Below are 57,671 nucleotides of genomic sequence, written 5' to 3'. Positions count from 1 at the left end.
GGTGGAGGCCCGTGCGACGGCGCTGGCTGGTTCCCGTGGACCAGTACCTTCCCGGCCTCGCAGAACGGCCGGCCGTGCGGCAACTCCACCATCGCTTTCCCCGAACCGGAGCTGGGCGAGATCCTGTTCGAGACCGACGGCTCGATGCTGCTGGCCTTCAAGGACCGCTTCGCCGACCGCGGACCGGGCGCCCCGGCGCCCAACTCGGCCACCGTCATGTCCGGCGGTGACCTCGACAAGGCCTGTCCGTCGAACGGCATGTACGTGATGGACGTCAACCTCGGCTGCGGCAAGACCGTCCGCGGCGCCCGGTTCTTCTCCACCGGCTGGGACGAGGTGGGCCACCACAACACGGTGTTCGCGGGCATCGCGCTCTCCAAGGTCGAGAGCACCGTCGCGGGCTCCGCCTTCGACCCGGACCACACCGCCGTCGGCTACGGGACGTCGTTCATGGAGCGGGCGGACGGCGCGCACGACCCGAAGTTCGGCCTGCGGCTGACCCCGGCGGGGACCGCCTCCCCCTTCGGCAAGGGCGCCGCGATGGGCGACCTGGAGGTGCTCTGCGACCAGGCGCCGCTGCAGATCGGCAACCGGGTCTGGTACGACCCCGAGCGCAAGGGCATCCAGAACCCGGGCCAGACCCCGGTGAAGGGCGCCACCGTCAACCTCTACGACGAGTCGGGCAAGGTGGTCGGCACCACCAAGACGACGGCGCGCGGCGAGTACTACTTCGACAACAGCGACGTTCCCGGAGGCCTCAAGCCGCACACCAAGTACACCATCCGCATCGACAACCCCGCCGACTACGCCAAGGGCGGCCCGCTGTACCACTGGGTGCCCACGGACCACGACGTCGGCGACAACCACTTCATCGACTCCAAGGGCATCGTCCCGGCCGGCGCCAAGTTCCCCGAACGGGCGCTGACCACCGGCGGACCGGGCGAGAACGACCACACCTTCGACTTCGGCTACCGCCAGCAGGAGGGCGCGCTGAAGCTGGTCAAGCACGACCAGGACGGCAAGCCGCTGGCCGGTGCCAAGTTCCAGCTGTGGCACGAGACCAACGGCACCGACGGTCTGCAGACCACGGGGACGAAGCCGGACACGCCCGTCGGCGATCCCTGCACGACCGGCAACGACGGCATCTGCCAGGGCAGCGGCGTGCCCGGCACGTACTACTGGCAGGAGTTGAGCCCGCCCGACGGCTACTCGGCGCCGGACACCACGGTCTTCGGACCGCTGGTGCTCACCGCCGACAACCTGGAGGACGGGGTCAGCGTCACGGCCGTCAACAAGCTGATCCCCACCCCGACGCCGACCGCTTCGCCGACGCCCACCCCGACGCCCACCCCGACGCCGACGCCGACGACTACCCCGCCGAGCACACCGGCCCCACCGGCGCCCGCTCCCGGCGGCGAACTGCCGCACACCGGTGCGAGCAACGGGCTCCCGCTGATCGCGACCGGCGCCGCGGCGCTGATCGCCCTCGGCGTGGCACTGTTCGTGCTGGTGCGCCGACGCCGGGCCCAGCACCGGTAGTCGTCCCGCTCTGACGGGGCGACACCCGGATCGGGCGGGTTCGCGGACCGTGAGGACCGCGAACCCGCCCGACTCCTGTTCCCGGCTGTGCTCGACTGTGTCTGACTGTGCTCGACCTGAACGACGTGCTCGACCTGAACGACGGATCGGAGACCACGACCGCATGGCCCGCAGGACGAAGGCCGAAGCCCGCCCGCCCCGGCGCAGGCGGACCCCCTGGTTGACGGCGCTGATCGCGACCGCGGTGTGCGCCGCCGTGGCGGGCGGCGTCGTCGCGTACGAGACCGTCTCCGACCAGGCCTCCGAACGGCCGGTCACCACCGAGGAGGCGGGACGCCTGGCGCTGTCCCGGCTGAACCTCTACCAGGCCAGCCCGGTGGGGGTGGTGCTCACCGCCGACGAGGGAGGGGGAGTACGGATCCGGGTCGAGGGCGTGGTGGACTACCGCACCCACCGCGGCGTGGGCCGCTACCAGAGCACCGGCGCGAGCGGCCCGCTGGACCACGGCCTGGTGGTCTGGGACACCGGCGGCCTCGGCCTGGCCCCCGAACCGGCGGGCGACCAGAGCCCGCCCTGGCAGCAGGCCGAACACATCCCCCGCTCCGGCTGGTCACCGCGCTCGTACACCGCCGACCCGCTGGACGCCGGCCTCCAACTCCTCACCCAGGTCGGCGCCGACCGCCCGGACAACCCGCTGCTGCTCGCCCAGTCCGGCGCCCGCTGGCTCGGCCAGGACCGGATCGACGGCCGCGGCTACGACCGCTTCGCCGGCCCGCGCGCCCAGGGTGCGGCGCCGGACGGCAAGAGCTCGCCGCTGACGTACTGGGTGGACGGCGACGGCAACCTGCGCCGGGTCACCATGCGGATGGCGGGCCTGGGCACGCCGACCACCGTGGACTTCTCCGGCCGCAACGCCGACGCCAAGCTCCCCGAGGCGCCCTGGCTCACCGGCTGACGACGTCCGGTGACCCCACTCGGCGGCTGACGCCCGGTGCCCGCGGCTCAGCGGCCGCGGGCGATCGCCAGACCGGCCGCTCGCCCCGAGAAGATACAGCCGCCCAGGAACGTGCCCTCCAGCGCGTTGTACCCGTGCACGCCCCCGCCGCCGAAGCCGGCCACCTCCCCGGCGGCGTAGAGGCCGGGCACCGGGGCGCCGTCGCCGCCGATCACCCGGGAGTCCAGGTCGGTCTGCAGACCGCCGAGGGTCTTGCGGGACAGGATGTTGAGGCGCACGCCGATCAGCGGCCCGTGCGCCGGGTCGAGGATCCGGTGCGGCTTGGCGACCCGGGCGATCCGGTCGGTCAGCGACCGGCGGGCGTTGTGGATCGCCATCACCTGGGCGTCCTTGCTGAACGGGTTGGCCACCTCGCGGTCGCGGGCGACGATCTGCCGCTCGATGTCGGCGGCGTCGAGCTTCGGGCCGCGGGCGATCCCGTTCATGGCGGCGACCAGCTCGGGCAGGGTCCGGGCGACGACGAAGTCCTCGCCGTGCTGCTTGAACCGCTCCACCGGGCCGGGGGCGCCCTTGGCCAGCCGGCTCTTCACCGCGAACTTGAGGTCCCGGCCGGTCAGATCGGGGTTCTGCTCCGAACCGGAGAGCGCGAACTCCTTCTCGATGATCGACTGGGTCAGGACGAACCACGAGTAGTCGTGGCCGGTGGCCAGGATCTGCTTCATCGCGCCGATCGAGTCGGCGCCCGGCACACCGGACATCCCGGTCAGCCGGCGCCCGTCGGCGTCGAACCACATGGAGGACGGGCCGGGCAGGATCCGGATGGCGTGGTCCGGCCAGACCGGGTCCCAGTTGTGGACGCCCTCGGTGTAGGCCCACATCCGGTCGCGGTTGACCACCCGGCCGCCGGCCTGCTCGGTGATGGCCAGCATCCGGCCGTCGACGTGCGCGGGGACGCCGGAGATCAGGTGCTCGGGGGCCGGGCCGACCCGGTCGGCCGGCCAGTTCGCCCGCATCAGCGCGTGGTTGTGCCCGATGCCGCCGGAGGTCACCACGACCGCCGCCGCCCGCTCCTCGAACGAACCGGCCCCCTCGCGCGAGGACTTGACGCCCCGGTCGGAGTCGTCCGGCGCCAGCACCGAGCCCCGGACGCCGACCACCGCGCCGTCCTCGGTCAGCAGCTCGTCCACCCGGTGCCGGAACGCGAACCGCACCAGCCCGGCGCGCTCCGCCCGCTGCACCGGACGGAGGAACGCCTCCACCACCCCGGGCCCGGTGCCCCAGGTGATGTGGAAGCGCGGCACCGAGTTGCCATGCCCGGTGGCCGAACCAGCGCCCCGCTCCGCCCACCCAACCAGCGGCACCACCCGGTGGCCGAGCTCGCGCAGGTACCGGCGCTTGCCGCCGGCCGCCCACGTCAGGTAGGCCTCGGCCCAGCGCCGCCCCCAGAGGTCCTCGTCGTCCGGCCGGTCGAAGGCCGCCGAGCCGAACCAGTCCTGCCGGGCCAGCTCCAGCGAGTCCCTGATCCCGGCCCGGCGCTGCTCGGGGCTGTCGACGAAGAAGAGGCCGCCGAGCGACCAGAACGCCTGGCCGCCCAGGTTCCGCCGGTTCTCCTGCTCGACGACCAGCACCCGCCGGCCTGCCTTCGCCAGCTCGTGCGTCGCCACCAGTCCGGCCAGGCCGGCCCCGACCACGATCACCTCAGGCTGGAACGGCATTCAGCTCTCCCTCGGGGGAATCACCGTCGCCCGGTCGCGACGGCTTCGCGCTCCCATGGTCGGGGCAGGCCGGACCGAGCGGCACTAGGCTTGTCAGGTGGTGACAAAGAAGACTGTGCCACCGGCACAAGGCGAGGTTCCGTCCACGGCTGACCGGCACAGCGCCGTGTCACGGATCCTGGCGGACGAGACCGGGATGGTCGACGCCTTCATGACCGCCATCGCCCGGGAGATCCCCGCCTACGCGAACCTCGACGCCCGCCAGCTGGAGGAGGTCCGCTCCATCATCGTCTGGACGCTCCGCCGGGTGCTCGAACTCTGGGCCGTGGACGGCGCGTTGGGCGCCGAGGACATCCGGATGTTCCGCGGCGTCGGCGCGGTCAGGGCGCGCGACGCCCGTCCGCTGGCGGCCGTGCTGCGCGCCTACCGGGTAGCCGCACTGGCCTTCTTCGACCGGATCGGGGAGCGCTTCGCCGACGCCGTCTCGGTGCGCGACCTCAGCGCGCTCGCCCGGGTGTGGCTGACGGTGCTCGACCAGTCCTCCGAGGCGATCTTCGACGGCTACGAGTCCACCGGGCGCATCCTCAGCGAGGACCGCGAACGCTCCCTGCGCGGGCTCCTCACCGACCTGCTGCTCGGCCGGCAGAGCCACGCCGGCACCCTCCGCGCCCGGCTGCGCGAGCTCGACGCGGAACTGCCGTCCTCCTTCGACCTGATGGTGGTGTCCCCGGCGGCCACCGGGCTCGACGGCGCGGAGCGGGCGGCGGCGCTGGTGACCGCGGCCCTGGACGCCCGGGCCGCGGGCGAGGCGGCCGACCTCGAACTCACCTCGCTGCACACCGCCATGGACGGCGTCGGAGTCGCCCTGGTCAAGGCGGTCGACGTGACGCTGCTGGACCGCCTGGCCGCCGGACACGACCTCACCGGAGCCCTGCTCACCGGCGTCACCGCCGCCACCGCGCCGCGCGACCACCGGCTCGCCGTCCACGGCCTGCGGCACGCCTCGCCGCTGGTGTGGACCGAGCGCCGGGTGCTCGACCGCGGCGACCTGGAGGTGGTGGCCCTGGTCACCGGGCACCCGGACGCCGATCCCGGACGGGTGGCCGAAGCCGTGCTCGGCCACCTCGCCCAGGACGACGACACCCGGCGGACGCTCGACGCCGTCATCTACTCCGACGGCGCCCCCGCCGCGGCCGCCCGCCTCCACGTCCACCCGCAGACCGTCCGCTACCGGATGCGGCGCCTCGCCGCCGCGACCGGCCGCGACCCGCGGACCCCGTGGAACCGCTTCGTCTTCCAGACCGCCCTGCTCGCAAGTGCTTCCTAACCCGCCGCGAGCCGTGCCCGGAGCTCCCGCTTGAGCAGCTTGCCGCTCTGGTTGCGCGGCAGATCGGCGACGAAGTGGACGTTCTTCGGCACCTTGTACGGCGCCAGGCGGCTCCGTACATGGGCGATGAGCTCCGCCGCCGTGGGGGCGCCGGCGCCGGGGCGGAGCACGACGAAGGCGGTGACCGCCTCGATCCACTTCTCGTCCGGCGCGCCGATCACCGCGACCTCCGCCACCGCGGCGTGGCTGTAGACGGCCTCCTCGACCTCCCGGGAGGCCACCAGCACCCCGCCGGTGTTGATGACGTCCTTGATCCGGTCGACCACGGTGAGGTAGCCCGCCTCGTCGGCGACCACCAGGTCCCCGGAGTGGAACCAGCCGCCCCGGAACGCCTCGGCGCTCTCCTCCGGCGCGTCCCAGTACCCGAGGCACAACTGCGGTGAGCGGTAGACGATTTCACCCGGGGTGCCGGGCGGTACCCCGGCCCCGTCGCGGTCGACGATCCGGGCTTCCACGAACAGCACCGGGCGGCCGCAGGAGGACGGCCGCTGCCGGTGCTCCTCCGGCCGCAGCACCGTGGCCAGCGGCCCGATCTCCGACTGGCCGAAGCAGTTGTAGAAGCCGACCTGCGGGTAGCGGTCGCGCAGCCGGTCGAGCACGGCCACCGGCATGATCGAGGCGCCGTACTGGGCCTTGCGCAGCGAGGACAGGTCACGCCGGTCGAGGTCGGGGTGGTTGGCCAGCGGGACCCACACCGTCGGCGCCAGGAACAGCGAGCCGATCCGGTCCTCCTCGATCCGCCGGAGCAGCTCGGGGATGTCCGGCGACTCCAGCAGCAGGACGGAGGCGCCGACGGCGAGGTAGGGCAGCAGGAACACGTGCAGGGCGGCCGAGTGGTACAGCGGCATGCAGATCAGCGGGCGGTCGTCCGCGTCCAGGTCGAGGGCGTGGATGCCCGACAGGTAGGCGTGCACCAGGGCGCGGTGGGGCATCTTCGCGCCCTTCGGCCGGGAGGTGGTGCCGGAGGTGTAGAGCAGCTGGACCAGATCGGTGTCCCGCACCCCGGCATCGAGGTCCGGCACCGGGCCGGCGAGCGCGGCGGCGAGCAGCCCGGAGTCCTCGTCCCGCAGCGGCACCACGTGCTCGACGCCCAGCCCGGCCCGGACGCGTTCGACCTCTGCCCTCAGCGCCGGGTCGCTGAGCACGGCCCGGCTGCCGGAGTGGGCGAGCAGGTAGCTCAACTCCTCACCGGTGAGCGCGTAGTTGACCGGGACGTGTACCAGGCCGGCCCGGGCGCAGGCCAGGAAGGCGATCGCGTAGGCGTCGGAGTTGCGCCCGTACGCCGCGACCCGGTCACCGGGGCGCAAGCCCAGCCCGAGCAGGTACCCGGCCGCGCGGCTGACCGCCTCGTCGAGCTGCCGGTAGGTCCAGCCGCGGTCGGCGAAGGTCAGCGCGGTGCGGTCGGGGGTCCGGCGGGCGCTGCGGCGCAGCAGCCCGTCGACGGTGCCGGCGCGGGGGTCGTCGATCATGCTCGCGGTCTCGCTCTCGGGTTCGGTTCGCGTTCGGTTCGGATTCGGTTCGGTTCCCAGGCGGGGTGGGGGAGGCTCGGACGGCCGGGGTGCAGGAGCAGCCTGCCCACTTCGGACCGGACGCACCAGTGGTCCGGCACCCGGCCCGGGTGTCCGACGGGCGGAGCCGGGTAAGCGCTCCGTAGTCACCGACTCCGGGAGGCCGCCATGGACCTCGCCTTCCTCACCCCGTTGCTGGACCGGCCCGGCCCCTGGGCCTCGTTGTACCTGGACACGTCCCGTGCCACCGAGGACGCCGTCTCGCGGCGGGCGCTGATCGACCGGGCCGCCGTCCACCGGCTCGCCGGGATCGGTGCCGACGACGGCACCTGCGACGCCGTCCGCGACCACCTGGCCGGGGTACCGGCGGCCGCCTCCCCACCGGGGCGGGCGCTGTTCGCCGCCGACGGCGACGTCGCGCTCGACGTGCCGCTGATGCACTCGCCGCCGGACGTCGGCGTCACCTGGGCGCCGCTGCCGCACACCGCACCACTGCTCGGCCTGCTGGACGACGCCGCTCCGCGCTGCCTGGTGGTGGCCGTGGACCGCACCGGGGCCGCGCTGGAGCAGCGCGAACTCGGCCGCTCCGCGCCGATCGGCACCGTCGAGGGCCGGCAGTGGCAGGACCGCGGCCACCGCGCCCCGCCCGCCGACCGGTACGAGTGGCACTACCGGCACCGCGTCGAGGACGCCTGGGAGCGCACCGCCGCGATCATCGCCGACCAGCTGGCCCGGATCTGGCCCGACAGCGGCGCCCGCCTGCTGGTGCTCACCGGCGACGTCCGCGAGCGCCGGGCCGTCCGCGCGCAGCTGCCCCGCCGGATGCAGCCGGACACCGTCGAGGTCGACGGCGGCGGCCGGGCCGACGGGATCGCCCGGGACAGCCTCGACCGCCGGATCGCCGAAGCCTGGGAGGAGCACCAGGGCCGGCACCTGACCACCGTGCTGGACGCCTTCCGCACCGGCGTCGGCCGCCCCGGCGAACACGCCACCGACGCCGCCGGGACCGAGACCGCACCCGGGGCCGCCGCCCAGGGCGTGCCCGCCGTGGTGACCGCCGCCCGGCAGCACCAGCTCGCCGCGCTGCTCATCCAGCCGAGCGGGCACGATCCGCAGCGCCCGGTGTGGACCGGCCCGGAACCGGAGCACATCGGCGTCCAGCGGGCCGAGCTGCGCGCCATGGGCGTGGCCGAACCGCAGCAGGCCCCGGCCGCCGACGCCCTGCTGCGCAGCGCCGCGGCGGTCGGGGCCGAGGCCCTGCTGGTGCCGGAGGCCGTACCCGGTCCGCCCGGTGGGCTGGGCGCGGTACTGCGGTGGAACGCCTGAGCCGAGCGGCCGGGCCGAAGGCCGCATCATTCGTATACATATGTCGAGGGGGTGGAGGAGAATCAGCGACGCGGGGCGGGAGTTCGACGAGGAGGCCGGCCATGAAGAGCCTTGAACGCCGCTATGCGGTGACCATGCCCGGGTCGATCGGCGGGCACGCCCCGCCGGCCGTCATCGTGGTGCACGCCACCGGGATCCTGGGGCCCGGCGGCGGGCCCGTCTGGGAGAACACGGACGGCGACTTCCGGGTGGAGATCACCGGAGAGGTGGCCACCGTCCTGACCGCGCCCATCGGCTCCCCGCGCCACCCCTGCCTGCACGCCGTGCCCCTGCCCGACCGCGCCGTATCGGTGCGGTGAGGGCGAGCTCGTCGCACGATCAGTGATCGGTCACGCCGGGGGCCGGATCCGAGAGGGCGCGAGGCCGGCTCCTCGGCCGGCGGCCGCTCAGCGGAGGCGACCGCGGGACCGGTCGGGGCGGCGCATGCTCAGCGCCAGTGCCGGGCACTGGTTCACGGCCCGGCGGGCGCCGTGCTCCTGCCAGGGGGCGACGGGGACGGTGGTCGACGCGGGATAGCCGTGCGGGCCGAGCCGGACGAGGCCGGGAGCCAGGACGCCGCACAGTCCGTGCCCGGCACAGCGGGACCAGTCCACCTCCAGGTGTGCGCCTTCGGCAGGCGGCAGCGGCAACACGTCGAGGACCGGCCGACCGCACCCCGGGCCGGCGAGGTGGGCCTCGACGTCTTCGGGGAACACGTCGAGCGCGGTCAGCACGAAGCGGGCCGTGCCGTCCGGGTGTGAACAGGCGCCACCGCCCTGCGCACCGCCGAGGGCCTGCCGGACGTCCTCCAGGGCGGTGGGCCCGCCGGTGCCCGCGGCCAGCGCACCGAGTGCCTCGGCGGCGTCGGGCAGCCCGCGCCGGCACGGCCCGCACTGCCCGGCCGACTCACCCGCCAGCCAGGCGGCGACCCGCGCGACCTCGCCGAGCGGGCACGTGGCGGGAGGGAGCGTGACGATCGCACCGGCGCCGAGGGTGCCGCCGAGCTCGGCGAGACCCGCGCGCGAGAGCGACGCGCCGACGGCGTCCGCCGCGTCCAGCCAGGCGCCGTGATAGCCGCCCACCAGCACGCCGTCGCCCGGCCGCAGCCGGCACGCGTCCAGGACGTCTCCCAGCCTCGTGCCGAAGGGGGCCTCGACCACGAGGGGGCCCGCGCCGGGACGGTTGACCGTCAGCAGGACCGTGCCCGGTTCCGCACCGGTTCCGACGGCCGCGTACGGACCGGGGCCGAGTCGGGCGGCCACGGCGAGTTGCGCCCAGGTCTCGGCGTTGGACAGCAGGGTCGGGCGCCGCCGGACGCCGCCCGCTCCGCCCTCGGCCGCGCGGGCCCGCACTGCGGCGGGTTGCACCGAGAGCCCGTTCACCCCGCGGATCAGTGCGCTGGACTCCCCGGAGACGAAGCGCTCGGGAACGCACACGGTCCGGGCCGGGCAGGGTAGCTCGCGCTCGTCGAGGGCGGTCGGGACGGAGACCTCGGCGGGGCTGCCGGCGGCGACGCCGATGACGATCTCCTCGGCCCCGAAGGCGACCGCCGCGAGAACGGCACCGTCGAGCACGAGGTGCGGGGCGCGGGCGAGCAGCACCCTGTCCTTGGCGCTCGGCGGCTCGCCCTCCGAGCCGTTCACCACGATGACCGGAGCTGCCCCGGTGCGGGCGGCTGCGGCCACCGTGGCCCGGGCTTTTCGGGCGAAGGGGAACCCGGCGCCCCCGCGGCCGCGCAGGTCGACGCGCTCGGCCAGGTCAAGCAGGTCGTCGGGGGTGAGCCGGGGGAGCGGAGGGTGGACGCGGGCGTGGGCGGCGAGGTCGAGGCGCTGGAAGCGGTCCAGTCCGGCGGTCAGCCGGGCCGGCCCCAGGTGGCGCACCTGCGGCAGCTCGGGCCGGGCGCTCACAGGCCACCGCCGGGCTGGAACAGCCCCGGGCGCGCGGGTGCGGTCGGCGTGGCGTGCCGCGGCCGCCGCGGTGGCGTGCCGGTGCGGGCCGGCGCGTGCGCCGTCGCCGGGAGCGGTGCGCCGGCCGCCTGGGCCTTCGAGCGGCGCCGGTGCCGGGTGACGGTCCGGTGGCGGCCCGCCCAGGAGAGGGTCCGTACCAGCAGGGCGAGCGCGACCACGGCCGCGCACAGACCGTAGCCCCACAGCACCCAGGCGTGCGCCGGGCGGCCGGCGGTCAGGCCGTGGACCAGTGCGATCGGCCAGCAGGCGTACGCGCCCGCGTGCAGCACCCGCCAGAGCCAGGCGTGCCGGCTGCCCGCGAAACGTCCGCGGAACGCGCCCGTCGCCGCGACCAGGACCAGCAGGTCGGCGGCCACGGTTCCCAGGCCCACCGCGACGGCGGTGCCGCCGGTGAAGGGCAGGACGGTGCTCTGCGGGGCGGCGTGGTGCTCGGCGACCTTGACCGCGATGTGGACGGCCAGGAACCCGAGCGCCGCGACGGCCGTCGCCCGGTGTACCGACTGGACGGCCACCCGCAGCCGCGGCGTCAGGACCAGGCGGTCGGTGGCGGTCAGCCCGGACACGACCGCCGCGGTCAGCGTGAGCAGGGTGAAGACCCCGGCGAAGTAGTCCAGGAAGGCGACGATGTGGCGGGCCACGGCCGACGCGCCATTGACCGTGGTACCTGCGAGAAGGACCGACGCGGGCATCTGGGAACCTGCTTCCGTGGGTTCGGCTCGACCGGCGGGGCGTGGGCCGACCGCGGTACCGGCTCGGCCGGATCGCCTCGAAGCCACATCGGAGGGCGCACCCGGCCGTGGGGCCGGTGGCACGGCTGGATCGCCCCATTCTTAGCGGCGCCGAACGGGGGACGGACGTCCCCCGATACGACGCCGGGCAGTAGGAGCGCCGCGGACGGGACGTTTTCGCAGGACGGGCAGCGGTCCGCGACTACGGCCCAACGTAGTGGTTACCGCGAGTGACGTAACGGGGCTCACGCTCCGGGCCGTGGCGGGCGCGGCGGAGCGTCGTCGGACGATCATGCCCGGTCCGGCGGAGCACCCTTCGACCGGCCGGCCGACGCGCTCGTCGAGCGGGCCGGCCGGGGAGAGCACCCGACCGGCGACGTCGCGCCGCTGCTGATCCGGTCCGTCCCGCGATGAAGTGGCCCCTTCGTGTCAGGGCGGGACCATGGGTGTATGGCGAGAGAGACGGGCGCGGACCCTCGGGCTCCGGGCCGAGCGGGCGGTCGTCGTGGGCGGCCGCAGCCACGCCCCGTTCCGGGGCAGCCTCCGGTGCGGGGGCTGCGGTCGGTGCTGAGCATCCGCAGCGTCGCGGGCCAGATGTTCCTCCTGCAGGTGTCGATCGTGCTGCTGCTCGTGGTGGCGGCGGTCGTCGCGCTCCTGATCGAGTCCCGCAGCGACCGGTTCGCGGCGGCGCGCGACCGTTCGCTCGCAGCGGCCGAGGCGTTCGCCCACAGCCCCGGTCTGGTGGCGACGATGCAGGGCCCTGATCCCAGCGCGGTGCTGCAGCCGCTGACCGAAGCGGCCCGCAAGGGAGCCCAGGTCGACTTCATCGTGGTGACGGACCGGAACGGCATCCGCTACACCCACCCCGAGCCGGCGCAGATCGGCAAGAAGTTCGTCGGCACCATCGGGCCGTCGCTGCAGGGGCGGATCACCGTCGAGCAGGTGCACGGTCCGCTCGGCCTGGAGTACCAGGTGGTGGTCCCGGCGGAGGACAACCACGGCGGGGTCGTGGGCATCGTCTCCGCGGGGATGAAGGTCGCCAACGTGAGCAGCGCGATCGACCGCCAGCTGCCGGTCGTCCTGGGCGCCGGCGCCGTCGGGCTGGGCCTGGCCACGGCCGGGACGGCGCTGGTGGGCAGGCGTCTCCTGCGGCAGACCCGCGGTCTGGGACCGGAGGAGATGACCAGGATGTACGAGCACCACGACGCGGTGCTGCACGCGGTGCGCGAGGGCGTGGTCATCATCGGCGGCGACGGCCGGGTCCTGCTCGCCAACGACGAGGCGCGCCGGCTCCTGGACCTGCCCCCCGAGCCGGAGGGACGTGCCGTCGCGGATCTCGGCCTCGCGCCCCGCGCGACCGAGCTGTTGCTGTCCGACAGCGCGGTCACCGACGAGGTGCTCCCCGTGGGCGACCGCCTGCTGGCAGTCAACAACCGCCCGACCGACAGCGGGGGAGGGCCTCCCGGCAGCGTCGCCACCCTGCGCGACTCCACCGAGCTGCGCGCCCTGGCGGGGAAGGCCGAGGTGGCCCGCGGTCGGCTCAGGCTGCTGTACGACGCGAGCATGGCCATCGGCAGCACCCTGGACGTCCGGCGCACCGCCGAGGAGCTCACCGGGACGGCCTGCCGGGAATTCTGCGACTACGCCACCGTCGACCTCGCCGAAGAGGTCCTGCGCGGCGAGGAGCCGCAGCCCCTGACGGCCGATGCCGAGGTGAGGCTGCTGCGGGTGGCCCTCGCGGGCATCCGGGACGATTCGCCGCTGTACCCCCAGGGCACGCTGGTCCGATGGGCGGGAAGCACCCCGCAGGCGGCCGGATTCGTCAGCGGGCGATCCGCGCTGGTCCCCGAGCTGGCGACCGACGAAGGGTGGCGCAGGCAGGACGTCGAGCGGACGCAGGCGGTCCTGGACTTCGGCCTGGCGTCGATGATCGCCGTTCCGCTGTCGGCACGGGGTGTCCTGATGGGCGTCGCCTGCTTCTGGCGCGGTCGGGACCGGGGCCCGTTCGAGGACGACGAGCTGTCCCTGGCCGAAGAGCTGGCCGCCCGGGCCGCCGTGTCCATCGACAACGCCCGCCGCTTCACCCGCGAGCACACGATGGCCGTCACCCTCCAGCACAGTCTGCTGCCGCGCGCGCTGCCCGAGCAGAGCGCCCTCGACGTCGCCTACCGCTACCTGCCCGCCCAGGCAGGGGTCGGCGGCGACTGGTTCGACGTCATCCCGTTGCCGGGCGCCCGGGTCGCGCTCGTCGTCGGCGACGTGGTCGGCCACGGCGTGCACGCGGCCGCCACCATGGGCCGGCTGCGCACCGCCGTCCAGAACTTCTCCACCCTCGACCTGCCGCCGGACGAGCTGCTCGGGCACCTGGACGAACTGGTCGCCCACCTGGACCAGGAGACGGCCGCCGCCGGGCACGAGGTCCCGATCACCGGCGCCACCTGCCTCTACGCGATCTACGACCCCAGCACCGCCACCTGTGCGCTGGCCCGGGCGGGCCACCCCCCGCCCGCCCTCGTCCATCCGGACGGCACGGTCGAGCTCCTCGGCCTCCCCAGCGGTCCGCCGCTCGGCCTGGGCGGGATGCCCTTCGAAGCCGTGGAGGTGCGACTGCCACCGGGGAGCAGCCTGGTCCTCTACACCGACGGCCTCGTCGAGGACCGCACCCGCGACATCGGTGCCGGCCTGGACGTCCTCATGAGCGTCCTGCGCGGCCCCGACCGGTCGCCGCAGGCGATCTGCGAGGCAGTGCTCGACGCCCTGCTGCCCGCCCGCCAGACCGATGACATCGCCCTCCTCGTCGCCCGTACCCGGGTGCTGGAGCCCGACCGGACCGCCGAGTGGGAGGTGACCCCGACTCCGGAGGCCGTGGCCATGGTCCGCGCCGTGGCCACCCGACAGCTCGCCGAATGGGATCTTGACGAGGCCGCCTTCGTCACCGAACTGGTGCTCAGCGAGCTGGTGACCAATGCCATCCGCTACGCCGCCGCACCGATCAGGGTGCGGCTGCTGTACGACCGCACGCTGATCTGCGAGGTCTCCGACGGCAGCAGTACCGCCCCGCACCTGCGCTACGCGGTCGCCGAGGACGAGGGCGGCCGCGGCCTGTTCCTCGTCGCCCAGCTCACCGAACGCTGGGGCGTCCGCTACACCCCCGACGGCAAGATCATCTGGGCTGAGCAGCCGGTGTGACGAGGCAGTATCAGTGCGTGACCTGGCCACGGGCGCCGAGATCGGCTCACCCCTCGCCTTCCCCGGTCCCGTCCACGCGGTCCATGCGGCATCGGAAGGCCGGCTCGTGGTCGCTTCCGGTCGGGAGATCGCTGTCCTGTCCGCCCGGTGAACCGGGGGCACGCCCGCCGAGGAGGTCGAGAGGCCCAGCACCGGATGGTCTGCGCCCGCCGCGATTCCTGCACGCCAAGGAATCGACGAAAGCCCGACTCGTCGAAGCCAAGGCCAACTTGCGGCGCAACGTGCCGTGAAGTGATCAGTGGTTGTTCGTCCGTCGTTCGCGGTCGGAGCGTTGCCGGGCTGTTGCGTGCGGGGTGATGTGACTCACGGTGGGGTGGGGTGGTTCGTGATCGGATGGTCGGATGAGTGAGTTCGAGAAGGCCGGTCCGGTGCTGACGAGGCATGGGGTGGCCGCAGTGGCCGCCGTCGCGTTGCTCGCGGGGTGTGGAAGTCAGGCGGGCGGTACGGCGGGTGCCCGGCAGGCTTCCGGTAGCGCCGGGCCGTGCGGGGTGGCGTCGGCTTCGCCGTCGGCGGGGGCGCAGGGTGGGGTGCGGGTCACGGCGGTGAGCGCGGCCTGTGCGGAGTACGAGGTGACCAATGGGACGGGCGAGGCGGCCGATGTCAGGGTGGTGTTCAGCCGGATGGGCGCGGGCGGGGGCGCGGTGGACAGTGTGACGAAGACCGTCGAGGGGCTTGCGCCGGGGGCCGTCGAGAAGGGGCGGGTCGAACTGGGCGGGACCGCCACCGGGGTGAAGGTCCTCACGGTGCGCAGCGTGCCGAGCGCCGAGGCGTCGCGGCCGGATGGTCCGTGTCCGGCGTCCGGGGTGCGGGTGAGTGTGGACGAGGGGGATGCGGCGATGGGGCTGCGGGTGGTCGGGCTGCACCTGCGCAACTGTGGGACGGCCGCGGTGACCCTGAACGGCTATCCGGAGCTGCAGGTGCTCGACCTGGAGCGCAAGCCGGTTGACGGGGTGCAGGTCGTGCATGGCGGCGCTCGGATCGCGAGCGGTACCGGCGCGGACGACCCGCCGCAGGAACTCGTGCTGAAGCCGGGGGAGGGCGCCCGCTCCACGCTGGTGTGGCGCAACACCACCGAGGGCGGCACTCCGGTGAACGCCCCCTATGTCCGGGTGCGTGCCACGCCGGGCGCGGCTCCGGTGATGGTGGTGCCGGAAATCGACCTGGGTACCACCGGGCGCCTCGGTGTCGGTGCCTGGATCGGGGACGATGCGGGGCCGTCGGCAGCGGGCCGGTGATCACCTCGGCGGGGAAGTCCACCAGCTCCGCGGCGAGGTCCGTTTCTCGTGCCGGGCAGGGGCGACCGCCTCCGCGAGATCGACGTCCGCCACCGCCCAGGGCCCTGGGCGGTGGCGGACGCGTGACCGGGGCAGCGGGCCGTCAGGCCGTCAGCCACCGTCGGGCCGTCAGGCCAGCGCGGCCTCGACCAGGTCGGCGGCCTTGGCCACGCTGGCACCCGCCCGGACCTCCGCGCTGAGCTCCGCCAGCCGGGCCGCCACCTTCGGGTCGTCGGTCAGCTCCAGCACGGCGGAGCGCAGTGCGGCGGCGGTGGCCTGGTCGGTGTCCAGGCGGCGGGCGACGCCGAGTTCGACCAGCCGGTCGGCGTTCTCGAACTGGTCGGCGGCCTGCGGCACCGCGACCATCGGCAGTCCGCAGTACAGGCCCTCGCTGCAGCCGCCCATCCCGGCGTGGGTGATGAACGCGTCGGCCTGCTGGAGCACCGCGAACTGCGGCACCCACTGGTGCACTTCGACGTTGGCCGGAATCGGGCCCAACTCGGCCGGGTCGGTCGACTTGCCGACCTGCAGCACGACGTGCCAGCCGGACAGATCGCCGAAGGCCTCCAGGCACGCGCGGTAGAAGGCGGGTTGGTGGGTGAAGGCGGAGCCGAGCGAGACCAGCAGCACCTTCTGCGCGTCCTGCGGCCGGGTCCAGCTCCCCTGGCGCTCCCGGTTGCCGAGGCAGGGCCCGGCGAAGGAGAAGACCTCGGGGTCGACCTCGTCTATCCGGGACTGGAGGGCCTGCGGAATGAGCGCGACCCCGCGGTCCGGCCTCAGCATGTACGTGAACATGTCGCGGGGCGGCACCCCGTTGTCGACCAGCCACTGCGCGAACCGCTCCGGAACGCCCTCCGCCTCCAGGGCCTTCAGGACCGTCCGGAACGGCTCCGCCTCGGGGTCCGCGGAGGCGACCCTGGACGGCGAGATCAGCATGGACGGCACGCCCCAGCCATCGGCCAGGACCCGTCCCGCGTACGCCATGAAGTCGTACAGGACGAGGTCGGGCCGATCGTCCTCGAAGGCCTCCCGCATCAGCGGCAACATGGCCTGCGCCTCATCGAAGATCATGCTGTGCACATTGATCCCGGGTGTGACGGCTCCCTTGAGGACCGTCAGGCCCGTGTCATGGGGCACGAACCGGGCGCCGGTGGCCTCGATCTGCTCGGCGAATGACGGGTCGTTCACGTAACTGACCCGGTGGCCACGGGCGACCAGCTCCCGGATCACCTCCAGGCTGGGGTTCACGTGGCCGTGTGCCGGGATGTTCACCATGGCGATATGTGCTGGGCGGGGCATTGTCGGTACCTCTCCTCGTACGTCGTCACGAGTTCTGCGTTCCAGGCTGACGTTACGTCAACTTATCTACGGGGGTGGTACGCAGGGTGGCGGTACGGACGAGTGCCCGGCGGCCCGGCGGTCGGGGCCGTCAACTCCCGTGCCGGGCCGCCGCTTTGGCGGAAAGCGTGTCAGGAACGCCAGGCCGCGCTTGAGGTGGGTGAACACTCGGTGCCGATACTTCGTCACGCAAACCAAGTGGGCACGCATGGCGAAAGCGCACTGCCTAACTGGTGGGTTTCCTGATATTCAGCCATAAACCAACCGTAGTACAGTGGTTGTCATGCAGCTCCGGTATGCCTTCCGCCTTTACCCGACGGTAGGTCAGCGCCAGGCGCTGGCCTGCGCGTTCGGGTGCGCGCGGGTGGTGTGGAACGACGCGCTGCGCGTGCGTCAGGACGCGCACGCGGCGGGGCTGCCGTTCCCGAAGTCCGCCGACCTGTCGAAGTCGCTGATCACGGCGGCGAAGAAGACCGAGAAGCGTGCGTGGCTGTCCGCAGCGCCGGTCGGCGTCCTCCAGCAGTCGCTGCGGGACCAGGACCAGGCATGGCGGAACTTCTTCGACAGTGCCAGTGGCAAGCGCCCCGGCCCGAAGGTCGAGCCGCCCCGCTTCAAGACCCGGCGGGACAACCGGCAGGCTGCTCGGTACACCCGCTCCGATCGCTGGTCGATCACCGATGTAGGCCGACTGCGCCTGCCGAAGGTCGGCGATGTGAGGGTCACCTGGTCGCGGCGGCTACCGTCCGATCCGTCGTCGGTGACGGTGGTCAAGGACCCGGCCGGGCGGTACTGGGCGTCGTTCGTGGTCGAGACCGATCCCGCCTCCGATCTCCTCCCCGAGGTCGATACGGACTGTGGCATCGACCTCGGGCTCACCCACTTCGCGATCACCGACCAGGGTGTGAAGATCGACAGCCCTCGGTTCCTGCGGCGGGCGGAGAAGAAGCTCAAGAAGGCGCAGCGGGTCCTGTCCCGGAAGGTGAAGGGGTCGAAGAATCGGGACAAGGCCCGGGTCAAGGTGGCCCGTGCCCATGCGAGGGTGGCGAACGCGCGTAAGGACTGGCTGCACAAGCTCAGCACTCGGCTGATCGGTGAGAACCAAGCCGTGTATGTCGAGACGCTGAGCGTGCGAGCTCTCGCCCGCACGCGCCTGGCGAAGTCCGTGCACGACGCCGGATGGTCGCAGTTCCTCGGCATGCTGGAGTACAAGGCGGTCAAGGCCGGACGCCAACTGGTCAAGGTGGAGCGGGGGTTCCCGTCCTCACAGTTGTGCTCGGCCTGCGGTGTCAAGGATGGACCGAAGCCGTTGAACGTCCGCTCCTGGACGTGCGGCGGCTGCGGTAATGTCCATGACAGGGACGTGAACGCGGCCCGGAACATCCTCTTCGAGGGCCGCCGCAGCCGGGCGGCCCTGACGCGGCAGCACATACCGGGGGACGTCCCGGCCCTCACCGGGTGACCGAGTGAGGTAAACGCCTGCGGATCGCTGGAAGACCACCCGGTCGGTCATCGGGAGGCAAGCGAGCAACCCCCCAACTACGGGGGAGGAACCAGGAACCAACCATCACGCCCCTCGCGCAGCGATACCGCGCGAAGCGTGGTAGGAATCCCCGTGCTTCAGCACGGGGAGATTGGGAGTCAATTGACGTAGATCCGGCCGAGCGCCTCCTGCACGAGGTCCTCGGCGAGGTGGGTGTCCCCGCCGGTGAGCAGGAAGGCGGTGCGCAGCAGGTGCCGGGCGCGGGAGGCGACGAAGTCCGGGAACTCCGGCCAGGGTGGTTCGGCCGCTTCTTGATCCATGTCTTGGTAACGCCGTGGGCCTGGGGTCGTGTGACAGTCCGGTCGCCGTCGATTGTTCCGGACGGCGCGCCCGGGGTGTTCGACGGGTCGCCGCCGGAGGGCGAGTCAGGTCAAACGGTCGGCGCGGCGCAGGGCCGCCGTGCCCAGGGCCAGCCAACCGGCGGCGAGCAGCCAGCCGCCGAGGACGTCCAGCGGCCAGTGCACCCCGAGGTAGATCCGGCTGAGGCCGACCGCGGCCGCGAACGCGACAGCGACCGCGGTAGCGGCCCGGGTGGCCGTCGGGCGGGCCCGGGCGACGGCCAGGGCGAGCAGGCCGGCGCAGACCGCGGAGGTGAAGGAGTGCCCGGAAGGAAAGGAGAAACCGGACGCGTCGGCCGCCCAGTTCGGCCGCGGCGGCCGAGGACGGGCGAAGACGTGCATCAGGCCCAGGCGCAGGAGTTGGCCCAGGCCCAGCCACAGCACCGGGGCGAGGAACAGTACGGCCGCCCGGCGCGGAGGCCGCGGTGTGGGCAGGGCCCGGAGGGCGACGGCGCCGGCGGCCAGGGCCAGCAGGTAGGGCACGGCGCCGGAGCCGAGCGAGGTGATCACCACGGCTACCGTCCGGACGGTGGACGGCCGGTGCGCGGCGGACCAGTCGTTGGCGTCCCGCTCGAAGCCGTACGGCGCCCAGCTCTGCTCGGCCAACAGCGCGGCCAGGGCCGCGAACAGCAGCAGCGAGACTCCGGCCACCACCGGCCACCGGCGCGGACGGCCGGGCGGGCGGACCTTCGGCGGGCTCGGCGGGCTCGGCGGGTGGCTCATCGCGGGCTGCGTCCTTCGTCGGGGAGCGGGGGTGCGGTTCGGTCCCCGTTCCCCATGCTGGGGCTCGCGGCGTTCGGCTCGGTACTCAGCCACACCACGCGTCGCGGTCGGGCGGTCAGATCCCGCCCATCGGGCGGAACATGCCGATCGAATCGTAGTGGGCGGTGTCCAGGAAGCCGAACCGCTCGTAGGATGCGCGCGGGTCCGTCCGCGAACATCGAGACGTAGGCGGTCGCGGGCGCCCGGCGGTCCAGTTCCTCGGTGAGCGGCCATGATGCGCTTGCCGAGGCCCTTGCCCCGGTGGGCCAGTGCACGCAGAGGTCGACGATGGGTGTTCCGTTTTTATGAACTGTCTTAACTCATTTGGTTTTAACCATTCGTTACGCGCAATCCCTTCCCGTTGCACCGTCCGACCCGCAAGGCTTCCGTCGGATTCCGCCGGGCCGCGCGACCGCACGACCCGCCGCAATGGGGAGGACCCGCCACCGTGTCCAACAGGTACCGTCGAAGGCTGCTGACCGGCGCCGTCACGCTCACCGCGCTCGGCCTGACCACCGCTCAGGCCATCGCCGCGCCCGACACGTCCGACTCGCGCCCGCGCCAGGCGCAGCACCTGGCCGAGATCGGCCGGCAGCACGCCGCCAAGGTCACCGGCGCGAGCAGCGGCAAGCACACCTTCGCTGCCAAGGCCGACGCCGCGGGCGGGGGCGACGGCGGCGCCGACGAGGCGGAGAACTCCGCCGAGGGCGTCGCCCAGTACACCGAGGCGCGCACCGCGCCGGGCGTGGTCGCGCCGGGCGCGTACGGTGCGGCCTGGTCGCAGTTGCAGTCGATGCCGCACACCGACGGTTCGTGGAAGCACGTCACGAAGAAGCCGTACAACGAGGACGACCCGCGGTACCGGGACGCCAACTCCAACTCCAGTGGCGGTGCCGGGTTCACCACCGGTCGGATCACCGGCATCGCGGCCGACAACGACGGTTACGTGTACGCGGGCGGTGCCAACGGCGGCGTGTTCCGCTCCCGTGCGGGTGGCGGCCAGTGGGAGCCGATCGCGGACAAGCTGCCGACGTTGTCGACGGGCACGCTGAACCTGGACGAGGGCGGGCGACTCTGGTACGCCACCGGCGAGTCCAACACCGGCGCCACCTCGTACGTCGGCACCGGCGTGTACGTGCTGTCCGACCCCAAGTACGGCAAGTTCCAGCCCGGCAACCGGGTCGGCGGCGCCGAGCTGGAGTCGACCATCATCCACGCGCTGCGCTTCGGCGGCGGCAAGGTGTGGGCGGCCACCAGCCGGGGCGTGTGGAGCCACTCGACCTCCGACCTCTCGGGCCCGTGGACGCTGGAGTTCGCGCCCAACCCCGAGTACCTGCCCGGCGGTTCGAAGGCCAAGGACGAGAGCGCGCCGTACAAGAACATCGCCAACGACATCGCGATCGACCCCAAGGACCCGTCGAAGGTGATCCTGGCGGTCGGCTGGCGCGGCGGCGACACCTACAACGGCTTTTACAGCAAGGCCGCCGACGGCAGTTGGCAGCGGGTGTCCTCGCTCGGTGACCTGCCGACGGACGCCGCGAACGTCGGCAACGTGACCTTCGCGCGCTCGGCGGACGGCTCGCGCTACTACGCGATCGACCAGTCGCCCGATGTCATGGCGCACAACCCGGACACCGGCCTCAAGGGCATCTATGTGTCCAAGTCCGGTTCGCCGTCCGGTCCGTGGACGCTGATCGCGGACAAGGACAAGATCAAGAACTCCGGTTCGGCCCTCCAGGGCGCCGGCTACCAGCCGGGCATCCAGGCCTGGTACAACCAGTTCCTCCAGGTCGACCCGGCCAACCCGGACCACCTGTACGCGGGCCTGGAGGAGGTGCTGGAGACCAAGGACGGCGGCGCCAGCTGGTCCGTCCCCGGCCCGTACTGGAACTTCCCGTTCCCGTGCTGGAGCATCGACCCCACGAAGGTCACCGGCAACTGCTCGCCGACCGTGCACTCCGACCAGCACGCCGTCGCCATCGGTTCGTACCACGGCAAGCCCAGCGTGTACGTCGGCAACGACGGCGGCATCTACCGCCGCCCGGTCAACGGCTCCGCCGACGCCTCCGGCCACGCCACCGACTGGAAGTCCCTGGCGGACGGCACCATCGACACCCTGCAGTACTACTCGGTCGGCGTCGGCAAGGACCCGGCGGACAAGTCCGGCCGGGGCGTCATCGTCAGCGGCGGCATGCAGGACAACGGCGAGTCGATCCTGCGCGCCCACGACAAGGTGATGGGCTCCAACTTCGGCGGCGACGGCGCCGACACCCTGGTCGACCCCAACAACGGCTGCAACATCGCCGAGGAGTACGTCTACCTCGACATGTGGGTCACCCAGAACTGCGCCGTCAACGACGGCTCCGGCAACACCGACCCGAGCAAGGCCACCTCCTACGAGGTCGCCCCGCCCGACAAGGCCACCAGCTCCGCCCGCTTCATCGCGCCGCTCACCACCGACCCCAAGGACACCAACACCTGGGTCGCCGGCGGCCAGCACGTCTGGGTCCAGCACAAGGGCTACGCGATCCGCAGCGGCAGCGAGTGGACCTCGGCCTACGACCTGGGCGCCGGACACGTCGCCACCGCCGTGGCCACCGTCAACGGCACCGTCTACGCGGGCTGGTGCGGCCCGTGCAACAACCAGGGCTTCAGCCGCGGCATCGCGGTCGGCAACACCGACGGGACCGGCTGGCACCAGCTGAACCTGCCGGTCGACGGCACCCTGCCCAACCGCTACATCTCCTCCTTCGGGGTGGACGAGAAGGACGCCAAGCACGTCTTCGTCGCGATCAACGGCTTCTCGCGGACCTGGACCGAAGGCCCCGGCGCGGGCAACGGCCACCTCTTCGAGACCCACGACGGCGGCGCCACCTGGACCGACGTCTCGGCCAACCTGCCCGACGTCCCGGCCACCTCGGTGAAGATCCTGCCCAACGGCGGCCTCGCCCTCGGCACCGACCTCGCCGCCTTCTACCGCGCGCCGGGCGAGAGCGACTTCTCCGTCCTCGGCCGCAACCTGCCCACCACCGCGGTGCAGCAGCTGAAGACCGGCCCGGACGGCCGCCTCTACGCCGCCACCTTCGGCCGCGGCATCTGGTCGATCGACCCGTGCGACCTGTACGACAACGACGACAACCAGGGCGACGACAGCCAGAACTGACCCGCCGCCAACGCCCTACCGGTGCCCGGCCCGCTCACCTCGAGCGGGCCGGGCACCGGCGTTCCGGAACCAGCACGGCACCCTGAACGTCCAACCCCGGAACCGCACGAGACCGGAGACAACCCACTGTGAAGCGACGCCTCGCCCTCCCGGCAACCGCCCTGTTGCTCATCCTCACCACCGGCGCCTGCGTCTCCGGCAGCGGTACCACGCCGACCCCGACCACCCCGAGCACGGCCCCGGCCCTGTCCGGCACCACGAGCCCCACCACCCCCGCCCCGCCGACGACCACCCCGACACCCCCCGCCGGAACTCCGGAGCCCCCCACCGGCACCCCGGCCCACAAGCCGACCGCCACACCGACCCACGCCCCCACCGCAACCGCCCCGACCCCGGCCCCCACCCTGCCCCCGAACAACGGCGACAACCCGATCGACCTCCAGCACCGCCCCGGCGCCACCCCCTCCCACCCGGTGGGCTGAGCAGGCCTGCGCTGCTCCGAACCTTCGGATCGGGGTTCCAGGGTGAAGTGCTCGGCGGGAGGAGCGGGATGACATCCGGAGGTCGCGGCCACCGGCCCGGCGATCTGAGCGCGATCGGCCGTCGAGGTGGGGTCGACCCGGGCCTCCGCCTGCGGATACACCAGACCGGGTGCGACGGATCAAGATTTGGCAACAGTCGCCCGACTCCTTGTCCTCCGAATTGTTAGCGTTAACAATCTTCCAAGGGCGAAACAGCGACGCCACCTCCGGTTCACCAGAACGGCCCGGGAGTGACGCCGCCGGACCGCGCCCGGGCCGCCGCCACCCCGGCAACATCGCAGGAAGCACCCTGATGAAAAGTCCATGGCACGCACTGCTGGCGTCCGCGATCGTGGCGGCGACGACCGTGCCCGTCGCCCTGGCACCGACCGGCGCCGTCGCGGCCGACGGTGACATCACCTCGTCGATCCTCGCGAACAGCGACGTGATCCTCGGCGGAAACGCCGTGGTGAACGTACCGCCCGGGACGCACACCTACTCGGGGGTGATCAGCGGGCAGGGGTCCTTGCGGATCGCCGGTACGGGTACCTTGATCCTCACCAAGGACAGCACCTTCACGCTGCCCGGCTCCCAGCAGGGCCAGTCCGTCAGCATTCCCGGTGGGAACCACCCCTATGTGGTCGTCAGCAACCCCGACCGGCCGGCGATCACCGTCGACGCCGGCGCCACCCTGCAGTACGGCAACGGCGGAACCACCGGCCTGATCGGCGCCTTCCCGTACAACTCGCCCGGTTACCAGCAGAACCAGGACAACATGCGGGTGGACGGCACGCTGAACCTGTCGCTCACCCGGCTGTTCAATCTGGGCACCATCAGCGGTTCCGGGACGATCGTGCAGCCCCGCAATCTGTGGGGGACGCTGCAGCTGTGTGGAAGCAGCCCCTTCTCCGGGGTGCTCGACATCGGCACCGGCGCCAACTACGGCAGCACCACCTGCGCGGCCGACCTGCCGAACGCCAAGGCCGTCCTCAACCGCGGCTCATGGATCATCGACACCCCGCTGAACCAGACGGTCGTCCAACGCCAGAACTTCTACAGCCGTGAATACGGCAACGACGTCAACGTCCACTCCCGGCCCGGCAGCAAGGTGGTCCTGACGGGCACCTACAGTTACAGCGACAACACCGACACGGCCTCTCCGGCGCTGAGCGACAGCAACCTCAACTGGGTGACGGTCGCACACCGGTTGAACAAGCGCGGCACCAACATCGAAGGTGCGGACGTGCAGTGGGGAGACGGCACCACCCACCAGATCTTCATGCCGGGCACGGCCGAAACGGCGTACATAAACCTGCACGCCAGGTCGCAGCGCTCACGGCTGACCTTCGACTACAACGGCCCGGTCACCCTCGGCCTGCCCATCGGCGGGGGGATGTACCACGACACCCTCGCCGCTCCCGGGGCGGGCGACATCGTCATCGCCGGCACGTCCGGGAACGATGTGACCTTCGCGGCGGCGCAGTTCTACGACGGTTCCACCACCATCCAGCGGGGTGCCACGCTGCGCCTCGGATCCGGGACGGCAGGAGCGGACGGCAGCCTCTACACGAAGGGCACTCTCGACGCGATCAGCGACAACGGGTCGCTGATCATTCAGAACGTCCGCACGCCCGTAACCCTGCCGGCGGTGTCCGGCTCCGGATCGGTCACGCAGAACGGCACCGCGACGACGACGCTGACCGCCGTCTCCTACACCGGCGCCACCACCGTGGCCAAGGGAACGCTCGCGGTGGCCGGTGCGTCGCTCTCCTCGTCCAGCGGGGTCGCCCTCACCGATGCGTCCGCGGTCCTCGATCTCGGCGCGGCGACGTCGACGACGCTGCGCAAGCTGGAGGTCGTCACGGGCGCGAAGATCATTCTGCCAGGCGGAGCGCAGAGCTTCACCGTGGGCTCCCAGGACGCCGCGCTCTCCGGCGACACGCTCAGCATGGGAGGAGTGTCCTTCTCGGTCGCCCGTACGGCGGGTCGCATCGAGCTGACGGCCGTGACGGGGGCCACCGAGTCCGCCTCGCCGTCGGCGAGCTCCACGGGCGAGCCAGCCGGCCAGGCCAGCGCCTCGGCCTCGGCGGGATCCACCGCCGACACGCCCGCGGCGCGGGCGGGCGGTGCGGTCTGGGAGACACCGGCTGCGGTCGCCGCGGCCCTGGCGGCCGCAGCCGGTGTCGTCCTTCTTGTCCTCAGGACCCGGCGCAGGCGTGGGCACATCGGCCGCCGCCGTCGGCACGGCCGCTGACATGGGGGCGGCTTGGTAGGACGAGCCTGGCTCGTTCGAGACCGTGTGCGGGGTTCGCCCGATTCGAGGATTTGATCGATTCGGTGGTGTTCGGAAAGCCGGTCGGTGGCAGGTGGACCTCCCGGAGGAGGGCCTGGGAGAACCAGTCGTACCATTGCCGACCTGTGGGTTTGCCGAGGCGAAAGAGGGCGGGCGGGTGGGTAGGGGCGAGTGGGCAGCCGGGCTGGGGCGGCTGGTGGGGGCGGCGGCCGAACTGGGGGAGGCCGGGCGGCAGGCCGTGCTGCGGGGCGGGCGGTCGGCGGCGGGTGGGCGGTGGGCGCTCGCGGCGCTCGGCTCCGTCGCGCCGCCGCAGGTGCCGGCCACCGAGCCGTGGAAGCTGTCGCTGGGCACGCTGATCGGCCGTCACCCCAGGACGCCAGCGGTGGCGCACAAGCTGCTCGGGCTGCTCGACGGCTACGGGGCGGTGCACCTGGGGCCGTCGAAGGCCGGTTTCGACGGTGAGGAGGTGGAGTGGGACAAGGTCGTTGAGCTACGTACCCGCAACGCCTTCGAGGTGCTGACCACCAGCGCCCTGGAGCAGGACGTGGACCGGATCCGCGAGTTCCTCCCGCCGGTGCCCGGCCGCAAGTGGGCCGTCACCAAGGCCGGTGAGGCGCTGGCAACCGTCGTCCTCGCGGCGCTCGAACGCGGCTCGGTCGACCAGCGGCTGGACGAGCTGACCGTACCGGCCCAGATCGTCCACCGCGGCCTGCTCGGCCGGCCGCGGACCCTGGACGCGGGCTGCTTCGCGGCGGCCACGCTGGTCATCGTGGGCCAGGCCGGGGAGAGCCTGATCGCGACGGCCCGGCAGCGCGGCATCCCGGTCCGGCCGGCCGAGGCCGCGGCGGAGGACGACCGGGCGGAGCACGTTGCGGTGCTGCGCGAGCGCACCGACGCCGTCGCCCGGCTGTTGAAGCGGATCGAGGACAGCGACCCGGAGGTGGCGGACGCACCGCCGCAGGTATCGCTCGACAAGGCCCCGCTCGACCGCGGACCGCTCGGCCACGGGGCCTGAAGGGGCGGAAGTGGCTGCAGGGATGGCGACGGTGTTCCGCGGCGAGGAGCTGCCCGCGAAGGAACGGTTCGACTGCTGGCGGGAGTTGCTGCAGCGGACGCGGGCCTGTGAGGCGACCAGTGCCCACGCCGATGACTTCCGGGCGGAGCTGAGGCGTTCCGAGCTGGGGGAAGTGGTGCTCTTCGGGACGTCCTTCCCCTCGGTGCGGTTCCGGCGGACCGAGCGCATGGTGCGGCGCTCGGACGAGGGCGTCTACCACCTGTCGTTCCTGCAGGAGGGCAGCATGACGCTGACCCGCGGCGCCGGCCGGACGGAGACGCTCAGACCGGGCGACCTGCACCTGGTCGACAGCTCGACCCCGTACGACCTGCGGACCTTCGGCGGCCCCGCCGCCGGTCGGGCGGAGCCCCGGCTGTCCGGGGTGGGCATCGACTTCCCCGCCGCCCTGCTGCCGCTTCCGCCGCACCGGCTGCGCGACCTGCTCGGCCGCGGGTTCTCGGCGCGCGCGGGCTCGGCCGCGCTGCTGTCGGAGTTCCTGCTCGGCCTGGACCGGCAGGCCGCCGCCCTGGGGCCGGCCGAGGCGGCCCGGCTGGGGACGGTCGTGGTCGACCTGGTCGCCGCGTGGCTGGCCCGGGAGCTGGACGCCGAGTCCGAGGTGCCGGACGACGCCCGGCAGCGGGCCCTGGCGGAGGGTGTACGGGCCTTCATCCGGCGCAACCTCCACGACCCCGAGCTGTCGCCGGCCACGATCGCCGCCGCCCACCACATCTCCGTCAGCCACCTGCACCGGGTCTTCACCCGGCAGTCGCAGGGCGAGACGCTCGCCGCCTGGATCCGGAGCCAGCGGCTGGAGCGGGCGCGCCGCGACCTCGCCGACCCGGCGCAGCGCGCCACCCCGATCCACGCCGTCGCCGCCCGCTGGGGCATCCCGCGGGCCGACGACTTCAGTCGCGCCTTCCGGGCCGCGTACGGGCTCTCGCCCCGCGAGCACCGGCACCGGGAGCTGGCCGGGCACGTGGGGAAGTAGGGGAGGCAACCGCTGGGGGACCCGGCTCCGGTCCGGTGTCGGCCCGGTCGTAGCCTGAGCATCGCAAGCTCTTTGGCTCAACTTCCAGGGGGAAAAGATGCGTTGGCGTTCCTTGGCGACCGCCGCCCTGCTCGCCGCGGTCAGCGCGACGGGGCTGGCCGTGCCCGCCGCGAGCGCGGCCGAACCGGGGGCGCTGGTCCCCGCGGCGGACCGCGAGATCCAGTTCACGGCGGACGGCACCACCGCCTACGGCACCCTGCACGTCCCCTCCCACCGGGCCGGGCACCGGCTGCCCGCCGCCCTGCTGCTGCCCGGCAGCGGCCCGACCGACCGCAACGGCGACGAACCGCCCGCGCTCACCCCGGGGACCTTGGCGGCGGTCGCCGACACCCTCGGCGGCGACGGCATGATGACGCTGCGCTTCGACAAGTACTTCACCGGCCGTACCGGCGCCGGCGCCTACCAGGGCGACCCCGGCCGGCTCGACCTGGCCGCCTTCACCCGCCAGGCCGCCGCGGCCTACACCACCCTGCGGGACCAGCCGGAGGCCGACCGGCACGCGATGCTGGTGGTCGGCCACAGCGAGGGCGGGCTGCAGGCCCTGCTCGTCGCCCGTACGGTCCGGCCCGCGCCGGCCGGCCTCGCGCTGCTGGCCCCGCAGGACGAGCGGCTGCTGGACATCCTGGCCGCCCAGCTCGACGGTCAGCTCGACCAGGCGGTCGCGGCCGGGCAGGTCACCGAGGAGGCGGCCCGGGCGAACAAGACGGCCCTGGCCGCCGCCGTCGCGGGCTTCCGGGCCGGCCGCCCCGTCGACACGAGTACCCTGCTGCCGCCGCTCGCCGAGCTGCTGAACGCGCTGTTCGGCCCGAACAACGCCCGGTTCGTCCGCAGCGACGACGCGGTCTATCCGCCGGACGTCGCCCGGGAGGTCCGCCCCGGCACCCGGGTGACCGTCACCTGCGGCACCGCCGACGCCAACGTGCCCTGCGCGACCGTGCCGCCGCTGCTCGGCGCCCTGGCCCGGGCGCACACCGGCGGCCCGGGCCTGCGCACCCTGGACGGCGTGGACCACTTCCTGCACCCGGCCGGCACGCCGGTCAACGAGCACGCGCTCGCCCCGGCCGCGGTGGCGGCGCTGAACGAGTTCGCCCGCTCCTGGAAGCAGTAGCCGAAGAACCGCGAACCCCGCGCACCGGACGGTCCGGTGCGCGGGGTTCCCCGGTCTGGCCGGGCGTCAGCTCGGGCGGCTGGCGGACAGCAGGGAGTGCAGCAGCGGCAGCAGCTCCTCGGGGTCGGCCGCCGCGAGCTCCTCGAACGCCCCGCTGGAGCGGGCCAGGACGACGCCGGCGAAGGCGGCCACCGCCAGCTCGGCCCGCAGCCGGGGCCGGTCCACCTGCTCGGCCACGAAGCGGTCGTGCAGCGGTCGGACCATCCGCTCGTGGAGGTAGGCGCGGGCGGCCTGCTGCACCTCGGTGTTGTCCCCGGGCAGCACCGCGGCCTGGAAGGACGGGCCGGGGCCGCGCTGGGCGAGCCGCACCAGCAGGGTGCGCAGCCGCTCCTCCTCCAGCAGGTCGGCCGGCACCTCGTCGCCCAGTTCGACCTGGAGGGTGGCCAGGTAGAGCTGGGTCTTGCCGCCGAAGTAGCGGGCGATCAACGACGCGTCCACGCCGGCTCGTTCGCCGATCTCGCGGGTGGTGGTGCGGGCGAAGCCGCGCTCGGCGAAGAGTTCCACCGCCGCCCGGATCAGCAGTTCCCGGCTGCGGGCGGCGTCCCGGCGCCGGGGCGCCGCGGGATCCGTGCAGGTGTCCTCCCCGGCGGCGGACCCGTCGGCCGCGGCGGCCGCGGCGATCACCGGTCGGCCCCCGCCCGCACCACGGGTGCCTCGCTCTCGCCGGCCACGCCGTCGGCGATGCTCTCTTCCACCATCAGCTCCTCGTCGACCCGCGCGCCCTTCCGGGCGGCGGCCGCGGCACTGAACCGCGGCAGGACGATCGTAATCAGACCGACCGCCACCCACACCGCGCAGGAGATCAGCGCCGCGTCCCGGTAGCCGCTGTCGGTGGGCAGCAGCCGCCCCGGGGCGGTGTGCGCCTGGAGGACGGCGCCGCACAGGGCGCTGCCGGCGGAGTAACCGATGGTGCGCAGCAGCTGGTTGAAGCTGACCGCGCTGCCGACCTCGGTCGCGGGCACCGCGGCGACGATCAGCCCGGGCATCACGGCGAAGGTGCAGCCGACGCCGAGCCCGGCGATGCCCATCACCACCAGGTGCCCCCACAGGTGGTCGCGGGCGAACAGGAAGAACAGCACCGAGCCCAGCGAGATGAGGCAGCCGATCGGCAGGACCAGGGCGGAGGAGGTGCGCCGGGTGAGGACCGGGACCATCTTGCTGGACAGCAGGCTGGCTCCCGAGAAGGGCAGCAGCACCAGACCGGCGACCACGACGGAGGCGCCCAGGCCGTAGCCGGTGCTGGTCGGGGTCTGGACGAAGCGGATGACCAGGGAGATCAGCAGGTACATCCCGACGCCCGCGACCAGGCCGGCCACGTCGGCGGTCAGCACGACGGGGTTCTTGAGGCTGCGCAGGTCGATCAGCGGGTGTGCGGTGCGCAGCTCGTGCCGGACCCAGCCGGCGAGCAGCAGCAGCGAGACGGCCGCCACGGTCCACAGCCGCCCGCCGGCCCAGCCCCAGCTCTCGCCCTCGCTGAGCACCAGCAGCAGGCCGACCAGGGCGAGGCTCAGCAGTACGGTGCCGAGTACGTCCAGTGGGCGCCGTTCGCGGTTCTCGGCCTTGGGCAGCACCAGGGCGGCCAGCACCAGCGCCAGGGCGCTGATCACGGCGCCGAACCAGAAGCCGGCGTGGAGGCCGAAGGACTGGGAGATCAGGCCGGTGATCGGGTAGCCCAGGCCGACGCCGGCCACGGTGGTGATGGAGAGCAGTGCGACCGCGGAGCGGGAGGCGGCGGCCGGCAGCGCGTCCCGCGCGGTGGCGATGGCCAGTGGGGTGAGGCCCACCCCGATGCCCTGCAGTGCCCGGCCGGCGATCAGCCACCAGAAGCCGAGCGGCAGTGCGGCCAGCACGCTGCCGAGCACCACCACGGCGGCGGCCGCCAGGGTGACCGTACGGCGGTCGGGCCCGTCGCCGAGCCGGCCCAGCACCGGGGTGGCGACCGATCCGACCAGCATGGTGATGGTCAGCGACCACTGGGCCTCGGCGAGCGAGACGTGGTCGACGGTGGCGATGGTCGGGATCATCGGCGCGCCGAGACTGCTGATCACCGCCACCACGGCGCTGAGGAAGATCAGGACGGGCACCAGGGCCCGCTCACGTCGCGTCGACAGGCCCGTTCGGGTCTCCATGGACGCGCCCCCTTGTCACAGATCGAAGTCCGAACCGGGGAGCGGAAGGCCGACCCCCGGGCATCCCGGGGCACAACGGGCCGAGGGATGTCATCAGCCGATGTCATCGGTTGATGTCTTCAGATGATGACATGCCGGGGCGGCCCGGCAGAAGCCGGGTCGGCCATGGAATTTTTCGAGGTGCTGGAGGGTTCGAGGCCCGAAGGCCGGCGGTCGCGGTAAGCGCCCCGGAGCCGACTCTGGGCCGCGCCCCGCCGGGCCCGACGGCAGAACAGCACCGAACGCCCAACTCGCCCCGTACGTATTCCATTTCGTGACCGAAGCGGGGGAACCGCGTCGGCCCGCACGGTGCTCTACTGGTGCGCGCCGAGTTCACCGCCGGTCCCGCAGGACGCCGCGCGCCCGGGCTCGGCGCACATCGGACGTGCCGGGCTCAGCGTCCGGCGCAGAGGGGGCGATGAAGTGGACGACCGGGCGACCGCATTCGACCGGATGATGAACCCGTGGGCCTACGACACGGACGGCAACCTCACCGCGCAGGCCCGGGCCCAGGAGCAGGCCCGCGGCGGCGCCCCGGCCGCTACGCGACTCAACTCCGCGGACGGACCCGGCGGACCGGGCGGTACCGGCTTCACCGCCGACACCGACGCGCTGAACACGGCGGCGAGCAACTCCGACCAGATCCACGGCCGGCTGACCAGCGACGGCCGTGGCGCCGACGAGGCCACCACCAAGGTCGGCACCGCGCTGGCGAACTGGGCCACCGGCAAGGCGGCCACGACCGCCGCCGGCAACTGGGACCAGTGCATCGACGCGCTCGCGAAGTCGATCGGGGAGACCGCCCAGCTCCTGCGCACCAGCGCCACCAACTACCAGCAGCACGAGACTTCCGTGCGCCGCGACCTGGCCGTCTGAAGGGGGACCCGGACATGGTCGACTTCCACGATCTCAGTACCGCCGACCTCGGCGTCCTCGACGCCGCCGCGACCGCCTGGACCACCGTCGCGCAGAAGCTCAAGTCGATCGACGACGACTGGATGAGCACGGTGACCACCAAGGTCGACTCGGTCTGCTGGGACGGCACCGCGGCCGGCCTCGCGAGAGCCGGGCTGAAGCACACCAACGACCAGCTGCACGACGCCGCCACCGAGGCGAACGCGCTCGCCTCCGTCTTCAAGGAGGCGGCGAAGGACTTCAAGGCGGCCAGGACCAAACTGGACAAGGCCGTCGCGGACGCCCGGGCCGCCCAACTGACCGTCAGCGACTCCGGCGTGGTGAGCTGGCCGCCGGCGGACACGGCCACCCGCCACGACCCGGAGATGCACCTGCGCTACCAGCAGGAGTGGGGCGCCAAGGCCGATGCCGCCAGCGCGGCGATGAGCGCCGCCGTCGCCGAGGCCACCGCCGCCGACGAGCGGATGGCCGCCGCCCTGACCTCCGACGCGGGCACCGGCGCGGACCACGCGTTCAACGGCAAGGCGATCGGCGGCCCCGAGACGGACGGAGCGCGCGCCGCCGCCCTCATGCAGAAGGGCGGTGACATCAGCGACACCGAACTCACCGAACTGAACACCCTGTTGGCCCTGAACTCGGCCGACCCGGCGTTCAGCACGAAGTTCTACCAGGACCTCACCCCGGACGGGCTGATCAAGTCCTGGTACTTCATGGTCGGCGACCGGGCTCACATCATGGGAACGAGCGACGCCCGCTGGGCGGCGTACAAGGAACTGCAGAAGAACCTTGGGCTCAGCCTGGCCACCGCCACCCGCCAGGACAGCCAGCCGCACCTGTCCGACGACTGGGCCGCACAGCTGCGCCGGGCCGGTGCCCAACCGGTCTGGTACGGCAAGGGCACTCCGCACGGCCCGGAGCCGGTGTTCCTCGGCTACCAGGTGCTCGCCCCGATCCTGGAGACCGGCCAGTACGACGCCCACTTCCTCGACCCGATCGCCGAGCACATCACCCAGATGGACGCCCACCAGCACAACGGGCACTGGCCGGCGCCGATCCCGGACGGGCTGCGGCGCGGCTTCAACCTGCTCGGCGACCCCAAGGACGGCGCGGGCTACCAGCCGACCACCGCGATCCTGACCGCGCTCGGGCACAGCCCCGAGGCGTCCACCGAGTTCTTCACCCACCCGCCGACCGCCTACAAGCTCGACGACGGGACCGTCCTCCCCGGCGGCCAGGCCAAGCCGGCCGACTACCTCAACTACTACGTCCACGACAAGGAGTGGAGTTCGGACACCCTCGACAAGGACGCCTGGGGCCACCCGAGCAAGGCGGGCCCGGCCGCCCTCGGCCACGCCCTGGAGGCCGCCACCTCCGGCCACCCGTTCGACCAGCCGGGCTGGCGGGCGGCGGACGGCACGCCGCTCACGCACGACGCCGCCCAGGCCGGACTGATGAAGCGGGTGGTGGACACCTTCGGCAGCACCCACGGCGACGGCGGGGTGCTGGACGACCTCAAGGGCGACGGCAAGCTCTCGTCGATGCGGGTGAGCCTGGGCAACATGACCGCCGACTACATCGGCGACGTCCAGCAAACCGTCGCCAAGGCCCCCGGACTGCCCGTCAAGGGGACGGCGGCCGGACTCGACGGAGGCCACACGGTCAGGCTCCTGGACGCCCTCGGGCGCGACCCGGACTCCTACGCCGTGGTGGCCAACGCCAACCAGGCCTACACCACCGCCCTCATCCAGGGGCACGTGGCCGGCGGGGGAGTGGCCGACTGGCAGTTGAGCGATGACGTCAAGCACGCCGCCCACTCCGGCGGGGCGGTCACCGGTGTCATCAGTGAGGCTCGGATCGACCAGGTGCACAACCAGCACGCCGCCTCCGACAAGGCGTACAACGACGCCGTCGACCGGAACGGCGGCCTGATCAAGGACGTGGTCAACGGCACGCTCCACCTGGTGCCGGAGAGCGTGCCGCTGGCCGACAAACTCCCGGGCGTGGCCGACGCGATCACCGACAGCGTGATCAAGGCCAACAAGATCGACACCACCGAGGTCGGTCGGGACGAGGCCAGTGCCTACCAGGACCAGACCGTGAGCAAGGCGACGAGCGGCGCCAGGCAGGCGGTCGCCGACGCGGGCCGCGCCGCCGGCCTCAGCCCGGACAAGGTCCAGACGCTCGGCAACACCGCCGCGGACGGCGCGAGCGACGGCTACACGTTCGGTCTCTCCAGGGAGCTCTCCGTCCTCGCGAAGGGCAGCGACCAGTGAGCCCCGGGCGATGACAGGCCGGCCGGCGGGCCGTCCAGCGTCGCGCTGACGGCTCGCCGGGCGGCAGGCCGTCAGCGCGGGGGCAGCAGCGACTCCCACACGTCCCGCTCGGCCGTGGCCGACCAGACCACGTCGCCGTGGCCGTAGCCCGGCACCACCCGGTAGTCGACCCGTGCGCCGCCCCGGCGGACGAGGCGGGCGCCGAGGTCGTGGTCCCCGCGGCCGTACTCGGCGTTCACCCCCAGTTTCCCGACGACGTCCGTGTCCACCGTTGCCCCTCCCGTGTCGCGCCGCTCGTGACGGCGAACAGTCTGACGCATGGCCGCGGTCGGCCCCGGGGCCGGTACCCGCGCGCCTGCCGCCGGCTCCGGGCCGGTCAGACGGTGGCGCTGATGGCGGCGACGAGGTCGTCGTCGGTGAGGCCGATGTCGGGTGAACCGCTCGCCCCCACCCCCGTGAGGGGCGAGCGGAGATCACGAGGGCTGCCGCAACTCGGCTCAGAGGCCCAGGAGTTCGGCGAAGGTACCGCCGAGGACGCGGTCGCGCAGTTCGCCGGGCGCGGTGACGCGCTCGACGAACGCGCGGGTCAGGACCGGATCCCCGTACGGGGCGTCCGAGCCGAAGATCGTCCGGTCGGGCACCTCCTGGATGGCCAGGCGGAGCGCGAACACCACGTTCGTGGTGGACAGTTCCAGGTAGAGGTTCGGGGTCTCCTTGGCCAGCTCGATGGCCGTCAGCCAGTTGAGGCCGCCCAACTGGCTGATCACGAGCGGGACGCTCGGGTGGCGGCGGGCGAGGTCGGCCAGCGTCGCCAGGTCGCCGGCGGTGGTCGGCGCGAACCCGTGCACCACGACCGGCAGTCCGCCGTGGTCGGCCGAGGCGCGCAGGACGGGCTCGATCAGGCCCGCGCCGTCCGGCGGCGGCGTCAGCTCACCGATGCCCCGGAAGCCCCGGGCGACCACGTCCCGTTCCACCTCCGCGGCGATCTGCCCGGCCGGCACGTCCAGCCGCACCTTGCCGAAGCCGATGAACCGGTCCGGATGCGCCGCGCAGGCCGCCGCCAGCTCCCGCACCGCCGCCTCGTGCGCCTCGGCACCCGCGGACTGCCCGCTGATCGTCGCGTGCAGCACGCTCATCTCCCGCTTGAACGAGGCCAGATCGACGGCCCGCTCCGGGTGCGGCCGGGTGCCGAAGAGCACCGCGCGGTCGACCCCGGCCTCGTCGAGCAGTGCGAGGTGGCTGTCCAGCGGGTCGTGGACATGGCTGTGCGCGTCGATGATCAACGGTTTCTCCTGGTCAGTGCCGTCCTTCGGGGCGACCTCCCGTCGCCGTGCCCTAGTCTGCAACCCTGACACCGTGACAAGGTCAAACCGAACGGGGAGCGAACGACCATGCGGATCGGGCAACTGTCCCAACGCACCGGCACCAGCGAACGCCTGATCCGGTACTACGAATCAGCCGGCCTGCTCAGCTCGACCCGGCTGCCCAACGGCTACCGCGACTACGAGCCCTCCGCCGAGCAGACCGTCCGCCAGATCCGCGCCCTGCTCGCCGCGGGCCTGCCCACCCGGCTGATCGGCCAGATCCTGCCGTGCGGCCAGCCGGACGGCCCGCTGCTCGCCTGCCCCGGCGTGCTCACCAAGCTGCGCACCCAACTCGCCGAACTCGACCGCCGCGCCGAGGAGTTGGACCAGGCCCGGGATACCCTGCGACGGGCCATCGCGGCCACCGAGGAAGCGGGCCTGCCCGCGCTCTAGGGTTTCGGCCGAGTGCCGCCCCACCATTTCGACGGCGTCCATGGCCACCGGACAGCGTGCCGAACGGCCATCCTCGGCCGCGAGGTAGCGTTGAGTAGAGATGGCATGTACGCTGCGTGTCGCTGGTTGAACAATCAGCGGGCCTGGCCGCTACTCCGTGGGGGGAGTCACGCCCAGGCCCGGTCGCCGGCCGGGGCCCGGTCGCACTCGTGGGGGAGTTGCGGTCGGGCCCGTCGCCGGTTGCACGTTGTATGCCCACCCGGTCGCCCCTTCAGACATGACGACTGTCCAGCGGGAGGGCGATTCCAGGCGCGTCCGTCCAGAAGTCCAGGCGGGCGGCGGCCGCTCAGAACCGCAGGTCCATCCGCTGCTCGACCGTGTCGAGCCCGAACTTGTGCGCCGGGCGGGAGACGGTGAGCTCGAAACCGGCCTGCGCGTACAGGTGGTGGGCGGCGTCGAGGCCGGTGACCGTCCAGAGCAGCACGCCTTCGTACGAGCGGGCGCGGGCCTCGTCGAGGGCGATCTCCAGCAGTCGCCGGCCCAGCCCCCGGCCCCGGGCGACCGGGTCGAGGACCACCCACCGCAGCTGGCCCCAGTTCGGACGCTCCTCGGCCCGGACGAGCCCGGCGGCGCCGACCACCCGGCCGTCGAGCTCGGCGACCCACAGCCGGCCGGGCGCCGAGCTGCCCTCGACGACGCGGGCCAGGACCAACTCGGCCATGCCCGCGGCGACATAGGCCTCCATGGTCGCGTCCATGCCGTACTCGCGGGTGTAGAGGATGCCGTGCAGGGCGGCGACGGCGCCGAGGTCCCCGGGCCGGTCGGCCTCGCGGACGGTCACTATTCCGGGTGCGGTGGTGGCCATGGCGGCATCCCCTTCTACTGAAACACTCGTTTCAGTGGAACGATAGTCCACGTGTCCATCCCAGCCAACGTGCCGTCCCGCCCGTCGCCGCGCCGCCCCTCGATGCGGCGCGAGGACCTCCTCGCCGCGACCCTTCGCTACGTCGCCGAACACAACGTGTCCGACCTCTCGCTCCGCCCACTGGCGGCGGAGATCGGCTCCAGCCCCCGCGTGCTGCTCTACCTGTTCGGCTCGAAGGAAGGGCTGGTCCGCGAGGTACTGGCGGTCGGCCGGACCGAGCAACTCGCGTTGCTGGAACGCTCGGAGGCCGAGGGCGGCAGCGCCCGCGAGACTCTCGAACTGCTCTGGGAATGGCTGACGGACCCCTCACACCGGGGTGCGCTGCGACTGTTCTTCGAAGGGTACGTCCGCGCCTTCGACCGCAGTGAACCCTGGCGGGACTTCGGCACCGCCTCGCTGGAGGAGTGGCTGCCACCCCTGGGTCGGGTGCTGGAGGGCACCGGGGCGAACGCCACCGTGGTCCTCGCCGTCCTCCGCGGCCTGCTCCTGGACCTCCTCGCCGGCGAGGAGGACACCCATGCGGAGCGCATCCACACGGCCTGGCACGCCTTCCTCGACGCCACCCTCCGCTGAGGCCGGGACGGCTTCACCCCACCAGGGCCAGAGTTCTGTTGTGTTGAGTCTTGTCGGGTTCTGTTAGGTGCAATATCGTATGGCACCGCCGTCTCGTCGACGGCTGCTCCCCCTCGTGCGGTCGTCGCGCCCCCATGCGCAGTTCGAACGACGTCGCCGCGTCCGCACAGCCCGGTACAGATCGTCAGCACCGGTTCCATCCACCCGCGCCGCGGCCGGCACCCCTCGACGGCCCGGGCCCGGCGCACTCACCCACCCGGGAAGCCCCCACATGCGCAGAACGCCACACCGGCTCGTCGGCATACTCGCCGTCACCGTCCTCGCGGCCTCCGGCCTGAGCGCCGCGGCACTCGGCACCGCCACTCCGGCCGCCGCCCTCGGCAACGGCAACGCCCGGACCCCGCCCATGGGTTGGAACTCGTGGAACAGCATCGGTGCCTCCGTCACCGAGAGCCAGGTCAAGCAGACCATCGACTTCATGGCGGCCAACGGCCTGGTGCAGGCGGGATACGACACCGTCACCGTCGACGACGGCTGGTCGATGCGCCACCGCGATGGCCAGAGCGCGGACTTCGCCAAGACCGCAGACGGCGCCATGCAGCTCTACGACGCCAACGGCAATCCCGTCAGCGGCACCGACGGGGGCGGGAACGACACCACCAGCGGCCACCTGCTCCCCGGGCCCGACCAGTTCCCCGCGCAGACCGTCGACGGCAGGACCGTCAACGGCATCCAGTACCTGGCCTGGTACGCCCACAGCAAGGGCATGAAGTTCGGCCTCTACGCCACCGACACCTACACCACCTGCCAGGGCCACCCCGGCAGCCTCGGCCACGAGACCACCGACGCCGCCGACTTCGTCTCCTGGGGCGTCGACTTCGTCAAGTACGACGACTGCCCGTACGGTCCCACCATCCACGGCCCGGACGGCTACGCCTACTACCCGCAGGGCGAGGGCAAGGAGCTCACCCAGTCCATCTACGCCCGGAGCCAGACCTTCCAGCGCGCCCTGGACGCGGCGACCGCCGCCGCGGGCAAGCCCAAGATCACGCTGAGCCTGTCCGCGCAGCCCGCGCACACCGGCATCCCCTCCCTGCTCAGCGCTGGCGACCCGGCCCGGACCGATCCGCTGATCACCGCCGCCGGCACCCCGCCGCACCAGGCCCCCGGCTACTCGCCCACCGGAATCTGGTGCGGCCAGGTTGCCAACATGTGCCGGATCGGCGGCGACCGCGACAGCGAACTGGACGGCGTGCTCTACAACGGCCAGCTGCAGACCGCGCTGAAGTACCCGGGCAACGTCCACCCCGGCAGCTGGAACGACCTGGACATGATGTTCGCCGGCTGGCAGGACACCTACGGCGTCTGGGGTGTCACCGACACCTCCCAGGGCCACAAGCCCTTCACGGACGACGAGTCGCGCACCGAACTGTCCGTGCTCTCGATGATGGCGGCCCCGCTCATCTCCGGCGCCGACCTGCGCACCGCCGCCGACTCGCAGCACACCGCGAACGGTTACACCTGGTCCACCGGCATCAACTCCTCCGCACTCGCGCTCCTGAAGAACCGCGACATGATCGCCATAGATCAGGACGGCCTCGCCAAGCCCGCCACCCTGGTCGGCAACCCGCCCTCCTCCCCGGTCGCCCCGGTGGTCCTCAAGCGCCAACTTGCCAACGGGGACCTCGCCGTGGCGCTGATCAACCAGGACCCGAACAACTGGGCCGTGATCAGTGCCGGCTTCGCCGACCTCGGCCTGACCGGCCCGGGCTACGGCTACCGGGAACTGTGGACGGGCGCCACCGGCACCGCGACCGGCTCCATCGGCGGCAAGTGGATCCCCGCGCACGGCGTCGCGCTCTACCGCATCGCCGGCGCGAGCAGCGGCACGGGCGGTGGCACCGGGGCCGGCCAGCCGGGCGTAGTCGGCGACGGCAAGTACCACGCGCTCAGCGCCGGCGGCACCGGGGGCCAGGCGCTCGAAGTCCAGGGCGGCTGCTCCGCACCCGTCGGCGGCAACTCCGACATCAACGCCTACCAGAGCGGCAACGCCGCCCAGCAGTGGATGTTCACGCCCAACGCGGACGGCACCGTGACGATCAGTGACAACTGCGCCACCGCGGCCCAGACGCACACCGTGCTCGCCGGCGGCAACGGCGTCGGCAGCGCCTACCTGCTCAATGCCACGCCCGACAACCCCTGGCAGAAGTGGAAGGTCACCCAGAACGGCAGCGGCGCACTCACCGTCACCAACGTCGGCAACGGCCTGACGCTGGACGTCGCCGGAACGGCGGCCGCCTCCACGGGCATGACCAACCCAGCCAACGCCGCTGCGGCGGGGCAGAGTTGGACCGTGCTGTCCTGACCCGCCTTAGATGGCGGTGAGCAGGCCCGGCTCCTGCCCGTGCGGCGGGTCCGCAGCGGAGACCGCATCGTCAGACGAGCGATCTCCGAGTACAACCGCGGACCCGCCATCGACCGAACGGCGTCGGGTCTAACTCTGGGTGAAGCCCGTGAAGTCGGCCTCGCCGCTGGTGCCCGCGCTGTGCGAGGTGGTGAAGAGCCCGACGTCCTGGCGTGCGGCCGCTCCCGGGACGGTGGCCTGGCCGACCTTCGTCCAGGTGGTCCCGTCGGTGGAGCAGTAGCCGGTGTACGTCGAGCCGTCGCGCACCAGCTTCAGCCAGCTCGGATAGGCCGCCGAGCCCGAACCCTGGTTCGCCGGAGCGCTGTTGGAGTCCAGCTTGCCGTCGCCGTCGCTGTCCCACTGCAGCACGTAGCCCTTGCCGGGGGCCTCGGCCAGGACGAGGTACCCGGCCGAACGGCCCGGCTGGGTGATGTCGTTGCGAACCATGATCCCGGCCTTGGCCCAGTCGCTGGTCGGTGCCTGCGAGGTGAGCTTCACGACCGTGGTGGAGCCGTCGTGTTCGGCGCCCGGCTGGTAGACGGCGCTGTACTCGTCGACGTCGTAATAGAGGTCGGCACCCGCGCCGTCGATGGCGAGCGTCCCGTCCTGCGCGCCGAAGACGGCGGTGGTGTCGGTGAAGGTCCGGAACGGCGCCTGCACGGGCGCGGCCAGGACGACCGGCGCGGGCGCGGTGACGCTCTGCGGGCCGCCCGGCCCGTGCGCGGTGGCGGTGCCGGTGAGGGTGGCCCGGGTGATCGGCGTCGGCAGGTGCGCCGGGGCGGTCACGCGGAATGCGGCCTGGGCCCCGCCGCCGGGCGGCACATGCGCGATCCGGGTCCCCGACAGCGGCGTCACCGCCCAGCCGGCCGGTACGTCCAGTCCGAGCTCCACGTCGTTCGCGGACTGCGCGCCGTTGTTGGCGAAGGTCGTGGTGACGGTGGCCGAGCCTCCCGGGGTGAGGTCGGGCACCTTGGTGTCGAGGACGAGGTCCGGGTGCTGCCCGCCCGGGTGGTCGGTCGGGGTGACTCTGTACATCACGACGCCGTGGCCGGGCACGGTGGCGCTGACCGCGCCGGCGGTCTCGCCGGTGGTGTGCGCCCAAAGGTCCCGCAGGAGGTACCCCTTGGCCGTCGGCAGGCCGACCGCGGCCGCCGTGGTCGAGATCACCGCGGGCTGCGGGTTCTCGTTGAACAGGGTGACCGCGACCCCGCCGTCGGCGAGCGGCTTGGCCAGGACGTCCAGGCCGGCGGTCATGCTCACCGGCCGTCCCTGCTTGCCGGCCCGGTCCTGGTCGACGGAGATGACCTCGGTGTTGCCGTAGATCGCGAGGGTGTCGGCGCTCGCCTTGCGCAGGTCGGTGCCGGCGATCAGCGGGGCCGCCATCTCCGCCCAGAGCGAGAAGTGGGCGCGGTCCTCGGTCGCCGTCATGCCGTTGCCGACCTCCAGCATGTCCGGGTCGTTCCAGCCGCCCGGCCCCGCGGCGTCGGCGAGCTTGGCGTTGGCGTGGAAGATGTCCAGCATCCGGCCGAAGGAGGCGTTGATGTCCCCGGTGGTGCGCCAGAGTTGGCCGACCGTGCCGCCCCAGGTCCACACGCTGTCCTGGCCCCAGTTGCAGAGGCTGTAAACGATCGGGCGGCCGGTCTTCGCCAGCGCGTCGCCCATCGCGCGGTAGCGCTGCCGCGAGGGCACGCCCTGGTTGTAGCAGTTGTCGTACTTGAGGTAGTCGACGCCCCAGGAGGCGAAGGAGGCCGCGTCCTGCTGCTCGTGGCCGAGGCTGCCGGGGAAGCCCGCACAGGTCATCGTGCCGGCGCTCTCGTAGATGCCGAGCTTGAGGCCCTTGGTGTGGACGTAGGCGGCCACGCCGGTGATCCCGTGCGGGAACTTGACCGGGTCGGGGACGAGCCGGCCCGCGGAGTCGCGGGCCTTGGCCATCCAGCAGTCGTCGATGTTGACGTACTGGTAGCCCGCGGCCTGAAGGCCGGCCGAGGCCAGCTTGTCGGCGGTCTGCTCGACCAGTTGCTCGTCGACGTCGCAGCCGAAGGCGTTCCAGTCGTTCCAGCCCATCGGCGGGGTGGGGACCAGTGTGGCGCCGGCCGACTCGGCGGCCGCGGCGGGGGTGCTGGTGAGGGGGACGGCAGCGAGCGGCGCCGCTGCCAGCGAGGCCGCGACTAACGCGGCCCACGTCTTGCGCATCGTGTCTCCTGGGTCCGGTGGGTGGTGCGGACGGTGGTGCAGGAACTGGCACCCTGCGCAGGGCGGAGGAAAGCGAACCAAACCCAACAGAGATAGTCAATAGTCAACGCAATCAGACGGATATCAACGCACTTGGGAGGGTGCGAACCGGAGCGCGAACCGGGGCGCGAACCGGGCGCTCATCCGGTGGTCGAGCGCGGCCAGGCCGCCATGCCGACGGAGCCCACGGCGTCGACGGTCAGATCGACGCGGTGGGCTCCGGCGGTGCCGTGGGCGGGTCGCGGGTCAGCCGAGCGCGGCCTCCCGGAGCCGGGAGGCGGCCTGCTCCGGGCTCACGTCGGTGACGAAGGCGTCCATCCCCGATTCCACGCCGGCCAGGTACTTGAGCTTGCCCGGCGCCCGACGGACGGTGAACAGTTCGAGGTGGAGGGCGAGTTGCCCGCCGCCGGTGCGGGGAGCCTGGTGCCAGGCCGAGATGTACGGGGTCCGGTTGGGCGCCGCGCCGGGCTCGGCGGGGAACAGCGCGTCGAAGCGGCGCAGCAGGTCCAGGTAGAGGCCGGGGAACTCGGCGCGCTCGGGCTCGGTCAGCGCGGTGAGGTCGGCGACCCGGCGCTTGGGATAGAGGTGGACCTCGTACGGCCAGCGCGCGGCGAACGGCACGAAGGCGATCCAGTGCTCGCCCCGCAGGACCAGCCGCTCCGGGGTGTCCTGCTCGGCGGCGAGCAGGTCCTCGAACAGATTCCGGCCGGTGCGGGCCCGGTGCTCCTCGGCCCGGGCGATCATCCGGGCGGTGCGGGAGGGGACGAAGGGGAAGGCGTAGATCTGGCCGTGCGGGTGGGCTAGCGTGACGCCGATCTCCTCGCCGCGGTTCTCGAAGCAGTACACCTGCCGCACGCCGGGCAGGGCGGACAGCTCCGCCGTACGGTCGGTCCAGGCGTCCAGCACCAGGCGCGCCTTGGCCTCGTCCAGGTCCGCGAAGGAGGCGTCGTGGTCGGAGGTGAAGCAGACCACCTCGCAGCGGCCGTTGCCGGGCCGGAGGGTGTGCAGGGGCGCGTCCCGGGCCGCGACGTGCTCGGCCGACCCCGGGGCGAGCGAGGGGAAGCGGTTCTCGAACACCGCCACCTCGTAGTCGGCCGCCGGGATCTCGCTGAGCCGACCGTCCCGGGAGGGGCACAGCGGGCACTCGCCGGCCGGCGGGTGGTAGGTGCGCTGCTGGCGGTGGGCGGCCACCGTGACCCACTCGCCGAGCACCGGGTCGAGCCGGATCTCGGTCAGGCTCGCCGCGGGCTCCAGGGGGCGTTCGTCCCGGACGTCGCGAAGGGCTCCCGGCGCCTGGTCGAAGTAGACGAGTTCGCGGCCGTCGGCCAACTTGGTGGCGGTTCTGTGCACCGCTGTACTCCTTACGCGTTGGACGTCGCCCCGGCAGTTTTCAAGCTTCAACAGATTCAAACAAACACGATCGCTTGTCAACAAGCATTGTCGGTTGGTGCCGGTGTTTCCCGGTGGACCATCCGACCCGCCTGAACATGTCGATCCATGTTCACCGCAGATGTTGACCCTGAAGGCCAGGCGTGTTTGATTGTGTCGGAATTCGCTCCCGCTTGCTGACATCACCGCCGGCGGGAACCCACCCCGCGCACGAGGCATGGAGCTGAACAGATGATCGACGAGGCCGCCACCGACTTCGAGGCCGTCCACGCGGCACGGCCGAGCGGCGTCTGGGCCGCCCCCGGCCGGGTGAACCTGATCGGCGAACACACCGACTACAACGACGGCTTCGTCCTGCCGATCGCCCTTCCGCACACCACCCGGGTCAGCGCCCGCCGCCGGACGGACGGACGGCTGCGGCTGTACAGCGCCCAGGGCGACGGCACGGTCACCGACCTGGCGCTGGAGGGACTGGCGCCCGGCGCCGTGGCGAGCTGGGCGAGCTACCCGGCCGGGGTCTTCTGGGCGCTCGCCGAGGCGGGCCACCCCGTCGGCGGGGCCGACCTGTTCGTCGACAGCGACGTGCCGAGCGGGGCCGGGCTCTCCTCCTCGGCCGCCCTGGAGTGCGCGGCGGCCGCAGCCCTGAACGACCTGTACGAACTGGGCCTGACCGCGCCGGAACTCGCCCTGATCGCCCAACGGGCGGAGAACGCCTTCGTCGGTGTGCCCTGCGGGGTGATGGATCAGATGGCCTCCGCCTGCTGCACGGACGGCACCGCGCTGTTCCTCGACACCCGGACGCTGGAGCAGCGGCACGTGCCGTTCGACCTGGCGACGGCGGGGCTGCGGCTGCTGGTGATCGACACCCGGGTCAAGCACGACCTCGGCGACGGCGCCTACGCGGCCCTGCGGGCCGGCTGCGAGCGCGCCGCGGGCCTGCTCGGGCTGCCCGCGCTGCGCGACCTCCCGGCCGCCGACCTGGCCCCAGCCCTGGACCGGCTGCCCGGTGAACTCCGGCCGCTGGTACGGCACGTGGTGACCGAGAACGGGCGCGTGCTGGAGACGATCGACCACCTGGGCCGCGGTGAGCTCGCGGCGCTGGGGCCCGTCCTGACGGCCGGACACGCCTCGCTGCGTGACGACTTCCGGGTCTCCTGCCCGGAGACGGACCTCGCAGTGGGGGCCGCCGTCGCCGCCGGGGCGTTGGGCGCCCGGATGACCGGCGGCGGCTTCGGCGGCTCCGTCATCGCGCTGGTCGAGGCCGCGGACCTGGCGGCGGTCTCCGAGGCGGTGCGGTCGGCCTTCCGTTCGGCGGGCTTCGCCGCACCTGTCACCTTCACCGCGGTGCCCTCCGCGGGCGCCCGGCGGGTGGCCTGACCCGGCCGCCCGCCGACCCGGCCGCCCGCTCGGGCGAACGCTGAGCGGCCGGCCACTCGGCCGCCCTTCCGGCGGCCGACCGCCCAGCCGGCCGCCCGGCCGCCCGCTCAGCCGCCCGCCGGGACGACGACCAGCTCGCCGACCGCCTCGGCGACCACCTCGCGGGCGGTCGCCGGGAGGGCGTCGTCGGTGACGAAGCAGTCGACCTCCGCCAGGGTCGCGAAGCTGCTCAGCCCGACCACGCCCCACTTGGTGTGGTCCGCGACCACGACCGTGCGGCGTGCCGAGGCGATCAGGGCCCGATTGGTCTGCGCTTCGGCCAGGTTGGGCGTGGTGAGGCCGGCCTGCTCGCTCACCCCGTGCACGCCGAGGATCAGCAGGTCCACGTGCAGCGAGCGGATCGTCTGGTCGGCCAGCGCCCCCACCAGGGCCGCCGAGCGGGTGGGCGATCCACCGGTCAGCAGCAGCGACGGGACGGTCTCCCTCCCGTCGCTTCCCGCTGCCCAGAGCAGGTCCGCGATCCGCAGCGAGTTGGTCACCACCGTCAGCTCCGGGACCTCCAGGAGCCGGGCGGCGACCGCGTAGGTCGTGGTCCCGGCCGAGAGGGCCACCACGCTGCCCGGCTCCACCAGCTTGACCGCGGCGTCCGCGAGCGCGGCCTTGGTGCCCTCCTCCAGTCCGGACTTGGCGTCGAAGCCGGGTTCGAAGGTGCTCGCCGTCCCGGTGGCCACCGCGCCGCCGTGGACCTTCTCCACGGTGCCCTGACGGACCAGCGCGTCGAGGTCCCGGCGGATGGTCATGTCGGACACGCCGAACTGCTCGACCAGTTCGGCGACCCGGACCGCGCCGGCCCGGCGGATCGCCTCCAGGATCAATGCCTGGCGCTGGGCGGCGAGCAACGTCTGGTCAGCCACGGAGGACCTTTCGATCGAACGAGCACGTACGGCTTGGGCGTTCTCGTCGGCGACCGGGAACGCGGCCGGGTCCTGCGGGAGTCATTATCCCAGCACCGCCGGCCGACTGTCCCCCCGGTACCGGTCTGGGAAGCGGGCCGCCGGTGCCGCGTTCGGTCGCGGCACCGGCGGTTCGGAGTGGTCGGTCTCCCGGCCGCGAGGCCGGTCCGAGGGGCTCCTCAGGCCGGGAGGCCGACCGCGCGGTCGCGGTTGCGGCGCTGTTGGATGACGACGGCGGCGACCAGCAGGGCGCCCTGGGCGACGTTCTGCCAGAAGGAGTTGATGCCCTGGACGGTGAGGCCGTTCTGCAGTGCGCCGAGCAGCGCGACGGCGAGCAGGGTGCCGCCGATGCCGCCCTTGCCGCCCTTGAGGGCGCAGCCGCCGAGGGCGGCCGCGGTGATCGACTGCAGCTCCAGGCCCTCGCTGCCGGAGACGGGCTGGCCGCTGCCGGTGCGGGCGGTCAGCAGCACGCCGGCGAGGGCGGCGACGGTGCCGGAGAGGGCGTAGGCGGCGATCAGGTACTTGTTGAGGTTGATGCCGGCCAGACGGGCGGCGGTGTCGTTGCCGCCGATGGCGTAGACGTTGCGGCCGATGTCGGTGTACGTGAGCAGGGTGTGCACGGCGATGGCGGTGAGGATCAGCAGCCAGACCATGGTGGGCAGGCCGGCGATCCGGCCCCGGCTGAGGAAGACGAAGACCGGGTCGTTGAGCACGTAGCCCTGGGCCCGGCCGTCCGAGACGAGTTGGGCGACGCCCTTGTAGGCGGCCAGTCCGGCGAGGGTGGCGATGGTCGGGTTGACCCGGCCGTAGACGATGACGACGCCGTTGAACAGGCCGATGCCGGCGCCGATGGCGAGGGCGGCGCCGATGCCGAGGTAGGGGTTGGCGCCGGTGGAGGTGAAGACCATCGCGCTGGTGACGGAGGCCAGGCCGGCCTGGGAGCCGACCGAGATGTCCAGGCCGCCACAGATGATCACCACGGTCTGGACGACGGCCAGCAGTCCGGAGATGGTGGCGGCCTCGGCGATGACCTGGACGTTGTCCCAGCCGACGAAGTTCGGGTTGAGCCAGCCGAACAGGGCGACGACGGCGACGAGGGCGCCGATCAGGCTGAGGTTCTGGCCACCGACCGCGGCGAGCAGGGCGCGCGGGCCACCGGACCGGGCGTTCACGGCTCCGGCGTCCGGCACGGGGGCGGTCGGGGGAGTGGTGGTGGTCATGCGCCCACCTCGCCGCGCTCGGCAGGGGCACTTGCCCACGCGCGCCTTTCGATGGTTCGCTCGCTGCGCTCGTTCACTGGGTCTCTCCGGTCTGGGCGGGGGCGGTGGTGGCCAGGTCATCGGCCATGGCGAGGGCGAGGACGGCCTCCTCGGTGGCCTGCTCGCGGATGAGCTCGCCGGTGGTGCGGCCGTTCTGCATCACCACGACCCGGTCGGCGAGGCCGAGCACTTCGGGCAGTTCGGAGGAGATGACCAGGACGGCGGTGCCGGAGCGGGCGAGGTCGGCGATGATCTGGTAGATCTCGGCCTTGGCGCCGATGTCGACGCCACGGGTGGGTTCGTCGAGGATCAGCAGGTCGGGCCTGCGGGCGAGCCAGCGGGCCAGGACGACCTTCTGCTGGTTGCCGCCGGACAGGGTGCGGACCTCCGCCTCGACGGATGGGGCGCGGACCCGCAGCCGGTCGGCGTACTCCTGGGCGAGGTCCTTCTCCTGACGGCGCCTGACGAACCGCCAGCGGCTGAGCCGGCCCAGGCTGACCAGCGAGGTGTTGTCCCGGATCGTGCGGTGCAGGAACAGCGCCTGGGTCTTGCGCTCCTCGGGAGCCAGGCCGATGCCCGCGGCGATGGCGTCGCCGGGGTTCCTCAGCCGCAGGACTTCGCCGTTGAGGGTCACCGTGCCGTAGCGGATCGGGGCGTCGCCCGCCAGGGCGAGGGCGAGTTCGGACCGTCCGGCGCCGATCAGGCCGGCCAGCGCGACGACCTCGCCCGCCCGGACCCGCAGGTTGATGCCGCGCACGTCGTCGGTGCCGAGGTCCTCGACGTCCAGGACGACCCGATCGGTGGCGACCTGCTGGCGGACGAACAGCGAGGACAGGTCGCGGCCGACCATGAGCCGTACGAGTTCGCCCTCGCCGGTGGCGCCGGCCTGGACCACGCCGGCCACCCGGCCGTCGCGCAACACGGCGATGCGGTCGGCGAGCCGGAAGATCTCCTTCATCCGGTGGGAGACGTAGATGACCGCGATGCCCTCGTCGCGCAGGCGTCCGATCAGGGCGAACAGGGCCTCGACCTCGTGCTCGGAGAGCGAGGAGGTGGGCTCGTCGAAGGCGATCGCGCGCGGCGGGACGGCGCCGGTCAGGGCGCGCATGATCTCGACCAACTGGCGCTGGGCGGCGGTGAGTTCGGAGCCGAGCAGGGTGGGGTCGAGGACCTTGTCGAAGCCGAGGCGGCGCAGGTCGGCGACGATCCGGCGGTGCAGCCCGGCGCGGTCCAGGCGGCGCAGCCGGGTGCGGGGCAGCGCGCCGGCGTAGACGTTCTCGGCGACCGGGACGTGCGGGATGATCTCGGGTTCCTGCGGGATGATCCGGATCCCGGCCCGGCGGGCGTCCTGTGGGGAGTTCAGGTCCAGCGGCCGGCCGTCCAGCAGGACGCGTCCCTCGGTGGGGCGGTGGTCCCCGGTGAGGATGCGCAGCAGGGTCGACTTGCCTGCGCCGTTCTCGCCCATCAGGGCGGTGACCTGGCCGGGCGGGAAGGTGAGGGTGACGTCCGTCAGCGCTTGGACGGCGCCGAAGCGCTTGGACACGCCCTCGGCGCTCAGGCCGGCCGAGCCGTCCGGTGGCGGGAGGGGCGGGGAATCAGGTGGGGTCATCGGGGCCTCGTTGGCGGTGCGGTGCGGACGGTCTTGGGGAGCGTCGGGGGTGCGGCGGGGCCGGATCAGCCCTGCCGCACCGCCGGCTCGGCGCTACGTCGGATGCGGCGTCAGCTGCAGGACACGCCCGCGGACTGCCAGGTCGCGGCGTCGACCATCTTGGTCGGGGCGAAGGCCTCCTTGGGGAAGTCCTTGCCGTTCTTGAGCTTGTCGTACATCGTCTGCACCGACAGGGCGCCGACGTCCTTGCCGTTGATGAACAGGGCGGCCTTCATGCCGGAGGGCTTGCCGGAGGCCCAGTCCTTGCACGCCAGGTAGGCGCCCAGGCCGACGCCGTCGATGTCGTCGGGGCTGACCCCGGCGTTCTGCAGGGCGGTGACGGCGCCCTGGACGTTCTCGTCGTTGCAGCCCCACACCACCCAGTGCTTGACGCCGGCGTTGGCGGTGATGGTGGCGGCCACCTTGTCCTGCGCGCCGGTCGGCGTGTTGTCGGTGGCCACATCGATGTTCTGCACGCCCGGCGCGGCCTGGTCAAAGGCGCTCTTGGCGGCCTTGACGCGGTCGCCGCAGACCGTCACGTCCTGCTTCCAGGCGGAGATGATCCTGGTGTCGGCCGCGTTCCAGCCGGCCTTCTTGAACTCCTCCGCGGCGCGCTGGCCGACCTGCTGGCCCATCTGCTGGCCGGAGAACCCGATCCGGGGCACCAGGTCGCCCGCGGCGCACTGGGTCGGGGAGGGGCCGTTCGCACAGACCTGGTCGTCGGAGGTGAGCAGGGCGGCCTTGGCGTCCCGGGCGGTCTGGACGACCTGCGGGCCGACCGCCGGGTCCGGCACCACGATGATCAGGCCGTTGCTCTTCTGGGCGATCGCGGCCTGCACCTCGCCGACCGTCTTGTTGGCGTCGTTGCCGAGGTTGACGACCTTCAGGTCGGCGCCCAGCTCGGCCGCCTTGGCCTTGGCGCCGGCGGCCTCGTCCACGAAGTACTGCTGGTCACCCTGCTTCTGCAGGTAGGTGATCGAGACCTTGCCGGAGACCGGGGCCACCGAGGCGTCGGCGCCGGAGGAGGAGGTCTGTCCGGTGGAACAGGCCGTCAGACCGAAGGCGGTGACCAGGCTCAGTGTGGCGAGCGAGGCCAGGCGGCCACGGGGGGAGAGGTGCATGGTGGGGCTCCTGAGGGTGGGGGCCGATCAGCCAGTAGCAACAGAATCGATCAGAAAGCGTCGGAATCAAACGCGACGGAGCAAAAGAAAACGCCCGGTTCAGGCCTGAGTCAAGCTCAGCTTTGCCTCCGGGGCGGTTTCGAAACCGTCTCGTAATGCCCACCGGTCCTCGCGGGCGCGCTGCGCACTCCGTCGGAGGGCCTGACGGTTGTCCTGGTCAGGGCTGCTCAACGGGGGAGCGCTCGGGCTCACTTGTCTACCGGTCGGTAGACAGGCGCCCGGGACAGCTTCGGTCAAAGCCGAGACGGCGTCAATAGCCCGGCACTCGGCCCGCTTGGACGACCCGGGGCCGCGTCGAGCGGCGCTTCCGGGGTGTTGATTGGTGTTGGAAGTTGCGGCTAGGCTCCCGCCATAGCCGGAACGCCCGTCAGACGCACGACGGCCCCGACCGCGCAGTGCGGGCCGGAGCCGTCGGATGCTGGAGGACCCAAGGACAGCCCACCCGCTGGGTTTCCTGGGCGCCCGGTGGACGCCTGGTGGGTGGTCCGCTCGACGGGCAGGACTTCACTGCCCGGCTGCGCTGCACCCGCACCTGGATCCACACTCCCGAGCACGGCTGGCGCGTCATCGCCGCCCACGTCAGCCACGCCTGAGAGCGCTCGTCAGGTCCAGAGCTGGGCGTCCTTGTTGTAGGTGTAGTCGAGGACGTCGGAGTAGCCCGCCCGGTAGTAGTCCCACGTCCCGTCGTCCGCCACCACGGCCACCGGCTGCCCGGTGTTGTTGACGATCGAGGCGGCGTGGTCGGCCACGGTCTGGCCCCAGCCGGATCCGTTCCCCCAGTGGGAGAAGTGGGCGTTTCTCAGGTCGACGGTCTGCCCGGGCGACCAGTCCTCCCACGAGCCCCAGCCGTACTGCGGCGAGTTGAAGTACAGGCACACGTTGCCGTTCGGGCAGGCCTCCGCCCCGCCCGGCGGGGTGGCGGCGGACGCGCCCCCCGTCGTCAGACCCAGCGCGCCGAGCGTCAGCGCCCCCACCGCCGCAACCTTGCCCGTACGACGTCCGATCCTGATGCGCATGGCGTCCCCTCCCAGTGGTGTGGTGCACGGCGAAACGGGCGGCCTCCGGCCGAACCCGGGCAAGGTTTGCACGATTGCCCGTGCCCCGCCAGAAGTTCAGACGGTTCCGCTTGTGCAGACAAACGGCTGACCCCGACGTCCCGGGACAGGTCCGGGGACGTCCGGGGACGTCCCGGGGACGGCGAAGCGTGGTGGTCCTGACCAGGCCCCTCCTAGCGTGGCGGTCGACGGGTCCGTCGAATCGCGGACCCCGCCCGAACACGAGGAGAACCGTGGCCATCCACTCCCTGGTCAAGCGCACCGCCCTGCTGGCGGCGTCCGCCGCCGTGGCCGTGACGACGCTCGCCGGCACCGCCAGTGCCAACACCCAGGCCGAAAGTGTCGGCGACGGCTATTCCGACAGCCGCGACGCCGTGCTGTGCGTCCAGCACGACATCAACTACTTCAACCGGAACGGCTGGAACCCGCAGATCGCGGAGGACGGCTACTGGGGCCCGATCACCAAGCAGGCCGTGATCGACATGCAGTACAAGCTGATCAGCTCCGCGAAGTACACCGACGGCATCGTGGGACCCCGCACCGGTGACCTGCTGCTGAGCTACGGCGACCCGGGGTGGGAGGGCAAGTGCCGCCCCATCCTGCCCACCACCTCCTGACCGAGCACCACTGCCCGCTGCCCTCGCGCCGTCAGCGGACGCGAGGGCAGCGGCGGGCCCGACCCGTCGTCAATCCGGCGGTTCGTTAGAGTTCGAACATGGATCGCATGCCCGGACACCCGCCCAGGACGCTGCCGGTGCTGGAGACCGCTCTCGTCCGCCTGCGGGACCACCGCGCCGACGACCTCGACGCCATGCGCTCGGTCTGGGGCGACGCGGACGGAATGCGCCACCTCTCCACCGGCGTCATGGACGACACCCGGATCCGGCGCAGGCTCGACGAGGCCGTGACGACCGCCGCCGCCGTGCCGCGCCGCCACTACCAGCTCGCCGCGTGCCTCCACGGCGACGACCGCCCCGTCGGCGGCATCCGCCTCGACATCGAGGACGCCACCACCGGCTACTCCGGCGTCTTCACCATGGCCCGCCACCTGCGCGGCTCCGGCTGCGCCCCCGACATCGGCTGGCTCATGCTCAAGCTCGCCTTCGCCGAACTCGGCCTCACCCGGGTATGGAGCATGACGTCCGTGGACAACACCGACGCCGTCCGCGCGATCACCCGCTTCGGCTTCACCCCCACCGGCGAGACCGAACGCTACTTCGCCGAGGCCGACACCACCATGCGCCTGGTCACCGGCCGGGTCCGCCTCCGCGCGGCAGGTTGGTCGCGGCGCGACTGGGTTGGTCGCGGTGCCCTCGCGGGCCGGCGGTCCGCCGACCCGCGAGGGTGGTACCAACTGGTGGGTCAGACGGCCGGGTTGGTGGTGAGGAGGGCCGTGATCTCCTTGGCGAGCTGCGGGCCGAGTTCGCCCCAGCCGTCCTTGTAGCCGTAGACGCCGGCCAGGGTGCGGGCCTCGTAGTCGCCGTTCATGATCTCGATGTCGTTGGCGGTGATGAGGCCCGGGTGGGCGACGCCGACGGCGGAGGAGACCTTCAGCAGTTCCTTGCGCAGGGTGCGCAGGTAGACGGCGGCGCGGGTGGACTTGGAGGCCGGGTCGAGGCCGCGGGCCAGCCAGGGGTTCTGGGTGGCGATGCCGGTGGGGCACTTGTCGGTGTGGCACTTCTGGGCCTGGATGCAGCCGATCGACAGCATGGCCTCGCGGGCCACGTTGATCATGTCGGCGCCCAGGGCGAAGGCGACCGCGGCGTTCTCGGGCAGGCCGAGCTTGCCGGAGCCGATGAAGGTGAGTTCGTCGGTCAGCCCCTGTTCGGCGAAGGTGCCGTAGACCCGGGAGAAGCCCATCCGGAAGGGAAGTGACACCGAGTCGGCGAACATCCGCGGCGCCGCGCCGGTGCCGCCCTCGCCGCCGTCGACGGTCACGAAGTCGACGCCGCGGTCGCCGCGCGCCATGAGCGTGGCCAGCTCCTGCCAGAAGCCCATCTCGCCGACGGCGCTCTTGATGCCGACCGGCAGGCCGGTCTCGGTGGCGAGCAGTTCGACGAAGTCGAGCATCGAGTCGACGTCGCCGAACGCGGTGTGCCGCGACGGGGAGGCGCAGTCCTGGCCGACCGGGATGCCGCGGATGGCGGCGATCTCCGGGGTGACCTTCGCGCCCGGCAGCATTCCGCCGAGCCCGGGCTTGGCGCCCTGGGAGAGCTTGATCTCGATCGCCTTGACCGGCGCGCCGGCGACGACGTCCTTGAGCTTGTCGAGGTTGAAGCTGCCGTCCTCGTTGCGGCAGCCGAAGTAGGCCGTGCCGAGCTGGAGGACGAGGTCGCCGCCCTGGCGGTGGTACGGGGAGAGGCCGCCCTCGCCGGTGTTGTGCATCGTGCCGGCCTCCGCCGCGCCCTTGTTGAGCGCCGTGATGGCCGCGCCGGAGAGCGAGCCGAAGCTCATCGCCGATATGTTCACCACGCTCGCCGGCCGGAACGCCCTGGCGCGCCCGCGCGGCCCGCCCAGCACCTTGGCCGAGGGCAGTGGGGCCTGCGGGTCGTGGGTGTCGGGCAGGGCGCCGGCGAAGGTGCGCTGCTTGACGTAGGCGTGCCCCTGGACGTGCTCGACGTCGACCTCGGTGCCGAACCCGAAGTAGTTGTTCTCCTCCTTGGCCGACGCGTAGATCCAGCTGCGCTGGTCGCGGCTGAAGGGGCGCTCCTCCTCGTTGGAGGTCACGATGTACTGCCGCAGCTCCGGCCCGATCGTCTCCAACAGGTACCGGGCGTGCCCGAGCACCGGGAAGTTCCGGAGCAGCGCGTGCTTCTTCTGGATGAGGTCGCGGGCAGCCAGAAGCGCCACCGCTGTAGCGGCGGCCGCGCCGATCTTCCGGGCTTGCATGGAGGTTCCTCCTCGGTGGGCGACTCCATCGCCGTCGGTGGAGTCGTCGTGTCGTGCGTCGGGTGGTGCAGGACGTTGGGCGGCGGGCACCCAGCCGGTCGGGCAGCGGCGTCCGTCGAAGAATGCGCACTGATCGTAAGAGGCCCCCCTGACCGCTCCGCGGTCAGGGGGGCCTCCGGAGTTCCGAGGACGACGGCCGGGTCAGGCCGTGTAGTTGGCGGTGCGGTAGCCGCCGCGGGCCGTGCGCTCCACTTCCTCGTCGTCCCAGGTGTGGGGCACTGCCAGCTTCCAGCGCTTGCGCAGCACCTTGTGCTCCGCGCGGGTCCTGGTCACGTACCACTTGCCCATCCGGCACCACGCCAGCGGCTCGTTGGACTCCGTGGCCACCGCCCGCACCAGTTGTTGCGCGTGCCGGGCCACCTCCGACTCCAGGTACTGGTTCATCCGGTAGGTGGCCTGGTCGCCGTGCTGGAACATGGCGTGGTCGGAGCCTGCCGCCGTGTGCAGCCGGCCGTTCTCCAGGGCCACCGTGCCGTGGCGCGCCACCGGCTCCTGCTGGGTGTTCTGGGCGATTCCCGCGTTGAGCCGGTTCAGCAGGTCGACCTTCTCCCTGGTGGCCTCCGGGATCTGGCCGCCGCCCGTACCGCCCTGGGCGGAGTACACCTCGTGCAGGTCGTAGTCCCCGGTGTAGAGGTACTGCTTCCAGTTCGGATCGGTCTTCAGGGCGGCCATGGCGGGCCCGCCGCCCGCCTGCCGCATGTCGAGCGGTACGTACGGCTCACCGTTGGCGCCGTTCTGCACGATCCCGGGGGCGAGCGTCGGGGGCGGGTTGTCGATCCGCACACCGAGCAGGCCCTGGGCGCCCCAGTGGCCGACGAAGCCGCTCAGGTCGTTGGCCTCCAGCCAGGCCAGTACGGTCGCCGGGTCGCCCGGGGCCTGCCCGGGCCCGGTGCCGTACTTCCTGCGGACGGAGTCGGGCTTGATCGACTTCTCCAGGATGGTGTGCGGCTTGGCCTTGGCGCCTTCCGCGATCCGCCGGATCGAGAACTCGCCGGTCTCCCGGACGGCGATGGTGTATTTGTGCTTCTTGCACACCGCCGAGATGGCATCCCAGTGGTCCTGCCACACGATGTTCCGGAGGTCGGCCGCCCGGCGGCCCGGTGTGACGGCCTGCCCGTCGTACCTGCCGGCCTCGCAGGTGGTTTCCACGTTGTTCTCGTCCAGCTGCCGCTGCACCACCGGTCGGGTGCCGGGCCGGTCGCCCGTCGCACGCTGGAGCATGCGGGCGGTCGCCGCGTTGCCGACGGTGCGCTGCAGGTCTGCGACGGACTGCGGGGATCCGGCTCCGGCTGCCGGTCTCACCCGGGCGTCGGTCCGCCGGGCCGGGCTCGCGTCGCGATGAGAATGCCCGGCCGTCTCCTGCTGTTTCCTCGCCTGCATGCCGCAACCTCCTCGGTCCCCTTCGTCCCCGTTATATCGGGAGTCGGGGCGGAGGAGGAGAGCACTTCCGGCCTTGCTCGCCCGGCGGAGCCCAAGCCGTCGCGGGGCCCGAGCCGTCGCGGAGCCCAAGCCGTCGTGGAACTCAGAGTCGCTCTTCCAGCCGGATCGCATCCTTCAGACGCTGGTACGCCTCGCCCCGCTCACCCTCCTGCTGCTCCAGCAACGCGGCGGCGATCGCGTCGAGCTTGCGCTGGATGGCGTGCTCGGCCCGGCGTTCCGAATTCTTCAGCAGGGCCAGCAGGAGCAGTGTCAACGCAACCATCGCGTCTCCGACCAGCAGCTGCACCGCCAGCGACGCACCGGCGACGTGTACGGCGACGAACGCGCCGACCAGTGCCAGACAGAGCGCGGCGAAGAGCGGTGAACTGGTGAGGTTCGACGCCAGCTCGGCCGTCTGCTCGAACCGGCCGCGGCGCCCGTCGTCACGCTTTCGCGCCGGATGCCGAAATGTCATGATCGCCTCCCACCGGTCCATCAGCCGAATCGACACGGCCGGGGTTGGACCGCTGTCCCGGAAGCGCCTGCCCGACCGGTGGATGCGCACACCACCATCCGCGGGCTCGGCGCTCTGAGCGGCCCCCTGCCCGGCCCTATCCGGCCCTGAGCCGGCGGTGGGTGCTTCGGACGATCTCGTGCCAGAACGGCGCGGCCGACAGGTAACCGCCGAGCGCGGCGAGCACGCCGAACGAGACGTCGACGCTCACCCGGCCCTGTTTGGCCCAGTACACGTCCTGCAAGTCCAGCAGCAGTGCGAACTCGTCGGTGATCAGGGCCGCGCCCGCGCCGTAGACGGCGGCCACCGCCGGGTGGCCGACCGCCCGCTCGTCGCCGCGGACGGCCACCAGGCCGACGCCGCCCAGCGCCGCGATGCCGATGTTGTAGTGGTGCAGGTGCTTCCCGCCGGCCGAGATGTTGCCCCAGGGCAGCCAGCCGCCCCTGATCCCGTGCGTGATGAAGCGCACCGTGCCGAAGGTGGTGCCGAACGCCGCCCACATCACCACCAGTGACCGCTTGGTCGGCGTCAGGTGCTGATCCGCGGCCCGCCGCCACTCCTCAGCCAGCCGCGCGATTGCCGTTGTTGCCATGCCGCCGACCTCCGACCATCGTTCGGCCCCCACGCCCGACGCTAGCCGAAGTGCCATCCACCCACCCGCCGGACCACCCCAGGCGTGCCGTCCGGACGGCCGGGTAGCCGCACACGCATGGCAGTCTTTCGCAGACCGGGCCGCTCCGAGCGACCGGGGCCTTCGGAGCCCGGAGCTTCGAGGACGGGCCCCACACCACCCAGACCCCCGAACTCCGTTCCCGCCCCCGAGGCGGGCGGCGCCGTCCCGGACACGGGCCTGGCCGAACACCTCGCCGAGCTGGTCGAGCGGGCCGAGCGGCCGGTCGGGGCCTGGCCGGCCACCGAGCGCCACGCCGAGCGAGGCCGCGCCCGGGCACTGATGGCGAAGGCGGCGCGGCTGCTGGGCAGCGGCGGCCGGGGAGCGGTCCTCGGCGGCAAGGCCCTCACCGAGCAGCTGGTACGGGCAGCCCCGCGGATCCCGATCCGTGACCTCACCACCCTGCGCGCCCAGCATCCCGGCGCCGCCGACCCCGAGCACCTGGCCGACCTACTGGTCGCCGGCGCCACCCGGGCCTCCGGCGCGCTCGGCGCGGGCGTCGGGGCGGTGGCGATGCTGCCCGTGCCGCCCGCGATGCCGGTGGAGGTCGCGGCCGAGACGCTCGCCGTGGCGGCCGTGGAACTCAAGCTGATCGCCGAGCTGCACGAGGTCTACGGCGTCCCGGTACGGGGCAGCGCCACCCAGCGGGCCGCCGCCTACCTGGGTGCCTGGGCCGACCGCCGGGGGATCGACGCGAAACTGCTGATCCGCCCGGCGGGCCTCGCGGCGCTCGCGCTCGGGGCGGAGGTTCGCCAGCGGGTGCGCCGCCGGCTCACCCGCAGCTGGATGCGCCGGCTGCCGTCGACGACCCCGCTGCTCCTCGGCGCGGGCATCGGCGCGATGGTCAACCGACGCGACACCCGGCGGCTGGCCGAGCAGGTCCGCGCCGACCTGCGCACGCGCCTGCCGGCCGACCGCGACTACTGGACCGCAGCGGGCGGAGGCTGACCGCCGGGCGCCTGGCGCCGCCGCCGGGCGCCCGGAACGCCGTTGTGGGGGGGGCCCCCCCCCCCCACCCCCGCCCCCCCCCCCCCCAACGCGGCGGCGGACCCAGAAATAAGCCCCCCCCGACCAGCGGCGCGCGCGGGGGCGGCGGCG

The 57,671-nt window shown here is 72.7% G+C and carries 46 protein-coding genes and 1 pseudogene (1 of these 47 running past the window's edge); 23 read left to right on the top strand and 24 right to left on the bottom strand.

The features are described 5' to 3' along the window. Positions 1-1,539: the 3' portion of an SdrD B-like domain-containing protein gene (locus ACIG5E_RS19345; RefSeq protein WP_396534763.1), read on the top strand. The gene continues 1,248 nt to the left of window position 1, outside the view; the window shows 1,539 of its 2,787 coding nt (coding positions 1,249-2,787); its start codon lies beyond the left edge, outside the window; it ends in the stop codon at positions 1,537-1,539. A gap of 163 nt (positions 1,540-1,702) precedes the next feature. Continuing rightward, positions 1,703-2,494 (top strand): hypothetical protein, encoded by a 792-nt coding sequence (locus tag ACIG5E_RS19340; RefSeq protein WP_396534761.1) that lies wholly within the window; start codon positions 1,703-1,705, stop codon positions 2,492-2,494. A 47-nt stretch (positions 2,495-2,541) separates the two neighbouring features. Here ACIG5E_RS19340 and ACIG5E_RS19335 read toward each other — a convergent pair whose 3' ends face one another. Further along, positions 2,542-4,209, bottom strand: coding sequence for an FAD-binding dehydrogenase (locus ACIG5E_RS19335; protein ID WP_396534759.1), 1,668 nt, complete (start codon positions 4,207-4,209; stop codon positions 2,542-2,544). 166 nt (positions 4,210-4,375) lie between these two features. Between ACIG5E_RS19335 and ACIG5E_RS19330 the strand changes: the two genes are divergently transcribed. After that, a complete protein-coding gene (locus ACIG5E_RS19330; RefSeq protein WP_396534757.1) occupies positions 4,376-5,536 on the top strand; it encodes a helix-turn-helix domain-containing protein in 1,161 nt (386 codons plus the stop codon). Here ACIG5E_RS19330 and ACIG5E_RS19325 read toward each other — a convergent pair. Further along, a complete protein-coding gene (locus tag ACIG5E_RS19325; RefSeq protein ID WP_396534755.1) occupies positions 5,533-7,065 on the bottom strand; it encodes an acyl-CoA synthetase in 1,533 nt (510 codons plus the stop codon). The genes ACIG5E_RS19330 and ACIG5E_RS19325 overlap by 4 nt on opposite strands. Positions 7,066-7,272: 207 nt before the next feature. Here ACIG5E_RS19325 and ACIG5E_RS19320 point away from each other — a divergent pair, with 207 nt between their 5' ends. Together ACIG5E_RS19320 and ACIG5E_RS19315 are read left to right on the top strand one after the other, a co-directional pair. After that, the gene (locus ACIG5E_RS19320; protein ID WP_396534753.1) at positions 7,273-8,430 is read left to right on the top strand and encodes a hypothetical protein; all 1,158 of its coding nucleotides are present in this window, start codon (positions 7,273-7,275) and stop codon (positions 8,428-8,430) included. 101 nt (positions 8,431-8,531) lie between these two features. Continuing rightward, positions 8,532-8,789, top strand: a complete 258-nt coding sequence (locus ACIG5E_RS19315; RefSeq protein ID WP_396534751.1) for a DUF6296 family protein — start codon at positions 8,532-8,534, stop codon at positions 8,787-8,789. A gap of 87 nt (positions 8,790-8,876) precedes the next feature. Here ACIG5E_RS19315 and ACIG5E_RS19310 read toward each other — a convergent pair whose 3' ends face one another. Both ACIG5E_RS19310 and ACIG5E_RS19305 read right to left on the bottom strand, forming a co-directional pair. Then, positions 8,877-10,376 carry an NADH-ubiquinone oxidoreductase-F iron-sulfur binding region domain-containing protein gene (locus ACIG5E_RS19310; protein ID WP_396534749.1) on the bottom strand — a complete coding sequence of 500 codons (1,500 nt, stop codon included), beginning with the start codon at positions 10,374-10,376 and terminating at the stop codon, positions 8,877-8,879. Beyond that, a complete protein-coding gene (locus ACIG5E_RS19305; RefSeq protein WP_396534747.1) occupies positions 10,373-11,074 on the bottom strand; it encodes a hypothetical protein in 702 nt (233 codons plus the stop codon). The genes ACIG5E_RS19310 and ACIG5E_RS19305 overlap by 4 nt, the downstream gene beginning before the upstream one ends. Before the next feature lie 540 nt (positions 11,075-11,614). On the opposite strand from ACIG5E_RS19305, the gene ACIG5E_RS19300 reads away from it, so the two are divergent. Together ACIG5E_RS19300 and ACIG5E_RS19295 are read left to right on the top strand one after the other, a co-directional pair. Then, complete coding sequence (locus ACIG5E_RS19300; protein WP_396534745.1) at positions 11,615-14,353, top strand: SpoIIE family protein phosphatase; 2,739 nt, start codon at positions 11,615-11,617, stop codon at positions 14,351-14,353. Positions 14,354-14,754: 401 nt separating this feature from the next. After that, positions 14,755-15,648, top strand: a complete 894-nt coding sequence (locus ACIG5E_RS19295) for a DUF4232 domain-containing protein (protein ID WP_396534743.1) — start codon at positions 14,755-14,757, stop codon at positions 15,646-15,648. Positions 15,649-15,816: 168 nt separating this feature from the next. On the opposite strand, the gene ACIG5E_RS19290 is transcribed toward ACIG5E_RS19295, so the two are convergent. Continuing rightward, the gene (locus ACIG5E_RS19290; RefSeq protein WP_396534741.1) at positions 15,817-16,986 is read right to left on the bottom strand and encodes a macrolide family glycosyltransferase; all 1,170 of its coding nucleotides are present in this window, start codon (positions 16,984-16,986) and stop codon (positions 15,817-15,819) included. A gap of 322 nt (positions 16,987-17,308) precedes the next feature. On the opposite strand from ACIG5E_RS19290, the gene ACIG5E_RS19285 reads away from it, so the two are divergent. After that, the gene (locus ACIG5E_RS19285) at positions 17,309-18,484 is read left to right on the top strand and encodes an RNA-guided endonuclease InsQ/TnpB family protein (protein ID WP_396534959.1); all 1,176 of its coding nucleotides are present in this window, start codon (positions 17,309-17,311) and stop codon (positions 18,482-18,484) included. Positions 18,485-18,663: 179 nt separating this feature from the next. On the opposite strand, the gene ACIG5E_RS19280 is transcribed toward ACIG5E_RS19285, so the two are convergent. The 3 genes and pseudogenes from ACIG5E_RS19280 to ACIG5E_RS19270 form a co-directional block, all read right to left on the bottom strand. Then, entirely contained in the window at positions 18,664-18,825 is a 162-nt protein-coding gene (locus ACIG5E_RS19280) for a hypothetical protein (protein ID WP_396534971.1), read from the bottom strand. A 105-nt stretch (positions 18,826-18,930) separates the two neighbouring features. Beyond that, on the bottom strand, positions 18,931-19,626 hold the full coding sequence (locus ACIG5E_RS19275; protein ID WP_396534739.1) for a phosphatase PAP2 family protein: 696 nt from the start codon (positions 19,624-19,626) through the stop codon (positions 18,931-18,933). A 115-nt stretch (positions 19,627-19,741) separates the two neighbouring features. Then, positions 19,742-19,955 (bottom strand): annotated as a pseudogene (locus ACIG5E_RS19270) (GNAT family N-acetyltransferase); the annotation flags it as partial. 158 nt (positions 19,956-20,113) lie between these two features. On the opposite strand from ACIG5E_RS19270, the gene ACIG5E_RS19265 reads away from it, so the two are divergent. The 6 genes from ACIG5E_RS19265 (at position 20,114) to ACIG5E_RS19240 (ending at position 28,852) form a co-directional block, all read left to right on the top strand. Further along, entirely contained in the window at positions 20,114-22,828 is a 2,715-nt protein-coding gene (locus ACIG5E_RS19265; protein ID WP_396534737.1) for a glycosyl hydrolase, read from the top strand. A gap of 128 nt (positions 22,829-22,956) precedes the next feature. Then, on the top strand, positions 22,957-23,310 hold the full coding sequence (locus ACIG5E_RS19260; RefSeq protein WP_396534735.1) for a hypothetical protein: 354 nt from the start codon (positions 22,957-22,959) through the stop codon (positions 23,308-23,310). Between the two features lie 169 nt (positions 23,311-23,479). Continuing rightward, positions 23,480-25,603, top strand: coding sequence for an autotransporter (locus ACIG5E_RS19255; RefSeq protein ID WP_396534733.1), 2,124 nt, complete (start codon positions 23,480-23,482; stop codon positions 25,601-25,603). A 196-nt stretch (positions 25,604-25,799) separates the two neighbouring features. Continuing rightward, positions 25,800-26,657, top strand: coding sequence for a hypothetical protein (locus tag ACIG5E_RS19250; RefSeq protein WP_396534731.1), 858 nt, complete (start codon positions 25,800-25,802; stop codon positions 26,655-26,657). 22 nt (positions 26,658-26,679) lie between these two features. Further along, entirely contained in the window at positions 26,680-27,684 is a 1,005-nt protein-coding gene (locus ACIG5E_RS19245) for a helix-turn-helix domain-containing protein (RefSeq protein WP_396534957.1), read from the top strand. Between the two features lie 97 nt (positions 27,685-27,781). Next, complete coding sequence (locus ACIG5E_RS19240; protein WP_396534729.1) at positions 27,782-28,852, top strand: alpha/beta hydrolase; 1,071 nt, start codon at positions 27,782-27,784, stop codon at positions 28,850-28,852. Positions 28,853-28,918: 66 nt separating this feature from the next. Here ACIG5E_RS19240 and ACIG5E_RS19235 read toward each other — a convergent pair whose 3' ends face one another. Both ACIG5E_RS19235 and ACIG5E_RS19230 read right to left on the bottom strand, forming a co-directional pair. Continuing rightward, positions 28,919-29,536, bottom strand: coding sequence for a TetR family transcriptional regulator (locus tag ACIG5E_RS19235; RefSeq protein ID WP_396534727.1), 618 nt, complete (start codon positions 29,534-29,536; stop codon positions 28,919-28,921). Next, positions 29,533-31,041, bottom strand: coding sequence for an MFS transporter (locus tag ACIG5E_RS19230; RefSeq protein ID WP_396534725.1), 1,509 nt, complete (start codon positions 31,039-31,041; stop codon positions 29,533-29,535). The genes ACIG5E_RS19235 and ACIG5E_RS19230 overlap by 4 nt, the downstream gene beginning before the upstream one ends. Positions 31,042-31,503: 462 nt before the next feature. On the opposite strand from ACIG5E_RS19230, the gene ACIG5E_RS19225 reads away from it, so the two are divergent. Beyond that, positions 31,504-31,956, top strand: a complete 453-nt coding sequence (locus tag ACIG5E_RS19225; protein ID WP_396534723.1) for a hypothetical protein — start codon at positions 31,504-31,506, stop codon at positions 31,954-31,956. A gap of 14 nt (positions 31,957-31,970) precedes the next feature. Further along, the gene (locus ACIG5E_RS19220; RefSeq protein ID WP_396534721.1) at positions 31,971-34,268 is read left to right on the top strand and encodes a hypothetical protein; all 2,298 of its coding nucleotides are present in this window, start codon (positions 31,971-31,973) and stop codon (positions 34,266-34,268) included. 71 nt (positions 34,269-34,339) lie between these two features. On the opposite strand, the gene ACIG5E_RS19215 is transcribed toward ACIG5E_RS19220, so the two are convergent. Both ACIG5E_RS19215 and ACIG5E_RS19210 read right to left on the bottom strand, forming a co-directional pair. Then, entirely contained in the window at positions 34,340-34,537 is a 198-nt protein-coding gene (locus ACIG5E_RS19215; protein ID WP_396534719.1) for a hypothetical protein, read from the bottom strand. Between the two features lie 228 nt (positions 34,538-34,765). After that, positions 34,766-35,551 (bottom strand): amidohydrolase family protein, encoded by a 786-nt coding sequence (locus ACIG5E_RS19210; RefSeq protein WP_396534717.1) that lies wholly within the window; start codon positions 35,549-35,551, stop codon positions 34,766-34,768. A 108-nt stretch (positions 35,552-35,659) separates the two neighbouring features. Here ACIG5E_RS19210 and ACIG5E_RS19205 point away from each other — a divergent pair, with 108 nt between their 5' ends. After that, positions 35,660-36,025: a MerR family transcriptional regulator gene (locus tag ACIG5E_RS19205; RefSeq protein WP_396534715.1), complete on the top strand. Its 366-nt coding sequence runs from the start codon at positions 35,660-35,662 to the stop codon at positions 36,023-36,025. A gap of 346 nt (positions 36,026-36,371) precedes the next feature. Here ACIG5E_RS19205 and ACIG5E_RS19200 read toward each other — a convergent pair whose 3' ends face one another. Beyond that, entirely contained in the window at positions 36,372-36,890 is a 519-nt protein-coding gene (locus ACIG5E_RS19200) for a GNAT family N-acetyltransferase (RefSeq protein ID WP_396534713.1), read from the bottom strand. Between the two features lie 51 nt (positions 36,891-36,941). Here ACIG5E_RS19200 and ACIG5E_RS19195 point away from each other — a divergent pair, with 51 nt between their 5' ends. Further along, complete coding sequence (locus ACIG5E_RS19195; RefSeq protein WP_396534711.1) at positions 36,942-37,523, top strand: TetR/AcrR family transcriptional regulator; 582 nt, start codon at positions 36,942-36,944, stop codon at positions 37,521-37,523. 271 nt (positions 37,524-37,794) lie between these two features. Next, the gene (locus ACIG5E_RS19190) at positions 37,795-39,888 is read left to right on the top strand and encodes an alpha-galactosidase (RefSeq protein ID WP_396534709.1); all 2,094 of its coding nucleotides are present in this window, start codon (positions 37,795-37,797) and stop codon (positions 39,886-39,888) included. 129 nt (positions 39,889-40,017) lie between these two features. On the opposite strand, the gene ACIG5E_RS19185 is transcribed toward ACIG5E_RS19190, so the two are convergent. Both ACIG5E_RS19185 and galT read right to left on the bottom strand, forming a co-directional pair. Then, positions 40,018-42,120: an NEW3 domain-containing protein gene (locus tag ACIG5E_RS19185; protein WP_396534707.1), complete on the bottom strand. Its 2,103-nt coding sequence runs from the start codon at positions 42,118-42,120 to the stop codon at positions 40,018-40,020. A 285-nt stretch (positions 42,121-42,405) separates the two neighbouring features. Next, positions 42,406-43,509, bottom strand: a complete 1,104-nt coding sequence (gene galT / locus ACIG5E_RS19180) for a galactose-1-phosphate uridylyltransferase (protein ID WP_396534705.1) — start codon at positions 43,507-43,509, stop codon at positions 42,406-42,408. A gap of 270 nt (positions 43,510-43,779) precedes the next feature. Between galT and galK the strand changes: the two genes are divergently transcribed. Beyond that, a complete protein-coding gene (galK, locus tag ACIG5E_RS19175) occupies positions 43,780-44,925 on the top strand; it encodes a galactokinase (protein ID WP_396534703.1) in 1,146 nt (381 codons plus the stop codon). Positions 44,926-45,032: 107 nt separating this feature from the next. Here galK and ACIG5E_RS19170 read toward each other — a convergent pair whose 3' ends face one another. From ACIG5E_RS19170 to ACIG5E_RS19150, 5 genes are all read right to left on the bottom strand, one after another. Continuing rightward, a complete protein-coding gene (locus tag ACIG5E_RS19170) occupies positions 45,033-45,839 on the bottom strand; it encodes a DeoR/GlpR family DNA-binding transcription regulator (RefSeq protein ID WP_396534701.1) in 807 nt (268 codons plus the stop codon). Between the two features lie 218 nt (positions 45,840-46,057). Beyond that, on the bottom strand, positions 46,058-47,098 hold the full coding sequence (locus ACIG5E_RS19165) for an ABC transporter permease (RefSeq protein WP_396534699.1): 1,041 nt from the start codon (positions 47,096-47,098) through the stop codon (positions 46,058-46,060). Positions 47,099-47,171: 73 nt separating this feature from the next. After that, positions 47,172-48,746, bottom strand: a complete 1,575-nt coding sequence (locus tag ACIG5E_RS19160; RefSeq protein WP_396534697.1) for a sugar ABC transporter ATP-binding protein — start codon at positions 48,744-48,746, stop codon at positions 47,172-47,174. Between the two features lie 110 nt (positions 48,747-48,856). Next, entirely contained in the window at positions 48,857-49,906 is a 1,050-nt protein-coding gene (locus tag ACIG5E_RS19155; RefSeq protein ID WP_396534695.1) for a substrate-binding domain-containing protein, read from the bottom strand. A gap of 662 nt (positions 49,907-50,568) precedes the next feature. Then, complete coding sequence (locus ACIG5E_RS19150; RefSeq protein ID WP_396534693.1) at positions 50,569-50,982, bottom strand: peptidase inhibitor family I36 protein; 414 nt, start codon at positions 50,980-50,982, stop codon at positions 50,569-50,571. 272 nt (positions 50,983-51,254) lie between these two features. Between ACIG5E_RS19150 and ACIG5E_RS19145 the strand changes: the two genes are divergently transcribed. Then, a complete protein-coding gene (locus tag ACIG5E_RS19145; protein WP_396534691.1) occupies positions 51,255-51,638 on the top strand; it encodes a peptidoglycan-binding domain-containing protein in 384 nt (127 codons plus the stop codon). A gap of 98 nt (positions 51,639-51,736) precedes the next feature. Further along, entirely contained in the window at positions 51,737-52,465 is a 729-nt protein-coding gene (locus ACIG5E_RS19140) for a GNAT family N-acetyltransferase (RefSeq protein ID WP_396534689.1), read from the top strand. Here the strand turns inward: ACIG5E_RS19140 and ACIG5E_RS19135 are convergent. The 4 genes from ACIG5E_RS19135 to ACIG5E_RS19120 form a co-directional block, all read right to left on the bottom strand. Then, positions 52,384-53,910 (bottom strand): FMN-binding glutamate synthase family protein, encoded by a 1,527-nt coding sequence (locus ACIG5E_RS19135; protein ID WP_396534687.1) that lies wholly within the window; start codon positions 53,908-53,910, stop codon positions 52,384-52,386. The genes ACIG5E_RS19140 and ACIG5E_RS19135 overlap by 82 nt on opposite strands. A 201-nt stretch (positions 53,911-54,111) precedes the next feature. Continuing rightward, on the bottom strand, positions 54,112-55,272 hold the full coding sequence (locus tag ACIG5E_RS19130) for a hypothetical protein (protein ID WP_396534685.1): 1,161 nt from the start codon (positions 55,270-55,272) through the stop codon (positions 54,112-54,114). Positions 55,273-55,492: 220 nt separating this feature from the next. Then, positions 55,493-55,900 (bottom strand): hypothetical protein, encoded by a 408-nt coding sequence (locus ACIG5E_RS19125; RefSeq protein ID WP_396534683.1) that lies wholly within the window; start codon positions 55,898-55,900, stop codon positions 55,493-55,495. Between the two features lie 100 nt (positions 55,901-56,000). Continuing rightward, the gene (locus tag ACIG5E_RS19120; RefSeq protein ID WP_396534681.1) at positions 56,001-56,495 is read right to left on the bottom strand and encodes a hypothetical protein; all 495 of its coding nucleotides are present in this window, start codon (positions 56,493-56,495) and stop codon (positions 56,001-56,003) included. A gap of 117 nt (positions 56,496-56,612) precedes the next feature. Here ACIG5E_RS19120 and ACIG5E_RS19115 point away from each other — a divergent pair, with 117 nt between their 5' ends. Beyond that, positions 56,613-57,521, top strand: coding sequence for a hypothetical protein (locus ACIG5E_RS19115; RefSeq protein WP_396534679.1), 909 nt, complete (start codon positions 56,613-56,615; stop codon positions 57,519-57,521). The last annotated feature ends 150 nt before the right edge of the window (positions 57,522-57,671 follow it).

The sequence above is a fragment of the Kitasatospora sp. NPDC053057 genome, assembly GCF_044546945.1.
In the GTDB taxonomy this organism is placed as follows: Bacteria; Actinomycetota; Actinomycetes; order Streptomycetales; family Streptomycetaceae; genus Kitasatospora.
This window is presented reverse-complemented; position numbering and strand designations above follow the sequence as displayed.

Coding starts and splice junctions, on each gene's coding strand:
- ACIG5E_RS19240 (WP_396534729.1), top strand. CDS start 27,782: ATGCGTTGGCGTTCCTTGGCGACCGCCGCCCTGCTCGCCGCGGTCAGC.
- ACIG5E_RS19140 (WP_396534689.1), top strand. CDS start 51,737: ATGGATCGCATGCCCGGACACCCGCCCAGGACGCTGCCGGTGCTGGAG.
- ACIG5E_RS19285 (WP_396534959.1), top strand. CDS start 17,309: ATGCAGCTCCGGTATGCCTTCCGCCTTTACCCGACGGTAGGTCAGCGC.
- ACIG5E_RS19320 (WP_396534753.1), top strand. CDS start 7,273: ATGGACCTCGCCTTCCTCACCCCGTTGCTGGACCGGCCCGGCCCCTGG.
- ACIG5E_RS19315 (WP_396534751.1), top strand. CDS start 8,532: ATGAAGAGCCTTGAACGCCGCTATGCGGTGACCATGCCCGGGTCGATC.
- ACIG5E_RS19325 (WP_396534755.1), bottom strand. CDS start 7,065: ATGATCGACGACCCCCGCGCCGGCACCGTCGACGGGCTGCTGCGCCGC.
- ACIG5E_RS19220 (WP_396534721.1), top strand. CDS start 31,971: ATGGTCGACTTCCACGATCTCAGTACCGCCGACCTCGGCGTCCTCGAC.
- ACIG5E_RS19300 (WP_396534745.1), top strand. CDS start 11,615: ATGGCGAGAGAGACGGGCGCGGACCCTCGGGCTCCGGGCCGAGCGGGC.
- ACIG5E_RS19115 (WP_396534679.1), top strand. CDS start 56,613: ATGGCAGTCTTTCGCAGACCGGGCCGCTCCGAGCGACCGGGGCCTTCG.
- ACIG5E_RS19135 (WP_396534687.1), bottom strand. CDS start 53,910: ATGCAAGCCCGGAAGATCGGCGCGGCCGCCGCTACAGCGGTGGCGCTT.
- ACIG5E_RS19185 (WP_396534707.1), bottom strand. CDS start 42,120: ATGCGCAAGACGTGGGCCGCGTTAGTCGCGGCCTCGCTGGCAGCGGCG.
- ACIG5E_RS19150 (WP_396534693.1), bottom strand. CDS start 50,982: ATGCGCATCAGGATCGGACGTCGTACGGGCAAGGTTGCGGCGGTGGGG.
- ACIG5E_RS19205 (WP_396534715.1), top strand. CDS start 35,660: ATGCGGATCGGGCAACTGTCCCAACGCACCGGCACCAGCGAACGCCTG.
- ACIG5E_RS19245 (WP_396534957.1), top strand. CDS start 26,680: ATGGCGACGGTGTTCCGCGGCGAGGAGCTGCCCGCGAAGGAACGGTTC.
- ACIG5E_RS19275 (WP_396534739.1), bottom strand. CDS start 19,626: ATGAGCCACCCGCCGAGCCCGCCGAGCCCGCCGAAGGTCCGCCCGCCC.
- ACIG5E_RS19190 (WP_396534709.1), top strand. CDS start 37,795: ATGCGCAGAACGCCACACCGGCTCGTCGGCATACTCGCCGTCACCGTC.
- ACIG5E_RS19120 (WP_396534681.1), bottom strand. CDS start 56,495: ATGGCAACAACGGCAATCGCGCGGCTGGCTGAGGAGTGGCGGCGGGCC.
- ACIG5E_RS19230 (WP_396534725.1), bottom strand. CDS start 31,041: ATGGAGACCCGAACGGGCCTGTCGACGCGACGTGAGCGGGCCCTGGTG.
- ACIG5E_RS19340 (WP_396534761.1), top strand. CDS start 1,703: ATGGCCCGCAGGACGAAGGCCGAAGCCCGCCCGCCCCGGCGCAGGCGG.
- galK (WP_396534703.1), top strand. CDS start 43,780: ATGATCGACGAGGCCGCCACCGACTTCGAGGCCGTCCACGCGGCACGG.
- ACIG5E_RS19290 (WP_396534741.1), bottom strand. CDS start 16,986: ATGCCCCGCCCAGCACATATCGCCATGGTGAACATCCCGGCACACGGC.
- ACIG5E_RS19200 (WP_396534713.1), bottom strand. CDS start 36,890: ATGGCCACCACCGCACCCGGAATAGTGACCGTCCGCGAGGCCGACCGG.
- ACIG5E_RS19155 (WP_396534695.1), bottom strand. CDS start 49,906: ATGCACCTCTCCCCCCGTGGCCGCCTGGCCTCGCTCGCCACACTGAGC.
- ACIG5E_RS19165 (WP_396534699.1), bottom strand. CDS start 47,098: ATGACCACCACCACTCCCCCGACCGCCCCCGTGCCGGACGCCGGAGCC.
- ACIG5E_RS19280 (WP_396534971.1), bottom strand. CDS start 18,825: ATGGATCAAGAAGCGGCCGAACCACCCTGGCCGGAGTTCCCGGACTTC.
- ACIG5E_RS19160 (WP_396534697.1), bottom strand. CDS start 48,746: ATGACCCCACCTGATTCCCCGCCCCTCCCGCCACCGGACGGCTCGGCC.
- ACIG5E_RS19295 (WP_396534743.1), top strand. CDS start 14,755: ATGAGTGAGTTCGAGAAGGCCGGTCCGGTGCTGACGAGGCATGGGGTG.
- ACIG5E_RS19335 (WP_396534759.1), bottom strand. CDS start 4,209: ATGCCGTTCCAGCCTGAGGTGATCGTGGTCGGGGCCGGCCTGGCCGGA.